50 protein-coding genes, 3 tRNA genes and 1 pseudogene (2 of these 54 only partly in view) are annotated in these 55,852 nt (G+C 70.3%); 16 read left to right on the top strand and 38 right to left on the bottom strand.

Annotated features, from left to right (window positions below; all coding sequences use genetic code 11):
• Positions 1 to 652, bottom strand: partial view of a translation elongation factor Ts gene (tsf, locus tag ABD067_RS08150; protein WP_343894725.1) — the 5' portion only. The gene continues 284 nt to the left of window position 1, outside the view; the window shows 652 of its 936 coding nt (coding positions 1-652); the start codon lies at positions 650 to 652; the stop codon falls past the left edge of the window.
• A gap of 331 nt (positions 653 to 983) precedes the next feature.
• Positions 984 to 1,775: pseudogene (gene rpsB / locus ABD067_RS08145) on the bottom strand (30S ribosomal protein S2); the annotation flags it as partial.
• A 207-nt stretch (positions 1,776 to 1,982) separates the two neighbouring features.
• On the opposite strand from rpsB, the gene ABD067_RS08140 reads away from it, so the two are divergent.
• Together ABD067_RS08140 and ABD067_RS08135 are read left to right on the top strand one after the other, a co-directional pair.
• A complete protein-coding gene (locus ABD067_RS08140; protein WP_343894724.1) occupies positions 1,983 to 2,456 on the top strand; it encodes a methyltransferase family protein in 474 nt (157 codons plus the stop codon).
• Positions 2,457 to 2,666: 210 nt separating this feature from the next.
• Complete coding sequence (locus tag ABD067_RS08135; protein WP_343894723.1) at positions 2,667 to 3,452, top strand: hypothetical protein; 786 nt, start codon at positions 2,667 to 2,669, stop codon at positions 3,450 to 3,452.
• 45 nt (positions 3,453 to 3,497) lie between these two features.
• Here the strand turns inward: ABD067_RS08135 and dnaE are convergent, their stop codons facing one another.
• Entirely contained in the window at positions 3,498 to 6,962 is a 3,465-nt protein-coding gene (gene dnaE / locus ABD067_RS08130; protein ID WP_343894722.1) for a DNA polymerase III subunit alpha, read from the bottom strand.
• 146 nt (positions 6,963 to 7,108) lie between these two features.
• Between dnaE and ABD067_RS08125 the strand changes: the two genes are divergently transcribed.
• Complete coding sequence (locus ABD067_RS08125; protein WP_343894721.1) at positions 7,109 to 7,990, top strand: DMT family transporter; 882 nt, start codon at positions 7,109 to 7,111, stop codon at positions 7,988 to 7,990.
• On the opposite strand, the gene ABD067_RS08120 is transcribed toward ABD067_RS08125, so the two are convergent.
• From ABD067_RS08120 to ABD067_RS07965, 32 genes are all read right to left on the bottom strand, one after another.
• Positions 7,962 to 8,654 (bottom strand): ABC transporter ATP-binding protein, encoded by a 693-nt coding sequence (locus ABD067_RS08120; RefSeq protein ID WP_343894720.1) that lies wholly within the window; start codon positions 8,652 to 8,654, stop codon positions 7,962 to 7,964. The genes ABD067_RS08125 and ABD067_RS08120 overlap by 29 nt on opposite strands.
• Positions 8,647 to 9,900: a lipoprotein-releasing ABC transporter permease subunit gene (locus ABD067_RS08115; protein ID WP_343894719.1), complete on the bottom strand. Its 1,254-nt coding sequence runs from the start codon at positions 9,898 to 9,900 to the stop codon at positions 8,647 to 8,649. The genes ABD067_RS08120 and ABD067_RS08115 overlap by 8 nt, the downstream gene beginning before the upstream one ends.
• Positions 9,900 to 11,219: a proline--tRNA ligase gene (gene proS / locus ABD067_RS08110; RefSeq protein ID WP_343894718.1), complete on the bottom strand. Its 1,320-nt coding sequence runs from the start codon at positions 11,217 to 11,219 to the stop codon at positions 9,900 to 9,902. Before proS ends, ABD067_RS08115 begins: the two co-directional genes overlap by 1 nt.
• Before the next feature lie 417 nt (positions 11,220 to 11,636).
• On the bottom strand, positions 11,637 to 11,900 hold the full coding sequence (locus ABD067_RS08105) for a DUF1467 family protein (RefSeq protein ID WP_343894717.1): 264 nt from the start codon (positions 11,898 to 11,900) through the stop codon (positions 11,637 to 11,639).
• A 24-nt stretch (positions 11,901 to 11,924) separates the two neighbouring features.
• Positions 11,925 to 13,598 (bottom strand): ribonuclease J, encoded by a 1,674-nt coding sequence (locus ABD067_RS08100; RefSeq protein WP_343894716.1) that lies wholly within the window; start codon positions 13,596 to 13,598, stop codon positions 11,925 to 11,927.
• An 8-nt stretch (positions 13,599 to 13,606) separates the two neighbouring features.
• The gene (locus ABD067_RS08095) at positions 13,607 to 14,419 is read right to left on the bottom strand and encodes a type III pantothenate kinase (RefSeq protein WP_343894715.1); all 813 of its coding nucleotides are present in this window, start codon (positions 14,417 to 14,419) and stop codon (positions 13,607 to 13,609) included.
• Positions 14,420 to 14,424: 5 nt separating this feature from the next.
• The gene (locus tag ABD067_RS08090; protein ID WP_343894714.1) at positions 14,425 to 15,192 is read right to left on the bottom strand and encodes a biotin--[acetyl-CoA-carboxylase] ligase; all 768 of its coding nucleotides are present in this window, start codon (positions 15,190 to 15,192) and stop codon (positions 14,425 to 14,427) included.
• Positions 15,192 to 16,613, bottom strand: coding sequence for an NADH-quinone oxidoreductase subunit NuoN (nuoN, locus tag ABD067_RS08085; protein ID WP_343894713.1), 1,422 nt, complete (start codon positions 16,611 to 16,613; stop codon positions 15,192 to 15,194). The genes ABD067_RS08090 and nuoN overlap by 1 nt, the downstream gene beginning before the upstream one ends.
• A 6-nt stretch (positions 16,614 to 16,619) precedes the next feature.
• Positions 16,620 to 18,134, bottom strand: a complete 1,515-nt coding sequence (locus tag ABD067_RS08080; RefSeq protein ID WP_343894712.1) for an NADH-quinone oxidoreductase subunit M — start codon at positions 18,132 to 18,134, stop codon at positions 16,620 to 16,622.
• On the bottom strand, positions 18,134 to 20,047 hold the full coding sequence (gene nuoL / locus ABD067_RS08075; protein ID WP_343894711.1) for an NADH-quinone oxidoreductase subunit L: 1,914 nt from the start codon (positions 20,045 to 20,047) through the stop codon (positions 18,134 to 18,136). Before nuoL ends, ABD067_RS08080 begins: the two co-directional genes overlap by 1 nt.
• A gap of 8 nt (positions 20,048 to 20,055) precedes the next feature.
• Positions 20,056 to 20,364 carry an NADH-quinone oxidoreductase subunit NuoK gene (gene nuoK / locus ABD067_RS08070; protein WP_343894710.1) on the bottom strand — a complete coding sequence of 103 codons (309 nt, stop codon included), beginning with the start codon at positions 20,362 to 20,364 and terminating at the stop codon, positions 20,056 to 20,058.
• A gap of 1 nt (position 20,365) precedes the next feature.
• Positions 20,366 to 21,073: an NADH-quinone oxidoreductase subunit J gene (locus ABD067_RS08065; protein WP_343894709.1), complete on the bottom strand. Its 708-nt coding sequence runs from the start codon at positions 21,071 to 21,073 to the stop codon at positions 20,366 to 20,368.
• A gap of 49 nt (positions 21,074 to 21,122) precedes the next feature.
• Positions 21,123 to 21,614 (bottom strand): NADH-quinone oxidoreductase subunit NuoI, encoded by a 492-nt coding sequence (gene nuoI, locus ABD067_RS08060; protein WP_343894708.1) that lies wholly within the window; start codon positions 21,612 to 21,614, stop codon positions 21,123 to 21,125.
• Between the two features lie 13 nt (positions 21,615 to 21,627).
• Complete coding sequence (gene nuoH, locus ABD067_RS08055) at positions 21,628 to 22,638, bottom strand: NADH-quinone oxidoreductase subunit NuoH (RefSeq protein ID WP_343894707.1); 1,011 nt, start codon at positions 22,636 to 22,638, stop codon at positions 21,628 to 21,630.
• Positions 22,639 to 22,645: 7 nt separating this feature from the next.
• On the bottom strand, positions 22,646 to 24,703 hold the full coding sequence (nuoG, locus tag ABD067_RS08050; protein WP_343894706.1) for an NADH-quinone oxidoreductase subunit NuoG: 2,058 nt from the start codon (positions 24,701 to 24,703) through the stop codon (positions 22,646 to 22,648).
• Between the two features lie 4 nt (positions 24,704 to 24,707).
• Positions 24,708 to 26,024: an NADH-quinone oxidoreductase subunit NuoF gene (gene nuoF, locus ABD067_RS08045; RefSeq protein ID WP_343894704.1), complete on the bottom strand. Its 1,317-nt coding sequence runs from the start codon at positions 26,022 to 26,024 to the stop codon at positions 24,708 to 24,710.
• A gap of 4 nt (positions 26,025 to 26,028) precedes the next feature.
• The gene (locus tag ABD067_RS08040) at positions 26,029 to 26,685 is read right to left on the bottom strand and encodes a complex I 24 kDa subunit family protein (RefSeq protein WP_343894743.1); all 657 of its coding nucleotides are present in this window, start codon (positions 26,683 to 26,685) and stop codon (positions 26,029 to 26,031) included.
• A 77-nt stretch (positions 26,686 to 26,762) separates the two neighbouring features.
• Positions 26,763 to 28,016, bottom strand: coding sequence for an NADH-quinone oxidoreductase subunit D (locus ABD067_RS08035; RefSeq protein WP_343894703.1), 1,254 nt, complete (start codon positions 28,014 to 28,016; stop codon positions 26,763 to 26,765).
• On the bottom strand, positions 28,013 to 28,666 hold the full coding sequence (locus ABD067_RS08030) for an NADH-quinone oxidoreductase subunit C (RefSeq protein WP_408871519.1): 654 nt from the start codon (positions 28,664 to 28,666) through the stop codon (positions 28,013 to 28,015). The genes ABD067_RS08035 and ABD067_RS08030 overlap by 4 nt, the downstream gene beginning before the upstream one ends.
• Entirely contained in the window at positions 28,659 to 29,246 is a 588-nt protein-coding gene (locus ABD067_RS08025; RefSeq protein ID WP_343894741.1) for a NuoB/complex I 20 kDa subunit family protein, read from the bottom strand. The genes ABD067_RS08030 and ABD067_RS08025 overlap by 8 nt, the downstream gene beginning before the upstream one ends.
• Positions 29,247 to 29,283: 37 nt before the next feature.
• Positions 29,284 to 29,652: an NADH-quinone oxidoreductase subunit A gene (locus tag ABD067_RS08020; protein ID WP_343894702.1), complete on the bottom strand. Its 369-nt coding sequence runs from the start codon at positions 29,650 to 29,652 to the stop codon at positions 29,284 to 29,286.
• Between the two features lie 265 nt (positions 29,653 to 29,917).
• A tRNA-Asp gene (locus ABD067_RS08015) sits at positions 29,918 to 29,994 on the bottom strand.
• 61 nt (positions 29,995 to 30,055) lie between these two features.
• A tRNA-Val gene (locus tag ABD067_RS08010) sits at positions 30,056 to 30,127 on the bottom strand.
• A 95-nt stretch (positions 30,128 to 30,222) separates the two neighbouring features.
• Entirely contained in the window at positions 30,223 to 32,643 is a 2,421-nt protein-coding gene (gene lon / locus ABD067_RS08005) for an endopeptidase La (RefSeq protein ID WP_343894701.1), read from the bottom strand.
• A 218-nt stretch (positions 32,644 to 32,861) separates the two neighbouring features.
• Complete coding sequence (clpX, locus tag ABD067_RS08000) at positions 32,862 to 34,118, bottom strand: ATP-dependent Clp protease ATP-binding subunit ClpX (RefSeq protein ID WP_343894700.1); 1,257 nt, start codon at positions 34,116 to 34,118, stop codon at positions 32,862 to 32,864.
• 194 nt (positions 34,119 to 34,312) lie between these two features.
• Positions 34,313 to 34,960 (bottom strand): ATP-dependent Clp endopeptidase proteolytic subunit ClpP, encoded by a 648-nt coding sequence (gene clpP / locus ABD067_RS07995; RefSeq protein ID WP_343894699.1) that lies wholly within the window; start codon positions 34,958 to 34,960, stop codon positions 34,313 to 34,315.
• Positions 34,961 to 35,088: 128 nt separating this feature from the next.
• Entirely contained in the window at positions 35,089 to 36,432 is a 1,344-nt protein-coding gene (gene tig, locus ABD067_RS07990) for a trigger factor (protein ID WP_343894697.1), read from the bottom strand.
• Between the two features lie 52 nt (positions 36,433 to 36,484).
• Positions 36,485 to 36,569, bottom strand: a tRNA-Leu gene (locus ABD067_RS07985).
• An 87-nt stretch (positions 36,570 to 36,656) separates the two neighbouring features.
• Positions 36,657 to 39,056, bottom strand: coding sequence for a 1-deoxy-D-xylulose-5-phosphate synthase N-terminal domain-containing protein (locus ABD067_RS07980; protein ID WP_343894696.1), 2,400 nt, complete (start codon positions 39,054 to 39,056; stop codon positions 36,657 to 36,659).
• Between the two features lie 158 nt (positions 39,057 to 39,214).
• On the bottom strand, positions 39,215 to 39,787 hold the full coding sequence (locus ABD067_RS07975; protein WP_343894695.1) for a surface-adhesin E family protein: 573 nt from the start codon (positions 39,785 to 39,787) through the stop codon (positions 39,215 to 39,217).
• Positions 39,788 to 39,880: 93 nt separating this feature from the next.
• A complete protein-coding gene (locus ABD067_RS07970) occupies positions 39,881 to 41,323 on the bottom strand; it encodes a malonyl-CoA decarboxylase domain-containing protein (RefSeq protein WP_343894693.1) in 1,443 nt (480 codons plus the stop codon).
• Between the two features lie 31 nt (positions 41,324 to 41,354).
• Positions 41,355 to 42,815, bottom strand: a complete 1,461-nt coding sequence (locus tag ABD067_RS07965; RefSeq protein ID WP_343894692.1) for an NAD(P)H-hydrate dehydratase — start codon at positions 42,813 to 42,815, stop codon at positions 41,355 to 41,357.
• A gap of 81 nt (positions 42,816 to 42,896) precedes the next feature.
• Here ABD067_RS07965 and ABD067_RS07960 point away from each other — a divergent pair, with 81 nt between their 5' ends.
• From ABD067_RS07960 to ABD067_RS07935, 6 genes are all read left to right on the top strand, one after another.
• On the top strand, positions 42,897 to 43,175 hold the full coding sequence (locus tag ABD067_RS07960) for a hypothetical protein (RefSeq protein WP_343894691.1): 279 nt from the start codon (positions 42,897 to 42,899) through the stop codon (positions 43,173 to 43,175).
• Between the two features lie 102 nt (positions 43,176 to 43,277).
• Entirely contained in the window at positions 43,278 to 43,925 is a 648-nt protein-coding gene (parA, locus tag ABD067_RS07955) for a ParA family partition ATPase (RefSeq protein WP_343894690.1), read from the top strand.
• Between the two features lie 18 nt (positions 43,926 to 43,943).
• The gene (locus ABD067_RS07950; protein WP_343894689.1) at positions 43,944 to 44,405 is read left to right on the top strand and encodes a CopD family protein; all 462 of its coding nucleotides are present in this window, start codon (positions 43,944 to 43,946) and stop codon (positions 44,403 to 44,405) included.
• Positions 44,406 to 44,412: 7 nt separating this feature from the next.
• On the top strand, positions 44,413 to 44,841 hold the full coding sequence (locus ABD067_RS07945; RefSeq protein ID WP_343894688.1) for a GNAT family N-acetyltransferase: 429 nt from the start codon (positions 44,413 to 44,415) through the stop codon (positions 44,839 to 44,841).
• A gap of 6 nt (positions 44,842 to 44,847) precedes the next feature.
• Positions 44,848 to 45,450, top strand: a complete 603-nt coding sequence (locus tag ABD067_RS07940) for a class I SAM-dependent methyltransferase (protein WP_343894687.1) — start codon at positions 44,848 to 44,850, stop codon at positions 45,448 to 45,450.
• A gap of 35 nt (positions 45,451 to 45,485) precedes the next feature.
• A complete protein-coding gene (locus ABD067_RS07935; protein WP_343894686.1) occupies positions 45,486 to 46,466 on the top strand; it encodes a zinc-binding dehydrogenase in 981 nt (326 codons plus the stop codon).
• A 6-nt stretch (positions 46,467 to 46,472) separates the two neighbouring features.
• On the opposite strand, the gene ABD067_RS07930 is transcribed toward ABD067_RS07935, so the two are convergent.
• On the bottom strand, positions 46,473 to 47,405 hold the full coding sequence (locus tag ABD067_RS07930; protein WP_343894685.1) for a DMT family transporter: 933 nt from the start codon (positions 47,403 to 47,405) through the stop codon (positions 46,473 to 46,475).
• 37 nt (positions 47,406 to 47,442) lie between these two features.
• Here ABD067_RS07930 and ABD067_RS07925 point away from each other — a divergent pair, with 37 nt between their 5' ends.
• From ABD067_RS07925 to metC, 4 genes are read left to right on the top strand one after another with little or no spacing between them, the layout of a single operon-like run.
• Positions 47,443 to 48,096: an NUDIX domain-containing protein gene (locus tag ABD067_RS07925; RefSeq protein ID WP_343894684.1), complete on the top strand. Its 654-nt coding sequence runs from the start codon at positions 47,443 to 47,445 to the stop codon at positions 48,094 to 48,096.
• A complete protein-coding gene (locus ABD067_RS07920; protein WP_343894683.1) occupies positions 48,093 to 48,815 on the top strand; it encodes an alanyl-tRNA editing protein in 723 nt (240 codons plus the stop codon). The genes ABD067_RS07925 and ABD067_RS07920 overlap by 4 nt, the downstream gene beginning before the upstream one ends.
• 6 nt (positions 48,816 to 48,821) lie before the next feature.
• Positions 48,822 to 49,667, top strand: a complete 846-nt coding sequence (locus ABD067_RS07915) for a sulfurtransferase (protein ID WP_343894739.1) — start codon at positions 48,822 to 48,824, stop codon at positions 49,665 to 49,667.
• Positions 49,667 to 50,881 carry a cystathionine beta-lyase gene (metC, locus tag ABD067_RS07910; protein ID WP_343894682.1) on the top strand — a complete coding sequence of 405 codons (1,215 nt, stop codon included), beginning with the start codon at positions 49,667 to 49,669 and terminating at the stop codon, positions 50,879 to 50,881. Before ABD067_RS07915 ends, metC begins: the two co-directional genes overlap by 1 nt.
• 171 nt (positions 50,882 to 51,052) lie before the next feature.
• Here the strand turns inward: metC and ABD067_RS07905 are convergent, their stop codons facing one another.
• Complete coding sequence (locus ABD067_RS07905; RefSeq protein WP_343894737.1) at positions 51,053 to 51,544, bottom strand: Fur family transcriptional regulator; 492 nt, start codon at positions 51,542 to 51,544, stop codon at positions 51,053 to 51,055.
• 99 nt (positions 51,545 to 51,643) lie between these two features.
• Between ABD067_RS07905 and hisI the strand changes: the two genes are divergently transcribed.
• Positions 51,644 to 52,057: a phosphoribosyl-AMP cyclohydrolase gene (gene hisI, locus ABD067_RS07900; protein WP_343894681.1), complete on the top strand. Its 414-nt coding sequence runs from the start codon at positions 51,644 to 51,646 to the stop codon at positions 52,055 to 52,057.
• Between the two features lie 31 nt (positions 52,058 to 52,088).
• Positions 52,089 to 53,234, top strand: coding sequence for a lipid-A-disaccharide synthase (gene lpxB / locus ABD067_RS07895; RefSeq protein WP_343894680.1), 1,146 nt, complete (start codon positions 52,089 to 52,091; stop codon positions 53,232 to 53,234).
• Positions 53,235 to 53,243: 9 nt separating this feature from the next.
• On the opposite strand, the gene ABD067_RS07890 is transcribed toward lpxB, so the two are convergent.
• Positions 53,244 to 54,185 carry a Gfo/Idh/MocA family protein gene (locus ABD067_RS07890; protein WP_343894678.1) on the bottom strand — a complete coding sequence of 314 codons (942 nt, stop codon included), beginning with the start codon at positions 54,183 to 54,185 and terminating at the stop codon, positions 53,244 to 53,246.
• A gap of 139 nt (positions 54,186 to 54,324) precedes the next feature.
• On the opposite strand from ABD067_RS07890, the gene secD reads away from it, so the two are divergent.
• On the top strand, positions 54,325 to 55,852 hold the 5' portion of the coding sequence (gene secD / locus ABD067_RS07885; RefSeq protein ID WP_408871523.1) for a protein translocase subunit SecD. The gene runs 1,073 nt beyond the window's last position; only the first 1,528 of its 2,601 coding nucleotides appear in the window; its start codon is at positions 54,325 to 54,327; the stop codon falls past the right edge of the window.

The raw sequence follows: 55,852 nt of genomic DNA, 5'->3' as shown, positions 1-55,852 counted from the left end.
GCACGGCCTTCTCGCGCTCCAGGGCCGCCGGGTCCACGGCGGAGGTGTCGAGCGCCTCCGGCCGGGCGGCGGCGACGTGCATGCCGACCTGCCGGCCGAGGGTCTCCAGCGCGTCCAGCTCGCTCGCGCCCTCGACCGCCACCAGCACGCCGATCTTGCCGAGGCCCGGGCGCGTGGCGTTGTGGACGTAGGTGGCGACGACACCTTGCGGCACCTGGAGCCGCTTGGCGCGGCGGATGCTCATGTTCTCGCCGATGGTGGCGATGAGGCGGGTCAGCTCCTCGCCGACGCTGTGGCCGGCGCCCAAGAAGGGAGCGGCGCGGAGGGCCTCGATGTCATCGCCGGTTTCCAGCGCGATCTTCGCCGCCTGCTCCACGAAGGCCTGGAACAGCTCGTTGCGGGCGACGAAGTCGGTTTCGGCGTTCACCTCCACCATCGCGGCGGCTTTGTCAGCGCTGGCGACCCCGACCAAGCCTTCGGCGGCGACGCGGCCGGACTTCTTGGCAGCGGAGGACAGGCCCTTCTTGCGGAGCCAATCGATGGCGGCCTCGATGTCGCCGCCGTTCTCGCCCAGGGCCTTCTTGCAGTCCATCATGCCGGCGCCGGTCTTCTCTCGCAGGTCGCGGACCATCGCGGCGGTGATCTCGGCCATTGCCGTGTGTCTCCTCGTGGCATTCGCGCCGCCCGGTCGGCTGGACGAAGGGGGGCGCGCTCGATCTCGGAACGGGGCGCGGCGGGCGGGGCCGTTCCCGGCCCCCGCCCGCCAGCGGATTTCCTAGCGCGGGAGGGCCGCCGGCGTATCAGCCCGCGCGGTTGCCGTCGTCCTCGTTGTTCTGGACCATTGCTTCCATGGACTCGCGGTCCACGCCGACGGTCGGGCTGGCCTGGGCGGTCGGCAGGATCGGGCCGGCGGCGACGGAAGCGCCGCCCAGGTTCGGCGGGACGCTCTCCTGGAAGATGCCGACGCCGCCGGTCGAGGACACGTCCGCGGGGGATTCGGGCAGCGCTTCCTCGCCTTCCGGCGGCAGGGCGTCGGCCTCGACCGCCACCTCCTCGGCGGCGCCGATGTCCACGCCGGAGGCCTGCAACTCGGCCGAGATGCCGTCGAACACCGCGCCCGCCACCATGTCGCAGTAGAGGTTGATGGCGCGGATGGCGTCGTCGTTGCCCGGGATCGGGAAGGCGATGCCCTGCGGATCGGCGTTGCTGTCCACCACCGCCACCACCGGGATGCCGAGCTTGTTGGCCTCCTCGATGGCGAGCTTCTCCTTCACCACGTCGATGACGAAGATGATGTCGGGCAGGCCGCCCATGTCCTTGATGCCGCCGAGCGCGCGGTTCAGCTTGTCGCGCTCGCGCGTCAGCATCAGGACCTCCTTCTTGGTGAGGCCCTGGATGTTGCCGCCGAGTTGCTCCTCCATCTGCTTCAGGCGCTTGATTGAGCCGGTGATGGTCTTCCAGTTGGTCAGCATGCCGCCGAGCCAGCGGTGGTTGACGTAGTACTGGCCGCAGCGCGTCGCGGCATCGGCCACGTACTCGGCCGCCGCCTTCTTGGTGCCGACGAAGAGCACGCGGCCGCCGGCGGCGACCACGTCGCGGACGGCGCGGAGCGCGCGGTCCATCAGCGGCACGGTCTGCTGGAGGTCCAGGATGTGGACCTGGTTGCGGACGCCGAAGATGTACGGCGACATGCGCGGGTTCCAGCGCCGCGTGTGGTGGCCGAAGTGGACGCCGGCTTCGAGGAGCTGGCGCAGGGAAACCTGTGGCATCGCCATGGGTGGCGCGGTCCTTCCTGGTGGTCCGGTTGAAACCTCCGCGGCGCTGACCCGGGGCGGCCCCGGGACCGGACCCTGCCGTGGTGGACGGAAGGGCGCGCCGCGTGCGGATTTGCCCGCCTTCTCCTCGGTCCGCCTGGGCGGAACGAGCGCGGATGGCTGACGGCGGGCCATATGGCATGGGCGCAGGCGAGGAGCAACCTTCGCATGGCTTCGAACGGCGACACCCCGGGCGTGATCGCGCCGCCACCCCTGCTCTTCTTCGGTGCCCTGGCGGCTGCGGCGGCAGTGGACTTCGGCTTGGTGCGCGTTCCGACAGGGTTGCCCCGCGCCCTCCGGCTCGGCGCGGGCGCGGTGTTCGCTGCGGCGGCGGTCGGGCTGGCCGCGGCTGCCCTTTGGCGGTTCCGCCGGGCCGGAACGGCGGCCGAGCCGTGGCGGCCTTCCACCACGCTGGTGAAGGACGGCGTGTACCGTTTCACCCGCAACCCGATGTACATGGCTATGGCGTTGCTTTACCTCGGGCTGGCGTTGGCGGTGGACAGCGGCGTGGCGCTGCTCCTGTTGCTCCCGCTCCTGGCGCTGGTGCAGGCGGGCGTCATTTCGCGTGAGGAGCGGTACCTAGAAGGCAAGTTCGGGGATGAGTATCGGCGCTACCGCGCCACGGTCAGGCGCTGGATTTGAGGACGCGCTCGGCGGTCTACCCGGCGTCGGTCCGGCCGCGCGGGGCCGGCCGGTGGGTGCCCGGCGGGACGGTTCACGGCCACCCGCCCACACCCCCGAAACTATCTATGGCGGCGGCTGTACACGGTCGGTGAGCCGGCGTTTGCTCAACTGACCCCGGCAGCGGGGAAGCGCCCCGCGGCCTGGGATGAACGGGAGGGCGCGGCAGCCATGCCAATCTACCGACTCGGCAGAGGAGACGACTTCTTCGACTCCGCCTCCGTGCAGGACTGGACCAACGATTCCTTGGTCTTCGGCGGTTGGGGCGACGACACCATCATCGCTCGAGCCCTGAGCCCCACCTCGTCCAGCCGGCTGCTGATCAGCGGCGGCGGCGGCGGCGACACCCTCCGCCTCGACGCCTCCAACAGCGTGGCCCTGGGCGGTGGCGGCCGGGACGAACTGACCTCAATCGGCGGCCTCGGCAACACGTTACTCGGCGGCAGCGGCGGCGACCTGCTGATCAGCTTCGGCGGGGGCAGCGGGATGGGCCGCGGCAACACCCTCGGCGGCGGCGGCGGCCCCGACACCTTCAGGCTGACCAACGCCGGCAACCTGGTGGTGACGGGGGACGCCGGCGACGACCACGCGGTGTCGGAAGGGGACCGGTTCCTCGGCCCGACGGACGCCATCGTCGATTACCGGCGCGGGGAGCCGATCGAGTTGCGCACCTTCGGCGGCCCGGACGACGTGCCGCCCTACACCAGGGTGGAGGAGGTGGCGCTGGTCACCGACCCGCTTTCCGCGGCGGGCGACCGCTTCCGCCCCGTGGTCGGGGACGGCGAGTATGCGCTGATCCGCGGAAGCTTCGCCGGCGAAGGCGTGTTCGACGTCGCTTCGGATGGCCCCGACCTGCTGGTGGTCTATGACTCGTTCAATGGCGACGACAACGCCATCGCGCAGGGATCGCTGGCGCTCCTCGGCGTCACCGACCCCGGATCGGTTGCCATCGGCTGACGCCGTCGCCGCGGCGCGGGGGACGCGAGGCGATCGGGCCGCCGGTCAGACCGCCTCCACCTCAGCCACGCCGGGCACCACCTTCATCGCCTGCATCAGTTTGGGCGACACGGCGAAGGAGCCGGGCAGCGCCATCTCCACCTCCTGGCCCTGCCCGGTCCGGGCCACCAGCACAACGCGGCCTTTGCCCCTCCCCTCCCGCGCGAGGAGCGTCCGGATGTGCTCCACCGCGGCCGTGTTCTCGAGCCACAGGCGGATGCCCTGGCCGACGTCCTGGGCGGCGCGTTCCAGCGCTTCGAGGTCGTTGGCGGTGAGGCGGAGCGCTTCGTTCTCCAGCCGCGCTTCGGCCGTGACCAGGACGGTGGTGCCTTCCTCCAGCAGCGGGCGGGCGCGCGACAGGACTTCGGAGAAGAGCGTGACTTCGTAGGTGCCAGATGCGTCGGAGAGCGTCACCCAGGCCATGCGGCTGCCGGTTCGGGTGTTGCGCTCCTTGGAGGCGACGACCGTGCCGGCGAGCTTCAAGCGGGCGCCGCCGGTGCGGGCGCGCGCGGCGATCTCGGCCGAGGGCACGACGCCGAGGCGCTTCAGCACCGCGGCGTAGGTGTCGAGCGGGTGGGCGGAGAGGTGGAAGCCGACCGCTTCGGCCTCGAAGGACAGCTTTTCGAGCTGCGGCCACTCGGGGACGTTGGGCAGGCGCAGCGGCTCGGGCTTGGCATCGCCGCCGCCGAATAGGCCGATCTGGGAGCTGGCGCGGTCCTCGGCCGTGGCCTGGGCGCGGCGCAGGATCAACTCGGCGCCAGCCACCAGCTTGGCGCGGCTCGGTTCCAGTTGGTCGAAGGCGCCGGCCTTGGCGAGGTTCTCGATCTGCATCTTGTTGAGAAGCTTCGGGTCCACGCGGGCGGCGAAGTCGGCGATGCAGGAGAAGGGTCCGCCGGCGTCACGCGCCGCCACCATGTCCCGCATCGCCTGGGCGCCGACGCGCTTCACCGCGGCGAGGGCGAAGCGGATGGCGGGGGTGCCGTCCTCCTCGCACTCGGTCAGGAACTCGGCACCGGACTTGTTGATGTCGGGCGGCAGCACGGAGATGCCGAGGCGCGTCGCTTCCTGCATGTGGCCGGCGAGCTTGTCCGTTTTGTCCATGTCGAGCGTCATGGAGGCGGCGAGGAAGGCGACGGGGTGGTTCGCTTTCAGCCAGGCGGTCTGGTAGCTGACCAGGGCGTAGGCGGCGGCGTGCGACTTGTTGAAGCCGTAGTCGGCGAAGCGCTCCATCAGGTCGAAGATCTCGCCGGCCTTGGCGGCGGGGATGCCGCGCGCGGTGGCGCCTTCGACGAAGATGGCGCGCTGCTTTTCCATCTCCGCGCGGATCTTCTTGCCCATGGCGCGGCGGAGCAGGTCGGCGGCGCCGAGCGAGTAGCCCGCCAGCTCCTGGGCGATCTGCATCACCTGCTCCTGGTAGACCATGATGCCGTTGGTCTCTTCCAGGATGTGGTGGATGGCCGGGTGCGGGCTTTCCCAGGGCTCGCCGTGCTTGCGGGCGCAGTAGGCGGGGATGTTGGCCATCGGGCCGGGGCGGTAGAGGGCGACGGCGGCGACCAGGTCCTCGAAGCGGTCCACGCGCATCTGCCGGAGGCAGTCGCGCATGCCCTGGCCTTCGAACTGGAACACCCCGGCGGCGTCACCCTTCCGGAGCATCTCGAAGGTCCTCACGTCGTCGAGCGGTATGGCCGTGATGTCGATGTCGTGGCCCTGCCCCTTCAGGATCGCCAACGCCTGCTGGATCACCGTGAGGGTCTTCAGGCCGAGGAAGTCGAACTTCACCAGGCTGGCCTGCTCGACGTACTTCATCGAGTACTGGGTGATGAGGATGTCGGAGCGCGGGTCGCGGTAGAGCGGCACCACATCGATCAGCGGCTCGCGCCCGATCACCACGCCGGCGGCGTGGGTGGAGGCGTTGCGGTACATGCCTTCGAGCTGGAGCGCGATGTCGAGCAGGCGCGCCACCGTTTCGTCCTCGCGCCGCATCTCTTGGAGGCGCGGTTCGCCGTCGATCGCCTGGGACAGCGTGACCGGGTTGGCGGGAATGAAGGGGATCAACGAGGCGATGCGGTCCACTTGGCCGTAGGGCATCCCGAGCACGCGGCCCACGTCGCGCACCACGGCTTTCGCTTGCAGCTTGCCGAAGGTGATGATCTGCGCGACGCGGTCGGAGCCGTACTCCTCGCGCACGTAGCGGATCACCTCGTCGCGCCGGTCCTGGCAGAAGTCGATGTCGAAGTCCGGCATCGAGACGCGCTCGGGGTTGAGGAACCGCTCGAACAGCAGGCCGAAGCGCATCGGGTCGAGGTCGGTGATGGTGAGCGCCCAGGCGGCGACGGAACCGGCGCCGGAGCCGCGGCCGGGGCCGACCGGGATGTCGTGCGCCTTGGCCCATTGGATGAAGTCGGCGACGATGAGGAAGTAGCCGGCGAAGCCCATGCTTTCGATGACGCCGAGCTCGTACTCCAGGCGCTCCTCGTAGGGCTTGCGCGCTTCCGCCCCTTCGACGCCGGCGGCGTCGAGCCGGGCGGCGAGGCCGCGGCGGGCCATGTCGCGCACGGTCTCGGCTTCCGTCATGCCGGGCTGCACCTTGGGGCAGAGCGGCAGCTCGGGCTTGCGCGCTTCCGTCATCACCGCGCACCGGCGGGCGATTGCCAGGGTGTTGTCGCAGGCGTCCGGCAGGTCGGCGAAGAGGGCGCGCATGGCCTCCGCCGGCTTGAACCAGTGCTCGGGCGTGACGCGGCGCCGGTTCGGGTCGGCGAGGAGCTTGCCTTCGGCGATGCAAAGCAGGGCGTCGTGCGCTTCGTGCATCTCCGGTTTGGCGAAGTACACGTCGTTGGCGGCGACGATGGGCAGGGCGAGTTCGTCGGCCAGGTCGAGGAGGGCGGGTTCGATGGCGCGCTCGATGTCGAGGCCGTGGCGGTGCAGCTCCACCGCGAGGCGGTCGGGAAAGGCTTCGCGCAGCGCGACGAGCAGGCGCGCCGCGGCGTCGCGGCGGCCTTCCGCCAGCAGGCGCGAGACGGGGCCGAGGGTGCCGCCGGTGAGGAGGAACAGGCCGGCCGAGAGCTCGCGCAGGGTGTCGAGCCGCACGCAGGGCCGGCCGGAGGGGTCGGACCCGAGGAAGCTTTGCGACGACAGGCGCTGGAGGTTGTCGAGACCCTGGGCGTTCATGGCGAGGGCTACGACCGGATCGGGGGCGTTGCGTTCCGGATCGCCGTTGCCGGCCCCCTGCCCGTCCAGGTGCTCGCGGCCGAGCCAGAGCTGGCAGCCCATGATCGGCTGCACCCCTTTGGCCGCGCAGCCCTGGGAGAACTCCAGCGCGCCGAACAGGTTGGCGGTGTCGGTCAACGCCACCGCGGGCATGCCGGCGTCCCGGGCCAGGACCGCGAGCTTGTCCGCCTTGATGGCGCCTTCCGAAAGGGAGTAGCTAGAATGCGCGTGGAGGTGGACGAACGCTAGCGTGCTGGCAACCATGAGCTACTCCCCTGCGCCGCGACCATAACACCACGGCCGAGTCGCGCCCGCATCGGAGTGGCGCAAAGTGGGGCGTAGACCCCGAGTGTTGCGCCGGCGCACGTGACGCTCCGGGTTCGACGGACCGCGGTGCCGTCGTCGGCGGTGTGCTCGCCATGGTGCTGTTCAGCGGCAACTTCGCCTGCGCGCGGCACGGTTTGGAGAACGGCCTTTCGGTCGCCGACCTCATACTGATCCGGTACGGGGTCTCCGGGCCGCTCTGCCTGTTGGTCCTGCTGCGGATCGGCTTCGGCGACGCGACGCCCGGGCGGTCGCTGGCGCTCACCCTGTTGGGCGGCGTCCCGTACTTCCTGCTGACGGCGGGGGCGCTGGCCTTCACCTCGGCCACGCACGGCTCGATCCTCAACCCCGGCGGAACTATGGTGTTCGCGCCGTTGCTGGCTTGGCTCGTCCTCGGCGACAGGCCCGGCGCCGGGGTCCTCGCCGGGGTCGCCATCCTCGTCGCGGGCCTTGTGATGATCGGCGGCGAAGGGCTGCTGGGGGGCGCCGGCGGCGGACGGGCCTGGATCGGCGACCTGCTGCTTGTCTGGAGCGGCTTCAACTGGGCGCTGTTCGGCGTGCTGATGCGGCGCTGGGGGCTGAGCGGGCTCCGGACCGCGTGCGTGATGGGCGCTTGCTCCGTCTTTTGGCTGCCGGTCCACCTGCTGGTATTCGGCCTGGGCGGCATCCCGGACGCGCCTGGCGCGGCGGCGATCCAGGCGGGCTACCAAGGGCTGGTCGCCGGGTGGCTCGCCATCATCCTCTACAGCCGTGCTGTGGCGGCGCTGGGCCCGTCGCGCGGCGCGCTGCTCCCGCCGCTGGTGCCCGCGCTCGGCGTGTTCTGGGCGTGGCTCCTGCTCGGCGAGCGGGTTTCGGCCTTGCAGATTGCGGGCATGGCGACCGTCGTTGCCGGCATGTTGGTCGGCGCGTTGTGGCGTCCCGGCGGGGATCGGCGCGGCGTCAGGCCGCCACCACGCGCCCCTCGCTGAGCGTCACGACCCGGTCCATGCGGGCGGCGAGGCTCGGGTTGTGGGTGGCGATCAGCGCCGCGACGCCGCGGTTGCGGACGGCGTCCAGCAGTTCGGAAAAGACGCGGTCGGAGGTGGCCACGTCGAGGTTGCCGGTGGGCTCGTCCGCCAGGAGGATGCGCGGCTCGTTGGCGAGGGCGCGGGCGATGGCGACGCGCTGCTGCTCGCCGCCCGAGAGCTGGCCCGGGCGGTGCGACTCGCGCCCGTTCAAGCCGAAGGAAGCGAGCAGTTCGCGGGCCCGGGCCTTCGCCACGGAACGCGGGGCGCCGGCCGCCAACCGGGCGAGCAGCACGTTCTCCTCCGCCGTGAACTCGGGCAGCAGGTGGTGGAACTGGTAGACGAAGCCGATGGTGTCGCGCCGGATCGCGGTGCGAGCGTCGTCCGACAGGGTGCCGGCGGCGCGGCCGGCGACGTGGACTTCACCGGCGTCGGGCCGCTCCAGAAGGCCGGCGAGGTGCAGGAGCGTGGATTTGCCGGTGCCCGACGGCGCCACCAAGGCCACGATCTCGCCTGCCTGGAGCGTGAGGTCGGCGGCCGTGAGGACCGGCAGGTCGCCGGCTTCGGTGCGGTAATGCCTCGCGACCCCTTCCAGGCGCAGGGGCGGCGGCGGCGAGGCGTCACTCATTGCGGAGCGCTTCCACCGGGTCGAGCCGGGCCGCGCGCCACGCCGGGTACATGGCGGCGAGCAGCGACAGCGCGAAGCTCATCGCGGCCACCTGCGTCACCTCCGAGGAGTCCACCACGGCGGGGAGCTGCGCCAGGAAGTAGACCTCGGCCGGGAAGAGCTGCGTGCTGGTGAGCCATTGCAGGAACTGCCGGATCTCCTCGATGTAGGCGCAGAACACCAAGCCGAGCAGCAGGCCGGCGGCGGTGCCGAGCACGCCGATGGCGGCGCCGCACATCAGGAACACCCGCAGCACCGCGCCGCGCCGGGCGCCCACCGTGCGGAGGATGGCGATGTCGCGCCGCTTGTCCTTCACCAGCATGGTCTGGGTGGTGACGATGTTGAAGGCGGCCACCAGGATGATGAGGGTGAGGATGAGGAACATGACGTTCCGCTCCACCTGCACCGCGGCGAAGAAGCTGTTGTTGGACTCCTGCCAGTCGAGGATGCGGACCGGCCGGTCGGCGAGCGCTCGCCAGATCTCGCGCGTGGCGGCGCGCACGCGCGTCGGGTCCTGCACGAAGACTTCCACTTGCGTCGCGGCTTCGGGCATCTGCAAGTAGGCCTGGGCGGCGGCGAGCGGCAGGAAGGCGAAGGTGCTGTCGTACTCGTTCATGCCCACGGAGAAGAGCGCGACGATCCGGAAGGCGCGGAGCCGCGGCAAGGTGCCGACCACCGTTGCCCTGCCCTGCGGCGAAACGAGGGTGACGCGGTCCCCGACGCCGACGCGGAGCTTGTTGGCCAAGCCGGCGCCGATGACAATCGTGTCCTCGGCCTCGAACTCCGAAAGGCTGCCGCGGACGATGTTGCGGGCGATGATGTCGCGCGCGCGCAGGTCCTCGGGCCGGATGCCGCGCGCGAGGCCGCCGGTGGCGCCGCCGGCTTCGCTGGTGATGAGAACCTGGCCTTCGATGATGGGCGTGGCTTCGACGATGCCGGGCACGGCGCGGATGCGGGCGGCCACGGCGTCGAAGTCGCGCATCGGGCCGCCCTCCGCGGCATAGGCGCCGAGGTGGCCATTGAGGCCGAGGATGCGGCCGAGCAGCTCCTGGCGGAAGCCGTTCATCACGCTCATGACGATGATGAGCGTCGCCACGCCGAGCGCGATGCCGATGAGGCTGAACCACGCGTTGAAAGAGACGAAGCGCTCCCCCTTGCGCGCCGCCAGGTAGCGGAACGCGACCAGGCGTTCGAAGGTGCCGAACATCAGCCGGCTCCGGTCTCCCGGACCCGGGCGACCGCGTCCTCGAACGAGACCTCCTGCCGCTCGCCAGTGGCGCGGCGCTTCAGCTCCACCTTGCCGGCCGCAGCGCCGCGCGGGCCGACGATGGCCTGCCAAGGGTGGCCCATCAGGTCGGCGTCGGCGAATTTGACGCCGGCCCGCTCGGCGCGGTCGTCGTAGAGGCAAGCGGGGGCGAGCGCGGCGTGCAGCCGCTCGCACAGGGCGTCGCAGGCGGCGTCCCCTTGCTTGAGGTTGAGCACGGCGGCGGCGAAGGGCGCGACGGCGTCGGGCCACTTGATGCCGGCTTCGTCGTGGTTGGCTTCGATCAGGGCGCCGACCAAGCGTGACACGCCGATGCCGTAGCTGCCCATCTCGGGTTCGACCAGGGCGCCGTCGGGGCCGGGCACCTTCAGGTCCATCGCGGCGCTGTACTTGGTGCCGAAGTAGAAGATGTGGCCGACCTCGATGCCGCGGGCGGACACGCGCCGCCCCTCCGGAATCGCACCCCAGGCCGCCTCGTCGTGCTCCTCGTCGGTCGCGGCGTAGCGGCCGGTCCAGAAGTCCACCACGGAGGAGAGGTCGCCCTCGTAGTCCGGGGCGGCGCGGAGCACGTCGAAGTCGAGCAGGTCGCGGTGGAGGAAGACTTGGCTCTCGCCGGTCTCCGCCAGCACGACGAACTCGTGGCTCAGGTTGCCGCCGATCGGGCCGGTGGCGGCGCGCATGGGGATGGCCTTGAGGCCCATGCGGGCGAAGGTGCGGAGGTAGGCCACGAACATGCGGCGGTAGCTCGCCTGCGCGCCCGCGTAATCGAGGTCGAAGGAGTAGGCGTCCTTCATCAGGAACTCGCGGCCGCGCATGACGCCGAAGCGGGGGCGCACCTCGTCCCGGAACTTCCATTGGATGTGGTAGAGGTTGCGCGGCAGGTCGCGGTAGCTCCGGGCGTAGCCACGGAAGATCTCCGTGACCATCTCCTCGTTGGTCGGGCCGTAGAGCATCTCGCGGTCGTGCCGGTCCCTCAGCCGCAGCATCTCCGGCCCGTAGGCGTCATAACGGCCGCTCTGCCGCCAAAGGTCGGCGGTCTGGATCGTCGGCATCAGGATTTCTTGCGCCCCAGCAGCGTCCTGCTCCTCGCGGACGATCTGCTCCACCCGCTGCAGCACGCGCCAGCCCAGCGGCAGCCAAGCGTAGATGCCGGCGGAGGTCTGCCGGACCATGCCGGCGCGAAGCATCAACCGATGCGACGCGATCTGCGCGTCCGCCGGCGTTTCCTTCAGGGTGGGCAGGAAGGCTTTAGAGAGTCGCAACGCGGGCTCCTGGACATGGCCGGCTCCGACACCGGGCGGCGGACCATAGGTGCCGCCAAGCCGGTTCGCCAGGGCTCCCGCGAAGGTAGATCAACACCCGCTGCGTAGACATCTTTGGTCGCCAAGAGGGCGTCCGAAACACGAAACTAGCGAGAAGTTCCGTCACACGGGCAAAAAATTGCTAGCCAGGAGAGATTACCGCGGTTACACGAAAAAAAGGGCCGCACCTCGAAGGGTGCGGCCCGAGTTTAGGGAGGAAACGCCAGTCACACGACAGGAGAAGAAACCCTTCTCCTGCCAAAGATCGTGGCGCAGGCGTATATCGCGGCACAACCTCAAACGATGCTGCGGGCGCGGAGAAAAAACGGGTTTCAAACCGATTCTGCGCAAGCGCTGGCCGGGGCCGCCTCGGTCAGCCTATCTTTCGGGCAGAGCGAACCAGCCCGACCGGAAGCTGATCCAGTTGCTTTCCACCAGCGCGTAGACGCCGATCCAGAGGACGGCCGACACCGCCGTAGTGGCCAGGATCTTCCGCATGAGCAGCGGGCGCTCCGGCGTTCCGCGCCAGCCGCCCGTTGACGCGTCGCCGACCGCGTCGGGGCGGGTGCCGATCGGCAGGATGGCGAACAGCGCCGTCCACCAGATCAACACGTAGACTATGACGCCGGTGAAAACGGACACCGCGGGCCGCCGGGTGCCGCGCCGTCACACGCGCAAGAGGTGGATTTCGACAGCCGGGCGCTTCCGCAAGCGGCGGCCCACCGCCTTGCGGAGCGCGGCCCGGGCCGCTTCGCGCAGCGCGCCGTCTTCCCGGCGGAGCGCGCTCGGCAAGCCCTCGACCGCGCGGGTGAGGTCGGCGGCGATCTGCGACGGCTCGATGTCCGCGGTCTCGAACAGCCCGGGCGCCGAGACCTGCGCACCGCCCATGACGCGGCCGGCGGAGTCTACGGCGAGGGATCCCATGACCACGCCGTTGAACAGCATCCGCTTGCGAGCGGCGAGAACGCTGCCGGAAAGCGGCAGGAGCCGCCCCTCGTCCACCACCAACCGGCCCGTCGGCACGCTGTCCACCACGTCCGCGCGGCCTGGCGCGAGGCGCAGCACGTCGCCGTCTTCCACCAGCAGCGGCTTGGACTGCATCTCCTCGGCGAGCGCCGCGTGCTCGGTCAGGTGTCGCCACTCGCCGTGGACCGGCACGGCGTAGCGCGGCTTCACCAGGGAGTAGAGGCGCTTCAACTCGTCACGGGCCGGGTGGCCGGAGACGTGGACCATGTGGTCGTCCGCCGTCATCACGCGGCAGCCATTGCGCGCCAAGCTGTCCTGCAAGCGCAGGATGCCGCGCTCGTTCCCGGGGATCATGCGGGACGAGAAGATGACGGTGTCGCCCTCCCCGAGCGCGATGTGGGGGTGCGTGTCGGCGGCGATCTTGGACAGGGCCGAACGGGGCTCGCCCTGGCTGCCGGTGCAGATGACGAGGAGCGAGTCGTCGGGGAGGAAGCCGGCCTCCTCCTCGGGTACGAAGGGGCCGATGCCCTTCAGGTAGCCGCATTCCCGGGCCGCGGCTTCGGCGTTGCGGAGAGAGCGGCCGAACAGCGCCACTTGCCTCCCGGCGGCCTCGCCTGCGCGGGCGATGCTCTCCACCCGGGCGATGTTGGTGGCGAAGCAGGTCACGGCCACGCGCCCCTTCAGGGGACGGATGATGGCAGCGAGGTTCCGCCGCACCTCCGCTTCGCTGCCGGAATGGCCCTCAACCAGCGCGTTGGTCGAGTCGCAGACCATGGCGAGCACGCCTTCCTGGCCCACGCGGGCGAAGGCGGCTTCGTCCGTGGGCAGGCCGGTCAGCGGCTCGGGATCGAGCTTCCAATCGCCGGTGTGAACGATCAGGCCGTGCCGGGTGCGGATGGCCAGGGCCTGCGCTTCTGGCACGGAATGCGCGACGCGGAGGAACTCGAGGTCGAAGGGCGGGAGGGACAGGCGGCCGCCCAGGGGCACCGTCGTCACTTGCGCTTCGCCGTTCAAACCGGCTTCGCCGAGCTTGCGACGCAACACCGCGGCCACGAAGGGGCTGGCGTAGATCGGGCAGCGGAGTTGCGGCCACAGGTGCGCCACCGCGCCGACGTGGTCCTCGTGGGCGTGGGTGATGACGAGGCCGACCAAGCGGCCCCGGCGCTCCGCGATCCAGGTCGCGTCCGGCACGACTATGTCCGCTTCGGGCAAGTCCGGGCCGCCGAAGCCGATCCCGCAGTCCACCGCCAGGAAGGCGCCGTCGCACCGGTAGAGGTTGAGGTTCATCCCGATCTCGCCGGTGCCGCCGAGGGGGATGAAAGCCAAATCGTCGGCCGGATCGCGGGGACCGGCGCCCGAAACGAAATCGTCCATGCTCTCTTCTACGCGGGGCTGTACGGGGGATCGCGCAACCCGGATCGGGAGAAGATTGGGGCGGGGTTGCGATCCGCCAACAGCCGGAGGCCTTCCAGGGTTATGTCCTGGTCGATAACTTCGATGGCGGCCGTCCCTTCCCCGAACAGCGGGGCGAGGCCGCCGGTCGCCACCACCTTGAGCGGCCCCTGCTCGCCCCGGATGCGGCCGACGATGCCTTCGATCAGGCCGACATAGCCCCAGTACACCCCCGATTGCATCGCGGCCACCGTGTCCCGGCCGATAACGGCCTGCGGCCGGCCGATACCGATCCGCGGCAGCCGGGCGGCGGCTTGGTGCAGCGCCTCGATGGACAGGCTGATGCCGGGCGCGATGACCCCGCCGAGGTAGGCGCCCTTCCCGTCCACCACGTCGAAGGTCGTGGCGGTGCCGAAATCGACAACCACGAGCGGGCCGCGGTAATGGTGGTGCGAGGCCAGGGCGTTCAACAGGCGGTCGGCGCCGACCTCCTGCGGCCGGTCCACCTTGATCTCGAATCCCCAGTCCACGGCCGCCCGGGCGATCAGCGGCTCGACCTCGAACCACTCGCGCGACAGGCGGCGGAGGTTGTAGAGCGCGGCCGGGACGACCGTGCCGATGGAGCAACGGTCGATGTCGCCGGGCTTCAGGCCGCAGTGCCGGAATAGCGCAAGCAGCCACACGGCGTACTCGTCCGAGGTGCGGTCCGGCCTGGTGGCGATGCGCCATCGCCCGCGCCATTCGCGGCCATCGTGGACGGCGAATACGACGTTGGTGTTGCCCGCGTCGATGGCCAGCAGCATAGGTGTCAGCGCGCCTCCCCTGCTCGGTGTCCTGGCGTTGCAGCTTCCAGCACTTCGCCGACGGCGATGCGGAGGATGGCGCCCTGCCCGGATCGGAGCAGCAGGCTGCCATCCTCGCCCAGTCCCGCGAAGCCCCCCTCGGCCGTGCCCTGGCCGCAGCGCGCGGCGATGCGAAGCCCGGGCGCCGGGCCGTGCGCGGTCCAGGCTTCGCGAACGGCGCCGAAACCCTCGGCGTCCCGGACTCGGCGCCACGCGCAGACCCGGTCGAGCAACCGGGCGGCGAAAGCTTCGGGCGGTTCGGCGCGGCCGAGGCGGGCGGTGGGGCGATCCGCGACCGTCGGGGCGTGGGCGAGGTTGACGCCGAAGCCGAGCACGATCCAAGCGAGGCCGCCATCGGGCGAAACCGCGCTCTCCGCCAGGACTCCGGCGCACTTGGCACCGTGGCGGAGCAGGTCGTTCGGCCAGCGGAGGGACAGCGCGTCCGGATCGGGGTCGACGGCGCGCGCGGCTTCGGCCAGGGCGACACCGCCAAGCAGGCTCCACTGCGGCGCTTCCCGCGCGGCGTGGCGGGGGCGGATGAGCAGCGAGACGGCGAGGTTGCCCGGCGCGTCGCACCACGACCGGCCGCCTTGGCCCCGTCCTGCGGTCTGGCGCAGCGCGAGTATCGCCAAGCCGTCCGGCGCGCCTTCCCGCGCGAGGGTGGTCAGGTGGCTGGATGTGCTAGGAAGTTCGGGGTGGACCTCGAGCCGCCAGCGGCCGTCGCCACCCGCCATCAGGTCAGCAGCGCCGCCGCCGCCGCGCCGGCCGCGGCCAGCATCGGCGCCGGCCACAGGATGAAGAGCAGGTTGAACAGCCCGGTGCCGGCCATGACGGCGGACAGGCTGGCGGGCGCGCGGTCCAGCGCGCCGACGCCCTGGTCGAAGTACATCACTTTGACGATGCGCAGGTAGTAGTAGGCCGAGACGACGCTGGTGAGCACGCCCACCGTGGCGAGCACCCAAAAGCCGCCTTGCACCGCGGCCAGGAAGACGTAGAGCTTGCCGAAGAAGCCGGCGAGCGGCGGGATTCCGGCCATGGAGAACATGAACACCGCCATCCACAACGCCGTGCCAGGGTCGGTTCGGCCGAGGCCGGCGAGGTCGTCCACATGCTCAACCGCCCTGCCCTGCCGCCGCATGGACACTATCACCGCGAAGGTGCCGACGTTCATCAAGATGTAGATGGCCATGTAGATGAGCAGGCCGCGCAGCCCCTCGTCGCTCGCGACCGCGACGCCCATCAGCGCGTAACCAACGTGGCCGATGGACGAGTAGGCCATCAGCCGCTTGATGTTGCGCTGGCCGATGGCGGCGAAGGCGCCCAGCAGCATGGAGCCCATGGAAACCAGCAGGATCACCTGCTGCCACTGCGCCGCGACGTCGCCGAAGGGGCCGAGCAGCACGCGCGCGAGCAGGGCGATCGCCGCGACTTTGGGCGCCATGGCGAAGAAGGCGGTGACCGGGGTGGGCGCGCCCTCGTAGACGTCCGGCGTCCACATGTGGAAGGGCACGGCCGAGACCTTGAAGGCCAGCGCCGCTATGACGAAGACGATGCCGACCACGAGGCCCTGCGAAGCGGGCTCGCCCCCCGTCAGCGCGTCGGCGAGCCGGTCGAAGTTGGTGGAGCCGGCGAAGCCGTAGACCAGCGACGCGCCGTAGAGCAGCAGCCCGGAGGCGAGCGCGCCGAGCACGAAGTACTTGAGCCCGGCTTCGGAGGAGCGCGCGTCGTCGCGGTTGAAGGCGGCGATGACGTAGAGGGGGAGCGAGAGCAGTTCCAGGCCCAGGTACGTCGTCATAAGGTCGTTGGCGGAGACCATGACCATGCCGCCCAGGGTGGCGTAGAGCACCAGGACGGAGAACTCGAAGCGGCCGAGGCCTTCCTTCTCGTTCCAGTCCAGCGCCAGCAGCAGGCCGAGCGCGCCGCCGAGGATCACGAGCAGCTTCATGAAGGAGGAGAAGCCGTCGGCGACGTACTGGCCGCCGAAGGCGGTGCCTTCCTCCTGGCCGAGCACGAGCACGCCGGCGAGCAGCAGAGCGCCGATCACCGCCATGCTGGCGGGGAAGAAGGTGTCGCGCTTCGGGAACACGGCCACGGCGAGGATGACGAGGCCGGCGACCGCGAGCACGATCTCCGGCATGGCGAGGGTCCAGGACATGGCGGCTTACAATCCGGCGAGTCGGGCGGCGTTGGACAGCGCCGCTTCGTGGCGCTGCACGAGGGAGGCGACGCTGGCCTCGAACACGGCGAGCACGGGTTGCGGGTAGACCCCGAGCCAGAGCGTCACCAGCACCAGGGGCACGAACACCGCGTACTCCCGCGGCGAGAGGTCCAGCAGCGAGCGCACGTCCTCGCGCGTGACGCGGCCGAAGGCGACCCTGCGGTAGAGCAGCAGCATGTAGCAGGCGCCCAGGATCATGGAGAGCGCCGCGCCCGCGGCGACCCACGGGTTCACCCTCCAGGCCCCCACGATGACCAGGAACTCGCCCACGAAGTTGGCGAGGCCGGGGAGGCCGACGGAGGCCATGGTGAAGAACAGGAACACCAGCCCGTATGACGGCATGATGCCGGCCACGCCGCCGTAGCGCGCGATGTCCCGGCTGTGGACGCGGTCGTACAGCACGCCGACGCAGAGGAAGAGCGCGCCCGAGACCACGCCGTGCGCCAGCATGGTGAACAACGCGCCGGACAGGCCCTGCTGGTTGAAGGTGAAGATGCCGATGGTGACGACGCCCATGTGGGCGACGGAAGAGTAGGCGATCAGCTTCTTCATATCCTCCTGCGCCAGCGCCACCAAAGATGTGTAGACGACGGCGACGACTGAGAGGACGAAGATCAACGGCGCGAACTGGGCGCTGGCCTCCGGCAGCATGGGCAGGCTGAAGCGGAGGAAGCCGTAGGCGCCCATCTTCAGCAGCACGCCGGCGAGGATGACGGAGCCCGCGGTCGGCGCCTCCACGTGCGCATCCGGCAGCCAGGTGTGGACGGGCCACATCGGCACCTTGACCGCGAAGGAGGCCAGGAAGGCGAAGAAGATCCAGGCCTGCGCCGCCGCGGGGATGGCGTGGCGGTAGATCTCCGGGATGTCCGTGGTGCCGGCCTCGCGCCACAGGTACAGGATGGCGAGCAACATCAGCACACTGCCGAGCAGGGTGTAGAGGAAGAACTTGTAGGCGGCGTAGACGCGCCGCGCGCCGCCCCAGACCCCGATGATGAGGAACATCGGGATCAGCACGCCCTCGAAGAAGACGTAGAACACGAGCATGTCCAGCGCGCAGAACATGCCCACCATCATCGTCTCGAGCACGAGGAAGGCGACCATGTACTCGCGGACGCGGGCGGTGATCGCCTCCCAGGACGCGAGGATGCAGACGGGCGTCAGCGCGGTGGAGAGCAGGACGAACAGCACCGAGACGCCGTCCACGCCCATGTGGTAGCCGACGCCGAACTCCGGCAGCCACGACACCCGCTCGACGAACTGGAAGTCGGCCGTGCCGCGGTCGAAGCGCGCCCATAGGATGAGGCTCAGCAGGAAGACGAGGAGGCTGGTCCAGAGCGCCGTCCAGCGCGCGTTGCGTGCCACCACCGCGTCATCGCCGCGCACCGACAGGATGATGGCGGCGCCCACCAGCGGCAGGAAGGTGAGCAGCGAGAGCAGCGGGAAGCCGGCGGCGTTCATCAGCGGAGGCCGAGCATGAAGAGGGAGACGAAGAAGACGAGGCCGATGATCATGGCGAAGGCGTAGTTCGCCACCCGCCCGGTCTGGATGCGGACCGCGCCGCGGGCGGCCCCGGCCGCGAGGTCGGCGGCGCCGTTCGGCATGCCGTCGATGATGCGGACGTCGCCGACTTGCCAGAGCAGCCGGGCCAGGCGTTGGGCGGGCCGGACGAAGATCATGTCGTACAGCTCGTCGAAGTACCACTTGTTCAGCAGGAAGCGGTACACGCCGGGCGCTGCCGCGGCCAAGCGCGCTGGGATGGCGGGCGCCACCATGTAGAGCATGTAGGCGAGCGCAATGCCGAGCACGGCGACCACGGTGGGGGCGAGCGGCACCCAGGCGGGGACCTCGTGCATGTCGTGCAGCACGTGGTTGTGCGCCGCATTGACGATGGAACCGGCCCAGAAGGCGTGCTCGTGCTCGCCCACGAAGAAACCGTAGAACAGGTAGCCGGTCAGCACGGCGCCGACCGCGAGCAACAACAACGGCGCCAGCATCACCAGCGGGCTCTCGTGGACGTGCTCCATGGTGTGGTGGTCGGCCCGCGGCTCGCCGTGGAAGGTGAGGATGAGCAGCCGCCAGGAGTAGAAGGCGGTCAGGAAGGCGGCGAGGATGCCGCAGATGAAGGCGTAGCCGCCGACCAGGCTGTGCGACGCGAAGGCGGCCTCAAGGATGGCGTCCTTGGAATAGTAGCCGGCGAAGAAGGGGATGCCGGCCAGGGCGAGGCTGCCGATCCACATCACCGCGTAGGTCACCGGGATCTTGGTCCAGATCCCGCCCATGCGGCGGATGTCCTGCTCGTCGGACATGGCGTGGATGACGCTGCCGGCGCCCAGGAACAGCAGGGCCTTGAAGAAGGCGTGGGTGAAGAGGTGGAACATCGCCACTTGGTAGGCGCCGACCCCTGCCGCGAAGAACATGTAGCCGAGCTGCGAGCAGGTGGAGTAGGCGATCACCCGCTTGATGTCGTTCTGCACGCAGCCGATCGTCGCGGCGAAGAGCGCGGTGGTGGCGCCGACGAAGGTGACGAGGGTGAGCGCGTTCGGCGCGTACTCCATCAGCGGCGACATGCGGCACACCAGGAACACGCCGGCCGTCACCATCGTGGCGGCGTGGATCAGCGCTGAGACCGGGGTGGGGCCCTCCATGGCGTCCGGCAGCCAGGTGTGCAGGCCGATCTGCGCCGATTTGCCGCAGGCGCCCAGGAACAGAAGGACGCCGATTAGCTCGATCGAGTTCAGGCCGAGGAAGGTGTCGCCGGTGTGCTGCGGCACCGCGGCGAAGATCTCGGAGAAGTCGATGCTGTCGAAGGTGAGAAAGGTCAGCGCGAGGCCGAGCATGAAGAAGAAGTCGCCCACGCGGTTTACGATGAAGGCCTTCATCGCGGCGGCGTTGGCGCTCTCCCGGTCGTACCAGTAGCCGATGAGCAGGTAGCTCGCGAGGCCCACGCCCTCCCAGCCGAAGAAGAGCTGGGCCAGATTGTCCGCCGTCACCAGCATCAGCATCATGAAGGTGAAGAGCGACAGGTAGGCGAAGAAGCGCGGCGGGGTGGCGTCGTGCGCCATGTAGCCGACGCTGTAGAGGTGGATCAGGGTGGAGACGACCGTGACCATCGCCACCATCACTGTGGCCAGCGTGTCGTAGCGCAGCGCCCAGGCCAGTTCGAAGCCGCCGACGTCGATCCAGGTGGCGATGACGACCGTGGCCGGGTCGCCCTCCATGGCCACCTCGGCGAAGGCCGCGACGCCGCAGATGGCGGCCAGGACCATGCACCCCACGCTGGACCACTGCGCGGCGCGGGAGCCGATCCAGCGGCCGAGGAAGCCGCTGATGGTCGCCCCGAGGAGCGGGAAGAAGACGGCGCCGACGAACATGGTTGGCCTCAGCCCTTCAGGGTCGAGACGTCCTCGACCTCGATGCTCCCGGTGTTCCGGAAGTAGATCACGACGATGGCGAGCCCGATCGCCGCCTCTGCGGCGGCGACGGTGAGCACGAACATGGCGAAGACCTGCCCCGCCAAGTCGCCCAGGGAGGAGGAGAAGGCGACGAAATTCAGGTTCACCGAGAGGAGGATCAGCTCCACCGACATCAGGATGACGATGATGTTCTTCCGGTTGAGGAAGATGCCAAGCACGCCGAGGACGAGCAGGATGGCGCCGACGGTGAGATAGTGCGACAGGCCGATCGTCATCTCAGTGGTGGCCCCCCGCGCCGTGCCCTTCGTGCGCGATGGCCGGGGCGGCCGGCCGCGCCTCCTCCGGCGACGGCGGGCGCTCGATGCCGACGCGGGCGAGCCCGGCGCCGGTGGGCACCGAGCGCAGGTTGACGGTCGCCGCCGCCGAGCGGGCGATTTGCGCCTCGATGTCTTGCCGTTTGGTGCCGGGGCGCTCCCGCAAGGTCAGGACGATGGCGCCGATCATCGCCACCAGCAGGATCAGGCCGGCCGCTTGGAAGAGGTACACGTAGTCGGTGTAGAGGATGCGCCCGAGCGCCTCCGCGTTGCTGACGCCGTCCGCCGGCATCGGGGAGGACAGCCGAAGCTCCCCGGCCGGGTCCGCGAAGCTCCAGGCGCCGAACACGAACACCAACTCCAGGAAGAGGATGCCGCCGATCAGGGCGCCCAACGGCGCGTAGCGCTGGAAGCCCTCGCGCAGCCGCGAAAAGTCGATGTCGAGCATCATCACGACGAAGAGGAACAGCACCGCGACGGCGCCCACGTAGACGATGACCAGGATCATCGCCAGGAACTCCGCGCCCGCGATCAGGAACAGCGCAGCCGCGTTGAAGAAGGCGAGAATCAGGAACAGGACGCTGTGGACCGGGTTGCGCGAGGTCACCACCATCGCCGCGCTGGCGATCAGCACGGCGGCGAAGGCGTAAAAGGCGAGCGCGGTGATCATGGTCTTCCTCTAAACCGCAACGCCGGGGCGCCATACCCCGGCGGCGGCGTCAGCGATAGGGCGCGTCGAGCTCCAGGCGCTTCGCCAGCTCAGGCTCCCAGCGGTCGCCGTTGGCGAGGAGCTTGGCCTTGTCGTAGAGCAGTTCCTCGCGCGTCTCGGTCGAGAACTCGAAGTTCGGCCCTTCCACGATGGCGTCCACCGGGCAGGACTCCTCGCACAACCCGCAATAGATGCACTTCACCATGTCTATGTCGTAGCGCGTGGTGCGGCGACTGCCGTCCTCGCGCGGCTCGGCCTCGATGGTGATGGCCTGGGCGGGGCAGACGGCCTCGCACAGCTTGCACGCGATGCAGCGCTCCTCGCCGTTGGGATAGCGGCGCAGCGCGTGCTCGCCTTTGAAACGCGGCGACAGCGGCGCTTTCTCGTATGGGTAGTTGATGGTGGCCTTGGGACGGAAGAAGAACTTCAACGTCGTCCACATGCCGCCCAACAGCTCGGTGAGCAGGAACCCACGGGCGACGCGGTCCAGGGTGGTGGCCATGGTGGTCAGCTCCTCACGCCGGCACCCAGCCGGTCAGCTTGAGCACCGCCGCCGTCAGCACCAGCCACACGAGGCTGAAGGGCAGGAACACCTTCCAGCCCAGCCGCATGAGCTGGTCGTACCGGTAGCGGGGGAAGGTCGCGCGGACCCAGATGAACACGAACAGGACCAGGGCGATCTTCAGCGCGAACCAGACCGGGCCGGGTACCCAGGTGAAGGGCTCGGCCGCGATTGGGGGCAGCCAGCCGCCGAGGAACAGGATCGTCGTCAGCGCCGACATCAGGATCATGTTCGCGTATTCGCCGAGGAAGAACATGGCGAAGCTGATGCCGCTGTACTCGACGAAGAACCCGGCGACCAGCTCGCTCTCGCCCTCCGGCAGATCGAAGGGCGCCCGGTTGGTCTCCGCCAGCGTGCTGATGAAGAAGATCACGAACATCGGGAAGAGCGGCAGGAAGAACCAAACCGTTTCCTGCGCCCGGACGATCTGCGACAGGTTCAGCGAGCCGACGCACATCAGCACGGTCACGATGACGAAGCCCATCGAGACCTCGTAGCTCACCATCTGCGCCGCGCTGCGGAGCGCGCCGAGGAAGGCGTACTTCGAATTGCTCGCCCAGCCGGCGATGATGACGCCGTAGACGCCGAGCGACGAGATGGCGAACAGATAGAGGATGCCGACGTTGATGTCGGCGATCGCCCAGCCGTCGTTCACAGGGATAACCGCCCAGGCCAGCATGGCGAGCATGAAGGTGAGCATCGGCGCGAACATGAAGAGGGCCCGGTTCGCGCCCGAGGGCACGATGGTCTCCTTCATCACCGCCTTGATCGCGTCGGCGAAGGGCTGGAGCAGGCCGAACGGCCCGACCACGTTCGGGCCGCGCCGTAGCTGCATGGCCGCCAGCACCTTGCGCTCCGCGAGCGTCAGGTAGGCGACGGCGAGCAGCACTGGCACTAGCAGCGCCAGGGTCTGCGCCAGGGTGATGGCGAGCACGCCGACCGGCGTGGAGAGGAAGCCCTCCATCGCCGCCCTACTCCGCCGCCATCGGCGCGGCCGGAGCCGTCGCCGGCAGCAGCACGCGGGCGCACTCGGCCATGGTCTCCGAGGCGCGGCTGATCACGTCCGCCTGCCAGTAGTTGGTGATCGGCAGGGCGAAAGGCGTGTCCGACATTGCCGACGGGTCGCCAGCCGGCCCGGCCACGTCGTCGCAGCCCCGGCGCTCGGCGCGGTCGGGCCGGGCGAACACCGGGCTGGCCTCGGCCAAGCGCGCCCGCACCGCGGCCAGGGTGTCGTAGGGCAGGCGCGCGCCCAGGACCTCGCTCGCGGCGCGGATGATCTTCCAGTCCTCGCGCGCCTCGCCCGGCGGGTATACGGCGAGGCGGCCGCGCTGGGCGCGCCCTTCCGTGTTCACCCATGTGGCTTCCTTCTCGGTGTAGGCCGCGCCGGGCAGGATCACGTCGGCCCGTGCCGCCGCGGCTTCGCCGTGGTGGCCTTGGTAGACCACGAAGGTGTCGGCGGGGATGCGCGACGCGTCGAAGCCGTCGGCACCGAGCAGCCAAAGCGCCTGCGGCGGCCCGGGCGGCGCCATGTCCGGCGGCGCCACGAAGCCGAGCTCCAGCGCCGCCGTTTGCCCGCCGAAGAGCTGCAAGACGTTGAAACCGTGCCAGTCCGGCCTGAGCATGTCGTGGCGCACGGCGACCTGCCACGCGGCGGCGAGCACCGCGGCGCCATCGGTGCGCGCCAGGGCGCCGCGGCCGAGGATCAGCATCGGCCGCTCCGCGCGCCCAAGCGCTTCGCTGAACGTGTGCGATCCGTCGAGGAGCGCGCGCAGCGTCGCCGGTCCCTCCCCCAGCCACTCGTGCCCGTAGGTCAGATTCACGCCGCGCGGCCCGACGTAGCCCACGGGGAACGGCCCCGCGAGCGTCCGCCGGCGGATGCGGGCGTTCAGCACCGGCGCTTCCTGGCGCGGGTTGCTGCCGACGATCAGCAGCGCGTCGGCCTCGTCGATACCGGCGATGGTGGTGTTGAAGCGCCAGAAATCCGGGCGCGAAGCGTCGATCGCCGCACCGTCCACCCGGCATTCGAGGTTGCGGCTGCCGAGCGCCGCCATGAGGTCCTTGAGCGCGACGATCGCCTCGGCGTCCACCAAGTCTCCCACCGCGGCGCCGATGCGCTCGCCCGGAATGCCCTTCATGCGGGCGGCGATCGTGTCGAAAGCCTCGGTCCAGGTGGCGGGGCGGAGCTTGCCGTCGCGCTTCACCCACGGCCGATCGAGCCGGCGGCGTTTCAGGCCGTCGAAGGAGAAGCGGCCGCGGTCGTGCAGCCACTCCTCGTTGACCTCGTCGTTGGTGCGCGGCTGGATGCGCAACACCTCGCCCGCGCGCGTGTCGACGCGGATGTTCACGCCGGTGGCGTCGAGCACGTCCACGCTGTCCGTGTGCCGCAGCTCCCATGGCCGCGAAACGAAAGCGTAGGGCCGGCTGGTCAGCGCGCCGACCGGACAGATGTCGATGAGGTTGCCCGACAACTCGGTGGTCAGCGCCTTCTCGACGTAGGTGCCGATCTCCATGTCCTCGCCGCGGCTGATGGCGCCCAGCTCGGGCACGCCGGCGACCTCGGTGCAGAAGCGGATGCAGCGCGTGCAGTGGATGCAGCGCGTCATGATGGTCTTGACCAGCGGGCCGACGTACTTGTCCTTGACCGCCCGCTTGCCCTCCTGGAAGCGGCTGCGGTCCATGCCGTAGGCCACCGCCTGATCCTGGAGGTCGCACTCGCCGCCCTGGTCGCAGATCGGGCAGTCGAGCGGGTGGTTGATGAGGAGGAATTCCATCACGCCGCGGCGGCCGTTGCGGACCATCGGCGTGTCGGTGAACACCTTCATGCCGTCCGCCACCGGGTAGGAGCAGGACGCGATGGGCTTCGGCGCCTTCTCCACTTCCACGAGGCACATGCGGCAGTTGCCCGCGACCGAGAGCCGCTCGTGGTAGCAGAAGCGCGGGATCTCCTTGCCCGCGGCCTCGCAAGCCTGGAGTACGGAGGCGCCGTTCGGTACCTCCACCTCGATCCCGTCGACCGTGACCTTGGCCATGTCCCTACTCCGCCGCCATCGGCAACGGCGGCGCGGCGCCCGCGCCCTTCCGCGCCTTGTAGTCGGCAATGCGTTCTTCCATCATCGGCCGGAAGTGCCGGATCAGGCCCTGCACCGGCCACACGCCGCCGTCGGCGAGGGCGCAGATGGTGTGCCCCTCGATCTGGCGCGTCACCTGCTCCAGCACATCGATCTCGGTGACCTCGGCGCGGCCATCCACCATGCGGTCCATCACGCGCTTCACCCAACCCATGCCCTCGCGGCACGGCGTGCACTGGCCGCAGCTCTCGTGCTTGTAGAACTGCGACAGGCGGGCGATGGCCTTGATGAGGTCGGTGGACTTGTCCATGACGATGACGCCGGCGGTGCCGAGGCCGGTCTTGTGCTCGCGCAGCGCGTCGAAGTCCATCAGGACGGTGTCGCACACCTCCTTCGGGATCAGCGGCGTGGAGGAGCCGCCGGGGATGACGCAGAGCAGGTTGTCCCAGCCGCCGCGCACCCCGCCCGCGTGCCGCTCGATCAGCTCGCGGAGCGGGATGCTCATCTCCTCTTCCACGTTGCAGGGCTTGTTCACGTGGCCCTGGATGCAGAAGATCTTGGTGCCGGAGTTCTTCGGCCGGCCGAAGCCTTCGAACCACTCGGCGCCGCGCCGCAGGATGGTCGGCACCACGGCGATGGTCTCGACGTTGTTCACCGTGGTCGGCGCGCCGTAAAGGCCCACCGCCGCCGGGAAGGGCGGCTTCAGGCGCGGCATGCCCTTCTTCCCCTCCAGCGACTCGATCAGCGCCGTCTCCTCGCCGCAGATGTAGGCGCCGGCGCCGCGGTGGACGTAGAGGTCGAAATCCCAGCCGGCGCCGCAGGCATTGGGGCCGAGCAGCCCGGCGGCGTAGGCCTCGTCGATCGCGGCCTGGAGCACGAGGTGCTCGTTGTAGTACTCGCCCCGCACGTAGATGTAGCCGGCGTGGGCGCCCATCGCCACGCCGGCGAGGAGGCAGCCCTCCACCAGCGTATGCGGGTCGTGCCGCAGGATGTCGCGGTCCTTGCAGGTGCCGGGCTCGGACTCGTCGGCGTTCACGACGAGGTAGTGCGGGCGGCCGTCAGACTTCTTCGGCATGAAGGACCACTTCATGCCGGTCGGGAAGCCGGCGCCGCCGCGGCCGCGCAAGCCCGACTCCTTCACCTCGTTGATGATCCAGTCACGGCCTTTGGCGATGAGCCCCGCCGTGCCGTCCCAATGGCCGCGGCGGCGCGCCGCTTCCAGCCGCCAGTCGTGCAGGCCGTAGAGGTTGGTGAAGATGCGGTCCTTGTCGGAGAGGGCCATGCCCCTACTCTCCCGGTACGTCGATGAGGGTCAGCGGCCCGCCCGCGGGCGCGCTGGTCTGGCGCCCGGTGGTGGAGCCCGGTTGCGGACGCTCGCCCCGCCGCAGCGCCTCCAGCAGCGCCACGGTGCGGTCGTAGTCGAGGTCCTCGTAGTAGTCGTCGTCCACTTGCAGGATCGGCGCGTTCACGCAGCCGCCGAGGCACTCCACCTCGGTGAGCGTGAACATCCCGTCCTCGCTGGTGTCGCCATAGCCCTTCAGGTGCCCGGCGTCCTTGCAGGCGCGGAGCACCTCGTCCGAGCCTCGCAGCCAGCAAGGCGTCGTCCCGCAGACCTGGAGGTGCACCTTGCCGATCGGTTTGGTGTTGAACATCAAGTAGAAGGTGGCGACCTCGTAGACGCGGATCGGCGGCATGCCGAGGCGCTGCGCCACCACGTCCATGGAGACGCGGGGCACCCAGGCGACACCCGTCTGGCGCTTCATCTGCCGTTGCACGAGGTACAGCGCCGGTATCACCGCGCTGGCCTGCTTTCCCGGTGGGTAGCGCTTCACGATGGTCGCGAGCGCCTCCTCGCTCTCCGCGTCGAAGGCGAAGTTCGTCGGCTGATCCCTTACCTCGTTCGCGTTGCCGGTCGCATGCGTGGCTTCGAAGCCGCCGCCGATCTCCTGGCCGCCACGCCCGTGCCCGCCCGCTATGGTGGTGGCGCCGCTCCGGCGCGCGTCGTCGTAGCCGCCGCCACTCAACGGTCGATCTCCCCGAAGACGATGTCGAGCGACCCGATGATGGCGACCGCGTCGGCCAGCATGTGGCCCTTCGAGAGCGCTTCCATCGCTTGCAGGTGGGCGTATCCGGGCGCGCGGATCTTGCAGCGGTACGGCCGGTTGGTGCCGTCGGCCACCATGTAGACGCCGAACTCGCCCTTGGGCGCCTCGGTCACGGTGTAGGTTGCGCCGGCGGGCACGTGGTAGCCTTCCGTGTACAGCTTGAAGTGGTGGATCAGCGCCTCCATCGAGCGCTTCATGTCGCGCCGTGGCGGCGGCGCGATCTTGAAGTCGCGGATGCGCACCGGGCCGGGCTCCAGCCGCTCCAGGCACTGCTCGACGATGCGCAAGGACTGCAGCATCTCCCGCACGCGGACGAGGTAGCGGTCGTAGCAGTCGCCGTGCCGGCCGACAGGGATGTCGAAGTCCAGCTCGGGGTAGATCTCGTAAGGCTGGGACTTCCGCAGGTCCCAGGCGCAACCGGAGGCGCGGAGGCAGGGGCCGCTGAAGCCCCACTCCATCGCCTGCTCCGGCGTCATCACGCCAATGTCCACCGTCCGCTGCTTGAAGATGCGGTTCTCGGTCAGCAGCGACTCCAGCTCCTCGACATAGGCCGGGAACTGTCGGCACCAAACGCGAATGCGCTCCTCAAGCCCGGGCGGCAGATCCTTGGCGACACCGCCGGGCCGGAAGTAGTTGACGTGGTAATGCGAGCCGCCGACCGCCTCGTAGAATTCCAGGAGGTGCTCGCGCTGCTCGAAGCCGCCGAAGGACGGGGTGATGGCGCCGCAGTCGAGCGCGTAGGTGGTGATGTTGAGCAGGTGGTTGGCGATGCGCGTGATCTCCGCGAACATGGTGCGGATCACCCGCCCGCGCCGCGGCACGTCGGCCTCAATGCCGAGCAGCCGCTCCACCGCGATGGCGAAGCTGTGCTCCATGCACATGGGCGAGACGTAATCCAGGCGGTCCATGTAGCCGAGCGCCTGGAGGTAGGTCTTGTACTCGATCAGCTTCTCGGTGCCGCGGTGCAGCAGGCCGATGTGCGGGTCGGCGCGCTCCACGACCTCGCCCTTCATCTCAAGGATGAGACGCAGGACGCCGTGCGCCGCAGGGTGCTGCGGGCCGAAGTTGAGGGTGTGGTTGTCCACCTCGATCGTGCGGCGTTCATCCGGGGCCGTGTCGGAGCGCACGTCGGGGATGGGGCCGGGGGTCGCAATGGCGGTGCCGCTCATGGCTGCTTCGGGCCCTCGATGCGGTTCTGGTGGACCTTCTCGTCGCCGGGCAGCGTGGTCATGCCCTCCCAAGGCGAGAGAAAGTCGAAGTTGCGAAAATCCTGCATAAGCTTGACAGGCTCGTAGACCACCTGCTTCCGCTCCTCGTCGTAACGGACCTCCACGTAGCCGGTGAGCGGGAAGTCCTTGCGAAGCGGGTGGCCCTCGAAACCGTAGTCGGTGAGGATGCGGCGCAGGTCCGTCTGGCCCTCGAACACGATGCCGTACATGTCCCAGGCTTCGCGCTCGTACCAGGTGGCGCACGGCCAGAGGCCAGCGACGCTCGGGACCGAGCCGCCGTCCGCCACTTCGGTGACGACGCGCACGCGCTGGTTCCGCGACAGGCTGAGCAGGTTGTAGACCACCTCGAAGCGCAGCGGGCGCTCGGGCCAGTCCAGGCCGCCGAGGTCCATGAGCTGCTCGAAGGCGAATTGCGGCGCGTCGCGCAGCATCGCCATGACGTCGAGCAGCCCTTCGCTGCGGATGCGCAAAACCAGTTCCGCGCCGCGCTCCACCTCCATGCCGCGCACGGTCCCGTGCGGCATGGCGGCGCGCAGCGCCTCCCCGATCGCGTCCAGGTCGGCGGCGACCGCCGTCGAAAGCTCACCCACGGAGGATGGTCCCCTCCCGCCGGATCTTCTTCTGCAGTTGCAGGATGCCGTAGAGCAGGCCCTCAGCCGTCGGCGGGCAACCCGGCACGTAGATGTCCACCGGGACGATGCGGTCGCAACCGCGCACCACGCTGTAGCTGTAGTGGTAGTAGCCGCCGCCGTTGGCGCAGCTCCCCATGGAGATCACCCAGCGCGGCTCCGACATTTGGTCGTAGACCTTGCGCAGCGCGGGCGCCATTTTGTTGGTCAGCGTGCCGGCGACGATCATCACGTCCGACTGCCGCGGCGAGCCGCGCGGGAAGATGCCGAAGCGGTCGAGGTCGTAGCGCGCCATGTAGGTGTGGATCATCGGCACAGCGCAGCACGCCAAGCCGAAGGTCATCGGCCACAGGCTGCCCGTGCGGGCCCAGTTCACCAGCTTGTCCAGGTTGGCGACCACGAAACCCTTGTCGGCGATCTCGCCCGTGATGCCTTTGACCACGGCGTCCTGCGCCGGCCCTGGCGGCAATCCCTCGCGGTTCCAGGCCAGCGCTTCCGTCGCGGCGTGCTCCTGCTGCCGCGACGGCAGCCCAGGCTCCATGGAGAGGTCGGCGGCGGTGTGTGCGCTCATCCGGGAGCTACTCCCAATCCAGGGCGCCTTTGCGCCATTCGTAGAGGAACCCGACCGTCAGGACGGCCAGGAAGCCGATCATGGAGAAGAAGCCGAACCAACCCACGTCGCCGAGCGCGATGGCCCAGGGGAACAGGAAGGCGACCTCCAGGTCGAAGATGATGAACAGTATGGCGACGAGGTAGAACCGCACGTCGAAGCGCCGGCGCGTGTCGTCGAACGGCTCGAAGCCGCACTCGTAGGTGGAGAGCTTCTCCGCGTACGGCTTTTGCCGGGCCAGCAGAAGGCTGCCTCCCACCATGGCCGCGGCGATCCCGCCGGCCACGGCCAGGAAGACGAGTATGGGGAAGTACTCAGCCAGCAACGGCTGGGTCATGTCCTTCTCCGCCCTTGTTGGCGCCGCTCAGGCGCGGTGAGGTCGCGACGCAAGACCGGACGGTCGCGCCGCGCGCTGCGGCCCGCCTCGGCATGGGAGGCGGAGGTTAGCCGCGACGGCGATCCTGCGCCACAGGGCCGCGCTCGTTATCGGACCCCGAAAGTGGTCGCGTGACACCAGAACGTAAAGGGGACGCAACGCCGCCGGCGCCCGGAATTCGCACGCTCGCAGAAGGCGCTCGGTGTCTGCTCAGAAGATGGGAAAGTGGCGCGAGTGACGGGGCTCGAACCCGCGACCTCCGGCGTGACAGGCCGGCGCTCTAACCAACTGAGCTACACCCGCTTTCCGAGGAGCCGCGTCTAAATCGCTGGTGGTGCCCTGTCAAGCGAGATGCTGGGGCGAATGGGCGCTGACGGGTTCGAACCGCCGACATCCTGTGTGTAAGACAGGCGCTCTACCACTGAGCTAAGCGCCCGCGCGCAAGCCGCGATGCCCGGGCATAGCACCCGTCGGCCGGCATGCAAAAAAGAAGGCCTGGGACACGTCCCGGGCCTTCCTTCGGTTTCCGTGTCAGTGCGGCAGGTTGGCCGCAGCCCCGTCCCCGTCCTTGAGCCGAGGGGTCGCCGGTGGTTCAGCAGGCTCCTCCCACTCGATCGCCTCCGGCGGCCTAGCCAGCGCCTTGGCGATCACGTCGTCCACATGGGACACGGCAATGATGGTGAGGTCCTTCTTCACGTTGTCCGGGATGTCGGCGAGGTCCTTCTCGTTGTCCTTCGGGATGAACACCGTGGTGACGCCCGCGCGGAGCGCCGCCAGCAGTTTCTCCTTGAGGCCGCCGATCGGCAACACCCGGCCCCGCAACGTCACCTCGCCGGTCATAGCCACGTCCTTGCGCACGGGGATGCCCGTGAGCACGGACACGATGCTGGTGGCCATGGCAATGCCAGCTGAGGGCCCGTCCTTCGGCGTCGCGCCCTCCGGCACGTGGACGTGCAGGTCGCGCTTCTCGAACAGCGTCGGCTTGATGCCGAAGGAGGGCGCCCGCGACCGCACGTAGGACATAGCGGCGGAGACGCTCTCCTGCATGACGTCGCCGAGCTTGCCGGTGTGCTGCACCTTGCCCTTTCCCGGCACCAGCACGCTCTCGATGGTCAGGATCTCGCCGCCGACTTCGGTCCAGGCGAGGCCGGTGACGACGCCCACCATGTCCTCCGCCTCGGCCTCGCCGTAGCGGAACTTTCGCACGCCGGCGTAGTCCGACAGGTTCTCCGCGGTGATCTGGACCTTCTTGGCCTTCTTCGAGACGATTTCACGCACGGCCTTGCGGGCCAATCCGCCCACTTCGCGCTCCAGGTTACGGACGCCGGCCTCGCGGGTGTAGTACCGCACCAAGTCGCGCAACGCCTCGTCGGAAACGCTCCACTCGCCCGGCTTGAGGCCGTTCGCCTCGGACTGCTTGCTGACCAGGTGCCGCTTGGCGATTTCGATCTTCTCGTCCTCGGTGTAGCCGGGGATGCGGATGATCTCCATGCGGTCCATCAACGGCTGCGGCATCCGCAAGCTGTTGGCGGTGGTCACGAACATCACGTCCGAAAGGTCGTAGTCAACCTCGAGGTAGTGGTCCGCGAAGGTCGAGTTCTGCTCCGGGTCCAGCACCTCCAGCAGCGCCGAAGACGGGTCGCCGCGCCAATCGGCGCCCAGCTTGTCGATTTCGTCGAGCAGGAACAGCGGGTTGGATGTCTTCGCCTTCTTCATGCCCTGCACGACCTTGCCGGGCATGGAGCCGATGTAGGTCCGCCGGTGGCCGCGGACCTCCGCCTCGTCCCGCACGCCGCCCAGCGACATGCGCACGAAGTTCCGGCCCGTAGCCTTGGCGATGGACTTGCCGAGCGAGGTCTTGCCGACGCCGGGCGGGCCGACCAAGCAGAGGATCGGGCCGCGGATCTTCGGCGAGCGCGACTGCACCGCCAGGTACTCGATGATCCGCTCCTTAACCTTTTCCAGCCCGTAGTGGTCGGCGTCGAGCACCTTCTCCGCCTCGACGATGTCGTTGCGGATCTTGCTCTTCTTCTTCCAAGGAATGGAGAGCATCCAGTCGAGGTAGTTGCGCACCACCGTCGCCTCGGCGCTCATCGGGCTCATGGTGCGGAGCTTCTTCAGCTCGGCCATAGCCTTTTCGTGCGCCTCCTTGGAGAGCTTGGTGGCCTTGATCCGGGCCTCCAGCTCGGCGGCCTCGTCCTTGCCGTCCTCGCCCTCGCCCAGTTCCTTCTGGATCGCCTTGAGCTGCTCGTTCAGGTAGTACTCGCGCTGGGTTTTCTCCATCTGCCGCTTCACGCGGTTCCGGATGCGCTTCTCCACCTGGAGCACGCCGATCTCGCTCTCCATGTGGGCGAAGACCCGCTCCAACCGCGCCCCGACGCCGACGATCTCCAGCAGTTCCTGCTTCTCGGGGATCTTGAGGCTCAGGTGGGCGGCGACGGTGTCGGCGAGCTTGGCCGGGTCGTCGATCTGGTTGATCGAAACCAGCACCTCCGGCGCGATCTTCTTGTTGAGCTTGATGTACTGCTCGAACTGGCCGACCACGGTTCGGGCCAACGCCTCCACCTCCGGAGGCTCGGCCTCGCTTTCGTCCAGAGGAGCGGCGTAGGCTTCAAAGTAGGCCTCAGTCTCCTTGTAACCGGAGATGCGCGCGCGGCGCCCGCCTTCTACCAGCACCTTCACCGTGCCGTCCGGCAACTTGAGCAGTTGCAGCACGGTCGAAACCGTGCCAAAGCCGTACAGGTCGCCAGCCTCCGGGTCGTCCTGGGCAGCGTTCTTCTGCGCGACGAGCAGGATCTGCTTGTTGTCGCGCATCACCGCTTCCAGGGCACGCACGCTCTTCTCCCGCCCCACGAAGAGCGGGACGATCATGTGTGGGAACACCACGATGTCGCGGAGCGGCAGCACCGGAAGCAGTTCGCCCCGAGCCGCCTGGGTTGATTTGTCCGCCATTATGGACCTCGCTGAAGGACAGTCGATGCGCGGGCCGCCCTGAAATAATCAGTGGTTGACGGCGCGGCCCGCTGCATCACGGGTTCTGGAGGAAATGGGCCGCCGGAGCCGGCGTGACAAGCACCTGCGACGCCACGCTGCGACACGTCAGCCTGGACACGGACAAAGGCTGAAAAAGGGCGGCGATGCCATCAGGGCCGCCTTTGGGGAGCCCCGCCTCAAGCCGAGTTCTGTTCCGCCGCCCGTTCCCCGTAGATGTACAAGGGGCTGGCCCGCCCTTCGGCGACCTCGCGGTTAATGACCACCTCGTCCACGTCGTCGAGGCCAGGGAGGTCGAACATGGTGGCGAGCAGGATCGCTTCCATGATCGAGCGCAGGCCACGAGCGCCCGTTTTGCGCTGGATGGCGCGGGTGGCGACGGAGCGCAGCGCGTCATCGGTGAAGGAGAGCTTGGTGCCCTCCATCTCGAACAGGCGCTGGTATTGCTTGACCAAGGCGTTCTTGGGCTTGGTCAGGATCTCGACCAGCGCCTTCTCGTCCAGGTCGTCCAACGTAGCCACCACCGGCAGGCGGCCGATGAACTCGGGGATCAGCCCGAACTTCAGCAGATCCTCCGGCTCGACCTCGCGCAGGATGGCGCCAGTGCGGCGCTCGTCAGAACTGCGGACCTCGGCGCCGAAACCGACCCCGCTGCCCTTGCCGCGCGCCGCGATGATGCGCTCCAGGCCCGAAAAGGCGCCGCCGCAGATGAATAGGATGTTCGCCGTGTCAACCTGTAGGAACTCTTGCTGCGGGTGCTTCCGCCCGCCCTGCGGCGGCACGGAGGCCACGGTACCCTCCATGATCTTGAGCAGCGCCTGTTGGACGCCCTCCCCGCTCACGTCGCGGGTAATGGAAGGGTTGTCCGACTTGCGGCTGATCTTGTCGACCTCGTCGATGTAGACGATGCCGCGTTGCGCCCGCTCGACGTTGTAATCAGCCGCTTGGAGCAGCTTGAGGATGATGTTCTCCACGTCCTCGCCGACGTAGCCCGCCTCGGTGAGGGTCGTGGCGTCGGCCATCGTGAAGGGCACGTCGAGGATGCGGGCGAGCGTCTGCGCCAGCAGCGTCTTGCCGCTGCCGGTCGGCCCGACCAGCATTATGTTCGACTTGGCGATCTCGACGTCGCTGTTCTTCGCCCCGTGCGCCAGCCGCTTATAATGGTTGTGGACCGCGACGGAGAGCACCTTCTTCGCGTGATCCTGGCCGATGACGTAGTCGTCGAGGACCTTGCAGATCTCCTTCGGCGTCGGTACCCCGTCGCGGGACTTCACGAGGTGCGTCTTGTGCTCCTCGCGGATGATGTCCATGCACAGCTCGACGCACTCGTCGCAGATGAACACGGTTGGCCCGGCGATGAGCTTGCGGACCTCGTGCTGCGACTTGCCGCAGAAGGAGCAGTACAGGGTGTTCTTGGAATCGCCGGACTTGCTCATGGGCACTCCCCGCCTCCTGGCCAGCCGGGACGGCGGCCGGGAGGAACGCTGGAAAAGACTGTAGCCCCCCTGTCATCGGGGGAAAAGCGTCGCGCCCGGCCCGGGCGCACGCGCTCAAAGGCGGCCGGTTTCAGTAAGGACCGTCCAGGTTACCAGAGTGTTACCGCGACCAGCGATGGCCCTCCGGCACCCGTTCAGGGCCGGGGCGTCTCGCCGGTGGGAACGGTTGGCCTGTTCTCGACCACTTGGTCCACCAAGCCGAATTCTTTGGCTTCTTCCGCCGACATGAAGCTGTCGCGTTCCAGCTTGCGCTCGATCACGTCAAGCGGCTGGCCGGTGTGCTTCACGTAGATCTCGTTCAGCCGTTGCCGCAACTTCAGGATCTCACGGGCCTGGATCTCAATGTCGGTCGCCTGGCCCTGGGCCCCGCCGGAAGGCTGGTGGACCATGATCCGGGCGTTGGGCAAGGCGAAGCGCTTGTCCTTGGCCCCGGCCGCCAACAGCAGGCTGCCCATGGACGCCGCCTGCCCGATGCAGACGGTGCTCACCGGGCTGCGGATATACTGCATGGTGTCGTACATAGCCAAGCCGGCCGAGACCACGCCGCCCGGGCTGTTGATGTAGAAAGCGATGTCCTTGTTGGGGTTCTCGCTTTCCAGGAACAGGAGCTGGGCGCAGATCAAAGCCGAAACCTGGTCGTACACCGGCCCGGTGAGGAAGATGATCCGCTCCTTCAGGAGACGGGAATAGATGTCGAAGGCGCGCTCGCCGCGAGCGGTCTGCTCGACCACCATTGGAACGAGGTTGCTGTTGTAGACTTCGAAGGGATCGCGATCCCGCATGATGTGATGGCCTCTCGATCGCCCCGCCCCAGGGCGGCGCGGCGCCCCGGAAGGAGTCGCCGCCTCGTTGATGGACCTATGTGGTAGCACGAACCCGACCGGGAAAGCCCCACCCAAAACCGTGGCGCTCAGGCCGCGGCGGACGCGGCCGTCGCCAAGTCTTCCGGGGAAACGTTCCGCTCAGTCACCTTGGCCAGCTCCAGCATGAAGTCGACCACCTTCTCCTCGAAAATCGGGGAACGGAGGTTCTCGGCCGCCTGCGGGTTCTTGCGGAAGAACTCGACCACCTGCTGTTCCTGGCCCGGGTAGCGCGAGGCTTCCTGCCGCATGGCGCGGGCCAGTTCCTCGCCCGACACGGCGATGTTGTTGGTCCGGCCGATCTCCGACAACAGTAAACCCAGGCGGATGCGGCGCTCGGCGATGCCCCGGTACTCGGCGCGGAGGGTGTCCTCGTCCTTGCCCTTGTCGTCGTCGTCCAGCCGCCCGGCCTTCATGTCGGCCTCGACCCGTTGCCAGATACCGTTGAACTCGGCGTCCACCATGCCCTGCGGCACCGGGAAATCCGCCCGCTCTGACAACCGATCCAGCAAGGCCCGCTTGACCTTCATCCGGGACATGGAGTCGTACTCGCGTTGCAGCGTCTCGCGCACCGTCTCGCGCAGCTTCTCGGCGGTTTCGAAACCCAGGCCGGTGGCGAAAGCGTCGTCCATCTCCGGCAGGACCGCGCGCTTCAGGGCTTTGCAGGTCACCTCGAACCGCGCGGCCTTGCCGGCCAACTCCTGGGCGGCGTACTCGGCTGGGAAGGCCACTTCGACTTGGCGGGTCTCGCCGGCGCGGATGCCCACGAGCTGCTCGGTGAAGCCCGGGATGAAGCCCTCGCCGGCCACCTCAATCGGCATGTCGGTGGCGGAGCCGCCGGGGAAGGGCTCGCCCGCTTCGCCGTCCGTGACGAGCCGCCCGACAAAGTCGCACACCGCGACCTCGCCCGCCTCGGCCGGGCGCTCCTCCGCGATGTCTTCCAGCTTGCGGTTGCGCTGGGCGATCGCCGCCAGGGCCTTGTCCACCTGCTCGTCGCCGGGTTCCGCCTTCAGCCGCTCCAGCTCGATGCCGGCGAAATCGGGCATCGGCACCTCCGGCATGACCTCCATCTCGACCTTGAACTCGAGGTCGGTACCGTCGGCGAAGTTCACCAGCTCCACCTTCGGCTGCTGCGCGGGGCGGAGGCCGCGGTCGGACACGACGCGCTGGGTGGCGTTGTTCACAGAGCTTTCCAGCACCTCGCCCATTACCGCTTGGCCGTAGCGCTGCTGCACCACCCGCGCCGGGATCTTGCCGGGGCGGAAGCCGGGCAGCCGGAGGTCCTTGCCGAGCTGGGCCAAGCGCTTTTCGCGCTCGGCGGTGATGTCGGTCGCGGGGACCACCACAGAAAAAGCCCGCTTCAGGCCCTCGTTCGCGACCTCGGTCACCTGCATCGTCGTTCTATCCAAAATAGGGTGTTGGCCGGGGGAGCCGCGGGGCGGCGCATGGTGCGGGCGGAGGGATTTGAACCCCCAAGGCTTGCGCCACCGGAACCTAAATCCGGCGTGTCTGCCAATTCCACCACGCCCGCGTTGAGCCGGCCCGCGGCCCGGAAGCCGTCGGCTTTAGCGCAGCCCGGCCCGCTTTCCAAGGACGCGGTGGGTCGGGCCCCGCGGGCCTAACCGATGAGCGCTTGGGCGCAGGCGTCCAGGATGGCGTCCACGTCCAGACCGTACTCCCGGTAGAGGTCCGGCAGATCGCCGGCTTGGCCGAACCGGTCCACCCCGAGCGGCACCACCCGCTGGCCCCGTACCGCGCCGAGCCACGCGTGCGCGGCCGGGTGCCCGTCCAGCACCGTCACCAGCGCCGCACCCGGGGCGAGCGGCGCGAGCAGGGTTTCGATGTGGCTGGGCGCGGGCGCGCCGCCGCGGCCTGTTCTGGCGCCGCGCCGAGAGGCCAGCCACTCGGCGTGCAGCCGGTCCGGGCTCGTCACGGCCAGCAGCCCCGCTTCGGGCACGTCCTCCCGGAGCTGCTCGAACGCAGCGAAGGCTTCCGGCGCAACCGGCCCTTGGTAGGCGATGGCGATAGGGGCGCCCGCGGCGGGCGGCACCGCCCAATGAGCGCCGGCGATCACCGCGGCCGGGTCGAGCTTGCGCTCCGGCTGCTCCAGCCCGCGCGTGGACAAGCGCAACCACACCGCGGACCCGTCCGGCTTCTGCATGTGTTCGAAGGCCCACCGCATCATGATGGCCAACTCGTCAGCGTGGGCGGGCTCGTAGCTGGCCAACCGATCCTGGGCGATGCCGATCAGCGGCGTGTTGACTGATTGGTGCTGGCCGCCTTCCGGCGCGAGGGTGAGGCCAGAAGGCGTTGAAACCAAAAGAAATCTTGCGTCCTGGTAGCAGGCGTAGATGAGGGCGTCGAGGCCGCGGTTCACGAACGGATCGTACACGGTGCCGATGGGGAGGAGCCTCGCGCCGTGCAGGGAATGCGCGAGGCCGAGCGCCGAGAGCAGCAGGAACAGATTCTGCTCGGCGATGCCGAGTTCGATATGCTGCCCTTCCGGCGACATGCCCCACCGCTGCGCGGACGCGAGCTTCGCGTCGCGGAAGACGTCGTTCTTGAGGTGTCGGTCGAAGATGCCGCGCCGGTTCACCCAAGGCCCGAGATTGGTGGAAACCGTCACGTCCGGGCTGGTGGTGACGATCCGGGACGCAAGCGCCGCCACGCCCTCCCCGCCTCGCCCGATCTCCGCGAGAACCTCGCCGAAGGCTTGCTGCGTGGAAAGCTTGCGGCCGGCCGGCACCTTAGGGGTGGGGAACGAGGCGGGTACATGCACGGCCGGCGCGACGAGGCGCCGCCCTTCCGGCGCCAAAGGACGGGCGAAAGGCACGGCGTTGAGAAAGGCGCGAAGCTCGGCCTCTGAGGGCTCCAGCCCCTCGAACGGGTCCCATTCGCGCCCGTCGCGGATGCCCATCCCCGCCTTGAAGCCGGCCATCTGCTCCTTGGTCATCAGGCCGGCGTGGTTGTCCTTATGGCCCGCAAAGGGCAGGCCCATGCCCTTTACCGTGTAGGCGATGAAGCAGGTGGGTTGGTCGCCAGCGGCGTCCTGGGTGCGGAAGGCTTCCAACAGGGTCTGGACGTCGTGCCCGCCAAGGTTGGTCATCAGCGCGCTCAGCTCGTCGTCCGAGAGCGGGTCGAGGATGGCGCGGATGCCCGGGATGCGACCGAGGTCGGCCAGCAACGCCGCCCGCCACGCCGCGCCGCCCTGGAAGGTCAAGGCGGAGTAGAGGCTGTTTGGGCAGTCGTCGATCCAGCGGCGGAGGTGGTCGCCGTCCTCCCGGGCGAAGGCGGCTTCCAGCTTGCGGCCGTATTTCAGGGTGAGGACGTTCCAGCCCATGTCGCGGAACAGGCCTTCGATCCGGCCGAACAACCGGTCCTGCACCACCGAGTCCAGGCTTTGGCGGTTGTAATCGATCACCCACCAGACGTTGCGGATGTCGTGCTTCCAGCCCTCCAGCAGGGCCTCGTAGATGTTGCCCTCATCCAACTCGGCGTCGCCCACGATGGCGATGTGGCGTCCGGCCGGCAGTTCGGCGCGGCCGAGATTATGCAGGCGCACGTAATCCTGGACCAGACTTCCGAAGGAGGTCAGCGCGACGCCGAGGCCGACGGAGCCGGTGGAAAAATCCACCTCCGACCCATCCTTGACCCGGCTTGGGTAAGGTTGGATGCCGCCGAATTGCCGAAGCGTTTCCAGCTTCGCCCGGTCCTGCCGGCCGAGAAGGTAATTCACTGCGTGGAAGACCGGCCCGGCATGCGGCTTCACCGCCACCCGGTCCTGCGGCCGCAGAATCTCGAAATAAAGCGCGGCCATGATGGATATGACGGAAGCGGACGAGGCTTGGTGCCCGCCCACCTTCAACCCGTCCCGGTTGGGCCGGATGTGGTTCGCGTGGTGGATCATCCACGCCGACAGCCAGAGCAGCTTCCGCTCCAACGCGTGCAGCAGCCGCAGCCGGGCCGCCTCGTCCACGGCGGGCTGGGTGGCCTGCCCAGGACCGGTCAGGACGTTCATGTCGTTTTCTCCCCGCTGCCGGGGCGCATGTGGCCCCCCTGCGCCGGGCCCGGCAAGGGGGTGAACCGCCGGCCCGGGCCGGAAGCCCCCGCTCATTGCGGTCCGGATAGGAGCCGTTGCCGCTCAGGCGTCCCTCACCGACCGCAGGATGAACGCGCTCAAGTGCTGAACGTGCCGCCGCGGTTCCTTTGGAAGCGTGGCACCGCGGGCACCGGGGGAACACCGGGCGCGACCGGGGGCGCGGCGTTCGGCGGAGCGGTGCCCAAGCAGACGACCGCCGCCAGGGCCGCGATGACCGTGTTCGGCACGACGCCCCTCCACTGGTCCTGCCCCACCCGTCCCAGCACGGGCCCGAGGGCGACCTGATCGGGGTGCGCGGTCCCATCATGGCGGCGGTAGCGGGCCTTCTCGCAATCGATCTCGATCCGTTCCTTCAACGAGCCGACAGTGACTCCGCCCGGAAGCACCGCCGGCTCCCGCTTCGACGCGACGAGCATGATGAACGCGGAGGAGCCGACGCGCAGTGTGGATTGCGGATGCATGAACACCGCGCTTTCGCCGTGCGTCCCAAGCAAAAGCCACCCCGGCCCGGGCGCGACCGGCGCCGCAGTTGCCGGCCGGGTCGGGAGGGACGCGGCAGGCCCGCCTGTCCCGGCCGGCGGCGTCGCGCAGCCCCCGAACAACCCGAGCAGCGAGGCTAGGCCGAGAAGGGTGGTGCTGGAGCGTGTCATGGCGTTATTCTAATACGTTATAAGAACGATCAACATCCTGCCCGCGATGCCTCGCGAAGAATCCAGCGGGGCCGCCGGCCCGGATGGACGCCCTCAGTTCCAGCCCCGGGCGAGCCGCCGGATGGACGCCGCCGCGGGGCGTCTGCCCTCGCCCACGTACTCCTCATGGTGGTCCTCGATCTTGGCAGGGTCGTAAAGGTAGTTGACCATCAGCCCCGCGCTCTCGCGCAGGCCCTTCTCGGACACATCGCCGCGCCAGTTGATGCGTTCCACCCGCGCCCCGTTGGACAGGTGGAAGTGGGCCACCGGATCGCGCGCGCGCCTTCCGTTCCTGCCCGCCTCGTTGAGCAGGTAGCCGGCGCAGAGCCGGGTCAGCACCGGTTCCAGCGCTCGTGCCACGCGCTCCTCCCGCGTCCAGCCGCGCCGCTTCAAGATGCGCGACAGGGTCTCGGCCGGCGTTTCCGCCGCGACCACCGCCGTGCCGCCCTCCGCCCCCGCGCCGAGCGGCGGCGGGGCCGCGGCCCGGAGCGCCGCCCCTTCCTCGTCCGTCAGCAGCTTGGCCGCGGGATCGGACAGGCGCTCCTGCAACCAGCGGCAGAAGCCCGGGATCGGCGACAAGGTGGCGAAGGCCTTAACGTTGGGCAGTTCCTGCCCCAACAGCTCCACCACGCGCTTGATGAGGAAATTGCCGAAGGAGATCCCGTCCAGGCCGCGCTGGCAGTTGTTGATGGAGTAGAAGATGGCGGTGTCCGCTTCGCGCGGGTCGAGCACCGGCGCCTTCTCGTCGAGCAGGCGCTGCACCGAATCGGAGAGCCCCTTCACCAGCGCCACCTCCACGAAGATGAGCGGTTCGTCGGGCATGCGGGGGTGGAAGAAGGCGTAGCAGCGCCGGTCGGAATCGAGCCGGTTCTTGAGGTCGCGCCAGGTGCGGATGCGGTGGACCGCCTCGTACTGGACGAGCTTCTCCAGCAAGGACGCGGGCGAGGACCAGTCTATCCGCCGCAGCTCCAGGAAGCCCACGTCGAACCAGCTCGCCAGCAACGTCTTCAGGTCGGTCGCCAGCGCCTGGATGCGTTTGTCCCCTTCCGCGCTCGCCCGCAGCATCTCGGCGTGGAGGTCCACCAGGAACTTCACCCCGTCCGGGATGGTGTTGATCTGCATCAGCAGCCGCAGCCGCGGCGGCTCCAGCACGCGGCGGAGTTCCGCCTTGGCCGCGGCTTGCGCTTCGGCGTCGGCCGCGTCGGCCAAGCGCTCGGTGGCGACGCGGACGGCGGCCGGGTCGGAGTCGAAAGCGGCGAGGGTCCGCAGAAAGGAGCGGCGCCCCTCGGCGTTGAGGGCGAGGTAGGCCTGCGCGAGCTTGGCGGCGCGGTTGCGCGCGGACACCTCGCCGCCGCGGCCGTTGAGGCAGGCGCGCATCTGCGCCTCGATCGAATCCTCCTCGGCGCCGCTGACCCGCTCCGCCATGTCGCGCCAAAGGCTGGTGACACGGCGCAGCGCGCGATCGAATAGGCCGCTCTGCTCGGCGACTTCGGACATGCTTGGACTCGTCCCAGTTGCTCGCGACGATTTACGTGGTGAAACCTAGCGCGATTTCATCTCCGAATCCTGTGCCGCCTGCGTGCGCGAGGGCTCCTGGCAACAGATTGATCAGGTCGGCGGGCACGAGGCCGGGTCCGGGCCGCAGCCGGGCCGCCTCGCCGTGCAGCCAAGCCCCAGCCGCAGCGGCGTCGAACGGCGCCATGCCCCGGCACAGCAGCGCGGCGATGATGCCGGCGAGCACGTCGCCGGTGCCGCCGATGGCGAGGCTCGGCGGCGCGTTGTCGTTGATGGCGACGCGGCCGTCCGGCGCTGCGACCACGGTGTCGGCGCCCTTCAGCAACACGACGGCGCCCGTGCGCGCGGCGGCGGCGCGGGCGGCGGCCGGCTTGTCGCCGCCCACGGGGCCGAAGACCCGCGCGAACTCGCCGGCGTGAGGCGTGAGCACGGCGGCGCCCGCGAGCGCTTCCGGCGCGTCGGCGCAGGCCAAGAGCGCGCCCGCGTCCACGACCGCCGTGCGGCCCGCGTCGATGACGCGCCGCAGCGTCCCGCGCGTCCGCGGCGTCGGCGGCAGTCCGGGGCCGAGCAGCCACACGGCGCGGCGCCCGTCGTCCAGCAGCACCGGGACCGGCTCCTCGGAGACGATCGTGGCCGGATCGCCGGCGCGGTAGACCGCCGCCGCGGCCGCGTCCGGCGCGGCGACGGTGACGAGGCCGGCCCCCGCCCGGTGCGCGGCGCCGGCGGCCAAGCGCGCCGCGCCGGTCATCGCATCGCCGCCGACGATCGTGAGGTGGCCGCGCGTGTACTTGTGGCCGCTAGGTGACAAGGCGGGCAGCGACCACAGGCCGGGCCCGTTGCGGAACGCGCGCGGCCCGACTCCGGGCAGCACGGAAGCCGCCAGCCCGATGTCGGCCAGCAGCACGTCGCCGCACAGCTTCCGGCCCGGCAGCAGCAGGTGTCCGGGCTTGCGACGGAAGAACGTGACGGTCAGCGCCGCCTGAGGCGCGAAGCCGCGCACCGCGCCGGTTCCGCCGTCGAGCCCGGAGGGCACGTCCACCGCCAGGATCGGCGCGGACGCGGCGGCGAGCGTTTCGGCGGCGACGCCGTCCAGGTCGCGCGCGAGGCCGGCGCCGAACACCGCGTCCACCACCAGCCCGGCGCGCCGGGCCTCCGCGGGAGCGAAAGGCACCACCGGCCCGCGCCACCGGGCGGCCGCCCAGGCCGCGTCGCCGCCGGGCCGCGGGAGCGCCAGGATGGCGACCGCCACCGGCCAGCCCCGCCGTTCCAGGAGGCGGGCCGCGACGTAGCCGTCGCCGCCGTTGTTGCCCGGCCCGGCAAGCACCAGCGTCCGGCACGGGCGGAACCGCGCCCGCGCCGCCCGTGCCACCGCGCGGCCTGCGGCCTCCATCAGCGCGATGCCGGGCACTCCGCCCGCGATCGCCGCCGCGTCGGCCCGCGCCATCTCGGCCGGGGTCAGCAGCTCCAGGGTCATGCACAGGCCTCCCACGAGGGGCGCCGGCGAACCGCCGGCCGCTTCGCGCGCTACGGTGGCGGAACACCCCCGGTAAGGTCCATGCAGCGTAAGCCCCTCTTCCTCATCATCCCCGTCATCGCGGTCATCGCCGCGCTGGTGCTCTTCTTCCAACGCGACAACACGGGCCAGCCCGAAGCGACGACCGGGGCGTCCCGCTCGCAGTCGGCGACGGGGTCCGGGGCGCAGATGCCGCCCAGCAGCTCGCTCAACCCGACGCCGTCCGGAACGCCTTCCCCCACGGACCCGAACAGCACGCCGTCCTCGGCGACGCAGCGCTCGCCGTCCGGCGAAGCGGCGCGCCCGACCGAACGCCGCTGAACCGTCGGAGCGGAGCGCGTCGCCCCGTCGCTGTCGCGGCGGCCTGTTCCGGCCTACCCGATCGTGCTCTAGCCTCCCCCGCTGCCGGGAGGAGGCGCGTGAATGGCTTTCGTAGTCGCGGTGGCGCAGCAGAAGGGCGGGTCCGGCAAGTCCACGGTGGCCGTCAACCTCGCCGCCGTGCTCGCGGCCGAAGGGCGGCGCGTCGGGTTGCTCGACACCGACCCCCAAGGCTCCGTGACCCGCTGGCACGAGGAGCGGCAGCGGCGCGCGGACGGGTTGGCGTCGCTCTCCTTCGCCCACCCGTCCGGCTGGCGTGTGCCGACCGCCTTGGACAAGTTGCGGCGGAGCCACGACGTCGTGGTGCTCGACACCCCGCCCCACGCCGGCACCGATGCCAAGGTGGCTATCCGAGCCGCGGACCTTGTGCTCATGCCGGTGCAGCCCTCGCCCGCCGACCTTTGGGCGAGCGAAGGGACGCGGCGGCTGGCGGCGGAGGAGAAGCGCCTTTTGCGGGCTTTGCTCAACCGGGTGCCCGCGCAAGGCAAGATGCGCGACCGCGTGGCGGCGGCGCTCAAGGAGATGGAGGTGCCGCTGCTTGAGCAATGCCTCGGCAACCGGGCGCATTTCGCCTCGGCCTTCCTCGACGGCCTCGCGGTGACGGAAGCGGCGCCGCGCTCCGCGGCGGCGGCGGAAGCGCGGGCCCTCGCAGAAGCCGTCATCGCCTTGTCATCATCGTTTCCCCGCCGCTGAACGGAAAAACCCCGCGCCATGCTCGGCCAACTGCTCTACTCCTTGCACGTCCTCGGCGCTGTCCTCTGGGTCGGCGGCATGGGCTTCGCGCTCCTGGCGCTGCGGCCGGCGCTCGCGGAGCTGGAACCGCCGGCGCGGCTCGCCTTGCACGAGGGCGCGCTGCGGCGCTTCTTCCTGATCGTGTGGCACGCCATGCCGGCCCTGCTGCTGACCGGCTGGGCGCTGCTGTTCTTCTGGTACGGCGGCTTCCGCGGCTCCGGCTGGCACATACACCTGATGCACCTGACGGGGCTGGTGATGGCGGGCATCTACCTGGCGCTGTTCTTCGGTCCGTGGCGGGCGTTCCGGACGGCGCGTGCGGCTGGGAACACGGCGGATGCGGCGGCGAACGCCGACAAGGTTCGCCAACTGGTGTCGATCAACTTCATCCTCGGGCTGCTCACCGTGGCGGTGGCGGCCTGGGGGCGCTTCGGCGGATGAGAGCGAGATGAGCGCGGGCGGCCAAGTCGAGATCAGCGAGGACGAGTTCCCGGAAATGGAGGCGGTCAGCGCCATCCAGCGCGGGCTGCACGCCTTCAACCAGGAGATGGGCGGTTCCTACGACCGCGAGCCGGTCACGGTGCTGGCGCGGATCGACTCTGTGGTGAAGGGCGGGCTGCTCGGCCTCACTTACTGGAACTGGATGTTCATCGACTGGCTGTGGATGGCGCCCGACATGCGCGGCCAGGGCGTCGGCGGCGCCATGCTGGACCGGGCAGAAGCCATCGCGCGGGCGCGCGGCTGCACCGACGCCTACACCGACACCTTCAGCTTCCAGGCGCCGCACTTCTGGACCCGGCACGGCTACACCGAATTCGGCCGGCTGGACGGCATGCCTCCGGGGCACAGCCGGATCTGGTTCCGCAAGACGCTGTAGGGCCGCGTGGCCTGCGAAGCCGAGCGCATCATCGGGTTGTACCGGCGGCACGCCCGCGCTTGGGCGGAGGACCGCGGCACCACGCTGCTCGAAGGCGCCTGGCTCGACCGCTTCCTGGCGCTCCTGCCCCCGGGCGCCGCGGTGCTCGACATCGGCTGCGGCTCCGCCGAGCCGATCGGGCGGTACCTGATCGAGAACGGTCACGCCGTCACCGGGATCGACTCCGCGCCGGAGATGATCGGCCTTTGCCGGGAGCGCTTCCCGCGCGGTGATTGGCGCGCCGCGGACATGCGGGCGCTGTCGCTCGGCCGCGCCTTCGGCGGCCTCCTCGCCTGGGACAGCTTCTTCCACCTGCGCCCCGGGGACCAGCGCCGGATGTTCCCGGTCTTCCGGTCGCACGCCGCGCCGGGCGCCGCCCTGATGTTCACCAGCGGCCCGGCGCACGGCGTGGCGATGGTCCAGTTCCGCGGCGAACCGCTCTACCACGCGAGCCTCGACGCTGCGGAGTACCGCGCGCTGCTGGCCGCGAACGGCTTCGAAGTCGCGGCGCACGCCGTGGAGGACCCGGCGTGCGGCGGCCACACGGTCTGGCTCGCGCGGCTTGGATAGGCCAGCCTCCGACCCGACCTGAGGGAGGACCAGCCATGAAAGCAGCCGTCGTCACGGAAGCCGGCGTGCAGGTGCGGGACGTGCCGGAGCCTAAGCCAACCGCGCAGCAGGTGCTGGTGCGGGTGCGCGCGTGCGGGCTCAACCGCGCCGACTTGGCCGTGGCCGCCGGGCACGCGCACGGCAGCGTCGGCGGCCCGGGCACGATCGTCGGCATGGAGTTCGCGGGCGAGGTGGTGGAGGTCGGCTCCGAGGTGCCCGCCTCGGCCGGCATCGCACCGGGCGCGCGGGTGATGTGCTCCGGCGCCGCGGGCTACGCCGAGCTCGCGGTGGCTGACTGGGGCCGCGTCTCGCCGGTACCGGGCAACAGCATGAGTTGGGAGCAGGCGGCGACGCTGCCCATAGCGCTACAGACCATGCACGACGCCGTCGTCACCAACGGCCGCCTCACGCGGGGCGAGTGCGTGCTGATCCAGGGCGCCTCCTCCGGCGTCGGATTGATGGGGATGCAGATCGCCAAGCTGATGGGCGCGAAGCTCGTGCTCGGCAGTTCCACGGACGCGGGGCGGCGGGCGCGGCTCGGCGAGTTCGGCTGCGACGTGGCGGTCGACACCTCCGATTCCGCTTGGCCCGACCGCGTGCTGGAGGCGACCGGCGGGCGTGGGGTGGAGCTGATCGTGGACCAGGTCTCGGCCCCGGTGGCGAACGGCAACCTGCGCGCCTGCGCCATCCTCGGGCGCATCGTCAACGTCGGCCGGCTCGGCGGCGCCAAGGGCGAGTTCGACTTCGACCTCCACGCCATGCGCCGCATCAGCTACATCGGCGTGACGTTCCGCACCCGCAGCGTGAACGAGGTGCGCGAGATCAACCGGCGCATGCGGGCGGACCTGTGGGGCGCGGTCGAGGCGGGCAAGCTGCGCCTGCCGCTCGACCGGACCTTCCCGCTGGCGGAGGCCGCGGCGGCGCTGGAGCACATGAAGGCGAACCGGCATTTCGGGAAGGTGGTGCTGGTGACGTAGGCGGCGTCACCGCCGCAACCCGAGCGCCACCTCGCGGCGCCAGATGTAGAGGCCGGAGCCCACCAGCACGAGGATGCCGGCCAAGTCCCAGCCGTCCGGCGACTCGGCCCAGATGAGCGCGCCGGTCAGCGTGGTCCAGACGATGGCGGAGTACTCGAACGGGGCGAGCAGGGTCGCCTCGCCGCGCCGGTACCCCTCCGTCATCATCACCTGCGCCGCCGCCGACACGAGGCCGGTGCCGGCCAGCAGCAGCCATTGCGTCGCGGTCGGCGCCAGCCAGCCCGGCGCGGCGGCGATGCCGGACACCACGGCGGCGCTGAAGGCGAACCAGAGCACGATCGCAACGCCGCTCTCGCCGGCGTCGCCCAAGCGGCGGATGGAGATCATGGCCAACGCCCATCCCACCGCGCCCATGAGCACGATGCCGACCGCGAAGGCTTGGCCCTCCGGCATTCCCGCCGGGTTGGCCATGAGCAGCACGCCGCCGAAGCCCACCAGCACCGCCGCGCCGCGCCGCTGGCCGACGCGCTCGCCCAGCAAGGGGATCGAGAGCAGGGTCAGGAACAGCGGCATGGTGAAGCCGAGCGCGGTGACGGTGGCGAGCGGCAGCGTCGCGTAGCCGTAGAAGGCGCCGCACATGCCCATCAGCCCGGCCGCGGTGCGCCAGGCGTGCAGGCCCGGCCTGGACGTCCGCAACGCGCGCAGGCCGCCGCCCCGCCACAGCAGGGGCAGCAAGACGGGCAAGCAGAACAGGTTGCGGCAGAACACCACCTGCGCGAGCGGGATGGCGCCATCCAGCGCCTTCACGAAGGCGCCCGCCACGGAAAAGACGGCGGCGGCCCCGAGCACGAGCAGCACCGCCCGGCGCCGGGCGCGGCCCAGGGCGGCGGCAGCGGCGGCGGCTCCGCCGGGCGCGGTTGTCGGGGGTGCGGTGTCCATGGACGGAATTCGGCGCCGAGGGTAGGGTCCGCGCCCCATGAAGGCCAGACCACCCAAGGCGCCGCCCGTCCCGGCGCACCCGGGCATGACGGTGCTGGAGGACGAGGTGGTCTGGGGCGGCCGCTTCCCGCTCCAGCGCGTGCGCTTCCGCTACACCCGCTTCGACGGCGCGCGCTCCTCCGAGCTGACCTGGGAGCTGTGGCGGCGCGGGCGCGGCTGCGCCGTGCTGCCCTACGACCCGGTGCGCGACAGCGTCGCCTTGATCGAGCAGTTCCGCCTCCCTGCCCTCGCCGCCGGCCTCCCGCCGGTGATGACGGAATGCCCTGCCGGCTTGGTGGAGGACGGCGAGGACCCGGAAGACGCGGCGTGGCGCGAGGTCGCCGAAGAAGCGCGGCTGCGGCCGGAACGCATGGAGCGCATCGGCCGCTACATGCTGATGCAGGGCGGCTGCGACGAGGTGATGCACTACTACGCCGCCCACGTCTCCTTGCCGGCCTCGCCGGAGGAGGCGGGCAACGGCGGCGTCGAGTCCGAAGGCGAGGACACGCGGGTGCTGGTGATGCCCGCCGAGGCCGCCTTCGCCGCGGTGGATAGCGGCGGCGTCCAGAACGTGTCGGCGGCGCTGTGCCTGTTCTGGTTGCGGCACCACCGCGCTCGCCTGCGCCGCGAGTGGACCGCGGAGGCCGCATGACGACCGAGCTGCTGTACCGAGCCGACCCTTACGCCCGCGGGTGCGCCGCGCGCGTGCTGGCGGCGGGGCCGGAAGGCGTGCTGCTCGACCGCACCGTGTTCTACGCCCAGGCCGGCGGCCAGCCCGGCGACACCGGCGCGCTGGAATGGGACGGCGGCTCCATGCTCGTCGCCCGCGCGATGAAGGGGCCGGACGACACGGTGCTGCACCTGCCGGCCGAGGGCTCGGCGCTGCCGCCGGTGGGCTCCGAGGTGCGCGCCTCGCTGGATTGGGCGCTCCGCCACCGGCACATGCGGATGCACACCACCCTGCACCTGCTGTGCAGCCTCATACCGGGCGCGGGCGTCACCGGCGGGCAGATCGGCGCCGAGCGGTCGCGACTCGACTTCGACCTTCCGGACCCGCCGGCGAAGGAGTGGCTCACCGAACGGTTGGCCGCCTTGATCGCCGCCGACCACCCCGTGGGCGAGCGCTGGATCACCGAGGCGGAGCTGGACAACCAGCCCGAGCTGGTGCGGACGCTTTCCGTGCAGCCGCCGCGCGGCGCCGGGCGTGTCCGCCTGGTGCGGATCGGGCCGGAAGACGCGCCCGTGGACCTCCAGCCCTGCGGGGGCACGCACGTGCGCTCCACCCGCGAGATCGGCCGGGTGGAGGTGACGAGGCTGGAGAACAAGGGCAAGCAGAACCGGCGCGTCTACATCGTGCTGGCGGGGGAGTAGGCCATGATGGAACCTCTGGTCTCGACCGAATGGCTCGCCTCGGAACTCGGCAAACCCGGCCTAGTCGTGTTCGACGCCACCATGTATCTGCCGAACGAGCCGCAGGACGGGCGCAAGGATTTCATCGCGGCACGCATCCCCGGCGCGCGCTACTTCGACATCGACGAGGTGGCCGATCCCGACAACGACCTGCCGCACATGATCCCGACCCCGGCGCGTTTCGAAAAGCTCATGGCGGCGCTGGGCGTTTCAAACGACTCGCGGTTCGTGTTCTACGACCAGAAGGGCCTCGCCTCCGCAGCGCGCGGCTGGTGGCTGATGCGGCTCTTCGGGCACGAATCGGCGGCGGTGCTGGACGGCGGCTTGCCCAAGTGGCGGCGGGAGAACCGGCCGACCGAGAGCGGCGAGCCCCCTGCTCCCCAGCCCGGCCGCTTCGTCGCGGATTTCCGGGCCGACCGGGTCAGGGGCATCGGCGACGTCAAGCGCATCGTCCGCCAAGGGGGCGGCGAGGCGCTGATCCTCGACGCCCGCTCCAAGGGCCGGTTCGACGGCTCGGCGCCTGAGCTGCGGCCCGGCCTGCCCTCCGGCCACATGCCGGGCGCGGCGAACCTGCCTTATGCCGAGTTGCTGAACCCGGACGGGACCATGCTGGACCCGGTGGCGCTGCGGGCGCGGTTCGAGGCGGCGGGCGTCGAGGCGGAGCGGCCGGTCGTCACCTCCTGCGGCAGCGGCGTCACCGCCTGCATCCTCTCGCTCGGGCTCGTCCGCGCCGGCCTGCCCGAAGCGGCCGTGTACGACGGCTCCTGGACCGAATGGGCCTCGCGGCCCGAAACCCCGAAGGCGACCGCCTGATGCCCGACGACGCCCCTCCTCCCGCACAGAAGCAGCAGGGCTTCGCCACGCGCATGAGCCACTGCGGGCGCGCCGGCACGCGCGTCCACGGCTTCGTCAACCCGCCGGTCCACCGCGGCTCCACCGTGCTTTACCCCGATTGCGCGGGGCGGATCGGTGCGGCGAAGCGGCGCTTCGACCAGTACCTGACCTACGGCACCCAGGGCGGGCCGACGCACTACGCCCTGGAGGACATGGTCGCCGAGGTGGAGGGCGGCACGCGCTGCCTGATCGTCGGCACCGGCCTCGCCGCCGTGGTGGTGCCGATGCTGGCCTACCTCAAGGCGGGCGACCACTGCCTGGTGCCGGACAGCGTGTACGGGCCGACGCGCAACCTCTGCGACACCTTGCTCAAGGGCTGGGGCATCGAAACCACCTACTACGACCCGACCGTGGACGAGGCGGGGATGCGCGGCCTGACCCGCGCCAACACCCGCGTCGTCTTCGTCGAGAGCCCCGGCAGCCACACCTTCGAGGTGCAGGACGTGCCCGCCATCGCCCGCGCCGCGCACGCCGCCGGTGCCAAGGTGCTGATGGACAACACCTGGGGCATCCACCACTTCCAGCCTTTCCGCCACGGGGTGGACGTATCCATCCAGGCCCTGACCAAGTACGTCGGCGGCCACTCCGACATCCTGCTCGGCAGCGTGACAGTGCAGGACGAGGAGGACTGGAAGGCGGTGCGCGGCGCCGCCTCCACGCTGGGCCAGTACGCCTCGCCGGACGACGTGTGGCTGGCGTTGCGGGGCCTGCGGACCATGGCGGTCCGGTTGGAACGCCAGGAGGCCAACGGCCTGGAGGTGGCGCGGTGGCTGGAAGGGCGGCCGGAGGTGCTGAAGGTGATGCACCCCGCCCTGCCGGGCCACCCGCAGCACCACCTCTGGAAGCGCGACTTCACCGGGGCTTGCAGCCTGTTCGGCGTGGTGTTCCAGCCGCGGTTCTCCATCGAGGACGTGACGCGGTTCATCGACGGGCTGTGCCTGTTCGGCATCGGCGCGAGCTGGGGCGGCTACGAGAGCCTGGCGCTGCCCACCACCGGCTTCGTCACGCGGACGGCCGGCACGGGCGCCTTCGGCGGGCCGATGGCGCGGCTGCACATCGGGCTGGAGGAGCCGGCGGACCTGATCGCCGATCTGGAACAGGGATTGGTGCGGCTCGCGGTCGTCACGTCGTGAGGCGCGCGCCGTAGCGCGACGCCGCTTCGGCGGCGCGGCGGACCTGTTCGCGGCCGGGCGGGAGCGGCGGCGCTGGCGCGATCGGTGCCTCGCGGGCTTTCCGGACGAAAGACGCGGACCGGGCGTTGGCTCGGGCGGTGTAGCTTTTCCCGCCGGCGGAACGCGAGCGCTTCAGGACGCCTTCGCCGCTGCGGCGGCGCAGTCGGCGCACACGCCCTCCGCTTCCACCGTCGCCCGGTGCAGGGTGAAGCCGGCCGCGACCGAGGCGGAAGCCAGAGCCGCCGTTATCGCGGGGTCGCTGATCTCGGCCGTGGCGCCGCAGTTGCTGCAGATGAGGAACTGGTGCGGATGGTCGTGGCCGCCCTGGCGGCCTCCGGCGCCGTGCGGGTGGTCGTGGACGCCGCCCCCTTGCCCTGCTTCCACGCAGCCGAGGAAGGCGTTCAGCCGCTCGACCTTGTGGATCAGGCCTTGTTCCAGCAGGAAGTCGAGCGCCCGGTACACGGTGGGCGGGGCGGCGCCGCTGCGGAGGGTCTTGAGCTTGTCCAGCAAGGCATAGGCGCCGACGGGCTGCTCGGCTTCCAAGACGAGGCGGAGGACCTGCCGGCGCAACTCGGTCAGTTGCGCGCCGCGGCGGGCGCACTGGGCCTCGGCCCGGTCCAGCATGGTGTCCAGCGGTGCGGCCACGCCCGTTCCTCGCTCCTGGCTGCGGTCGGTCGGGTCTTATATAGGGCCGCGCCAGCCCTCGATACGGAAGCCCGCCGCATGACCTCCCCCGCCGCGCCCGAGCCGAACGCCGCGTTCCTCGACGCCATCCGCTTCGACGGGCGCGGGCTGGTGGCGGCGGTGGCGCAGCAGCACGACAGCGGCGAGGTGCTGATGCTGGCCTGGATGAACCGCGAGGCGGCGGCTGAGACGCTCCGCACCGGCCGGGTCTGCTACTGGTCCCGCAGCCGCGGCGCGTTGTGGCGCAAGGGCGAGACCTCGGGGCAGGAGCAGCGGCTGGTGGAGATGCGGCTGGACTGCGACGGCGACGCGCTGCTGCTGCTGGTGGAGCAAACCGGGGTCGCCTGCCACACCGGGCGGCGAACCTGCTTCTACCGGGCGGCCCGGGACGGGGCGGCGGTCGAGATCGCTGCGCCCGAGGCGGACCCCGCGGCGTTGTACGGGCAGCGGTGAGCGCGGCGCCGCGACAAACCGGCCCCGAAGCGTGACCCTCATCTACCTGGTGGCCGGCGAAGCCTCGGGCGACGTGCTCGGCGCCCGGCTGATGGCGGCGCTGCGGCGCCGGCGGCCGGGGGTCGGGTTCGCCGGCGTCGGCGGGGAGCGCATGGCCGCGGCGGGGCTCCGGAGCTTGTTCCCGATGCGCGACTTGTCGCTGATGGGGCTGCTGGAGGTGGTGCCGAACCTGCGGCGGTTGGCCGGGCGCATGGCCGAGGCCGAGGCCGACATCCTCGCGCGGCGGCCGGCGGCGCTGGTGACGATCGACGCGCCCTCCTTCGCGCTCCGCCTCGCAGGCCGCGTCCGGTCGAAGGGCGTGCGGGTGGTGCACTACGTCGCGCCGCAGGTCTGGGCGTGGCGGCCGTGGCGGGTCGCCAAGATCCGGGAACGGGTTGACCTGGTCCTGGCGCTGCTGCCCTTCGAGCCGGCCTTCTTCGAGCGGGCGGGCGTGCCGGTGCGCTTCGTCGGCCACCCGGTGCTGGAAAGCGGCGTGGATGGCGGCGACGCGGTGCGGTTCCGGGCGGCGCACGACCTCGGCGCGGCGGAGCGGCCGGTGGTGGTGATGCCCGGCAGCCGGCGCGGCGAGGTGTCGCGGCTGCTAGGGGTGTTCGGCGAGGCGCTTCGGCTGGCGTCGCGGGAGGCGCCGGGGCTGCGGCCGGTGCTGCCGGTGGCCGGGCCGGTGGCGGAAGCGGTGCGCGCGGGCACGGCGGGGTGGGCGGTGCCGCCGGTGCTGCTGACCCGCGCGGAGGACAGGCGGGACGGCTACGCGGCGGCGGAGGCCGGGCTCATCAAATCCGGCACCTCCAGCCTGGAGATGGCGGTGGCCGGGGTACCGCACGTGGTCGGGTACAAGGTGAATCCCGTGACCGCGGCCATCGTTCGGCGCTTGATCGAAGTGCCGCACGCTTCGCTGGTGAACCTGCTGGCGGGGCGGGAGGTGGTGCCGGAGCGCATCCAGGAGAACTGCACGCCGGAACGGCTGGCGGCGGAGCTGGCGCGGCTGCTGCGCGGCCCGGGCGCGGCGGAAGCGCAGCGGGCGGCCTTTGCGGAGGTGCTGGCGATGCTGCGGCCAGCACCGGGGCTGGCGCCGAGCGAGGCGGCGGCGGAGGCGGTGCTGGAGGTGGTGGAGGGCTGAGGCGGCGGGTCAGCGTCCCGCCCCAATGGCCGCTTCCACCCGCAAAGCCGCATCCAGCGCGCGCAGGCCGGCAGCACCGTCGGCTTCCACCGGCGCGCCTCCCTTCACGGAAGCGACGAACGCCGACTGTTCCGCCTCCAGGCTGTCGTGCTCGGTCCAGGTGGCGCGGTCCACGCCCCAGCCCGGCATGTTCGGCGCCGGCTCGGCGCCGCCGGGGCGGAGCGCTTCCAGGCTCCGCGCCAGGAAGTCCACTCGCACCTCACCAGCCGGGCCGAGGAGGCGCAGGCGGCGTTCCATGCCGACGCTCACCCGGCTGGCCGTGACCGTCGCCGCCGCGCCGCTCTCGAAGCGGAGCTGGGCCACGGCGAAGTCCGGGAAGGGCGTCATCACCGCGCGGCCGACCGCGCGCACCTCGGCGAGCGGCGAGCCGGCCAGGTCCAGCACCAAGTCGAGGTCGTGGATCATCAGGTCCAGCACCACCGACACGTCGAGCCCGCGAGGGCGGAAGGGCGCGACGCGGGTGGCCTCGAAGGAGAGCGCGCCGGCCTGCGCGGCGCCGCTGCCGCGCAGCGTCCTGACGGCGGCCGAGTGGCGCTCGATGTGGCCGACCTGGAGCACCAGGCCGCGGCGGGCGGCGGCCTCCACCAGCGCCTCGGCCTGGGCGACGGTGGCGGCGATCGGCTTTTCCATGAACAGGTGCCGGCCGGCCTCCAGCACCCGCATGCCGTGCGCATGGTGGTGGGCGGTCGGCACGGCGACCACCACGGCGTCGCTCCGCGCGATCAGTTCCGCTTCCGAGAGCGCCGGGGCGCCGGTTTCGGCGGCGATGGCGGCGGCGCGGGCCGGGTCGGCGTCGTGCAGGCCGGAAAGGGCGCCGCGGGTCGCCAGCTTGAGCGCGTGGAAGCGCCCGAAGTGCCCGGCGCCGAGCACGCCTATCCTGATGGCGGCCATGCGCCTCCCCTTCCCTGACCGGCCAAGCCTTTAGCAGCCCCACGCCGGGGTTGCATCCGGGGGGGGCGGGGAGGACAAAGGCGCCTTGCAAGCCAGGGCAGCCCCGCTCCGGGCGCCCGCCAAGGACGCGAACCGCCCGATGATGTACTTCGCCCGCTGGAAGACCGCCGCGATCGGGGCCGTCCTCCTCCTCGGGGTGCTGCTCTGCCTGCCGAACCTGTTCCCCGCCTCGTCCCTGCCGGACTGGGCGCGGCGCATCTCGCTCGGGCTCGACCTCCGCGGCGGCTCCTACCTGCTCCTGGAGGTCGACCTGAACGCGGTGGTGCGGGAGCGGTTGGAGGGTTTGGCGGACGGCGCCCGGACCCGGCTGCGCAACGCCAACATCGGCTACGTGAACCTGTCGGCCGACCCGGCGGGGCGGCGCGTGTCCTTCCGGGTGCGCGACCCGGCGCAGGCCGAGCCGGCGGCGCGGCAGGTGCGGGAACTCGCCAACCAGATCACCACCTCGGCCGGGACCAGCGTGCCCGACATCGAGGTGGCGGCGGCGCCGGACGGCACCGTCACCGCCACGCTGACCGAGGCGGGGCTGCGGTCCAAGGCGACGGGGGCGGTTGAGCAGTCCATCGAGATCGTCCGCCGCCGGGTGGACGAAACCGGCGTGGCCGAAGCGCTGGTCGCGCGCCAGGGGCAGAACCGCGTGCTGGTGCAGCTCCCCGGCGTCGAAGACCCGAACCGGATCAAGGAGCTGATCGGCAAAACCGCCAAGATGACCTTTCACCTGCTGGACGAGGGCGCGAACCCGGCCGCCGGCGGGGCGCCGCCGCCCGGTGTGATGTTCCTGCCCGGCGACCGCGCGGGCGCGCAGGAGCGCTACGCGGTGCGCCGCCGGGTGGAGGTGGACGGCGGCAACCTGACCGACGCCCGCGCCGGCCAGGACAGCCGCACCGGCGAGTGGGTGGTGAACTTCGCCTTCGACTCGGTCGGCACCCGCCGCTTCGCCGACACCACGCGGCAGAACGTCGGCCGGCCCTTCGCCATCGTGCTGGACGAGCGGGTGATCACCGCGCCGGTGATCCGCGAGCCGATCACCGGCGGCCGGGGGCAGATCAGCGGCTCCTTCACCGCGCAGAGCGCCAACGACCTCGCGGTGCTGCTGCGCGCCGGCGCCCTGCCGGCGCCGCTGACCGTGGTGGAGGAGCGGAGCGTCGGGCCGGAGCTGGGCGCGGACGCCATCCGGGCGGGCATGATCTCGCTCGCGGTCGGGACCGCCTTCGTGTTCCTGTACATGGGGCTCGCCTACGGGCTGTTCGGCTGGTTCGCCAACATCGCCCTCATGTTCAACATCGTGCTGCTGCTGGCGGGCCTGTCGCTGTTGGAGGCGACTCTGACCCTGCCGGGCATCGCCGGCATCGTGCTGACGCTCGGCACGGCCCTCGACGCCAACATCCTGATCAACGAGCGCATCCGGGAGGAGGTGCAGAACGGGCGTTCGCCGATCAACGCGTTGGAGGCCGGCTACACCCGCGCGTCCGGCACCATCCTGGATTCCAACCTCACCAACCTGATCGCCATGGTGTGCCTGTACGTCTTCGGCTCCGGCCCGGTGAAGGGCTTCGCGGTGACGGTGTCGATCGGCACGGTGGTGCAGATGTGGACCGCGACGGTGC

Origin of the sequence: Craurococcus roseus (genome assembly GCF_039523795.1) — a bacterium.
Lineage (GTDB): Bacteria > Pseudomonadota > Alphaproteobacteria > Acetobacterales > Acetobacteraceae > Craurococcus > Craurococcus roseus.
Note: the sequence above shows the minus strand (reverse complement) of the source record. Positions and strands in the feature narration are given on the sequence as shown.

Bases quoted from the DNA above. Each gene is read 5' to 3' on its own strand.
- ABD067_RS08065 (WP_343894709.1), bottom strand. From the start codon at position 21,073: ATGATCACCGCGCTCGCCTTTTACGCCTTCGCCGCCGTGCTGATCGCC.
- ABD067_RS08020 (WP_343894702.1), bottom strand. From the start codon at position 29,652: ATGACCCAGCCGTTGCTGGCTGAGTACTTCCCCATACTCGTCTTCCTG.
- nuoG (WP_343894706.1), bottom strand. From the start codon at position 24,703: ATGGCCAAGGTCACGGTCGACGGGATCGAGGTGGAGGTACCGAACGGC.
- tig (WP_343894697.1), bottom strand. From the start codon at position 36,432: ATGCAGGTGACCGAGGTCGCGAACGAGGGCCTGAAGCGGGCTTTTTCT.
- ABD067_RS08115 (WP_343894719.1), bottom strand. From the start codon at position 9,900: ATGTTCGGCACCTTCGAACGCCTGGTCGCGTTCCGCTACCTGGCGGCG.
- ABD067_RS07950 (WP_343894689.1), top strand. From the start codon at position 43,944: ATGCTCGGCCAACTGCTCTACTCCTTGCACGTCCTCGGCGCTGTCCTC.
- nuoK (WP_343894710.1), bottom strand. From the start codon at position 20,364: ATGACGATCGGCCTGTCGCACTATCTCACCGTCGGCGCCATCCTGCTC.
- ABD067_RS07975 (WP_343894695.1), bottom strand. From the start codon at position 39,787: ATGACACGCTCCAGCACCACCCTTCTCGGCCTAGCCTCGCTGCTCGGG.
- ABD067_RS07925 (WP_343894684.1), top strand. From the start codon at position 47,443: ATGAAGGCCAGACCACCCAAGGCGCCGCCCGTCCCGGCGCACCCGGGC.
- ABD067_RS08025 (WP_343894741.1), bottom strand. From the start codon at position 29,246: ATGGAGCCTGGGCTGCCGTCGCGGCAGCAGGAGCACGCCGCGACGGAA.
- ABD067_RS07970 (WP_343894693.1), bottom strand. From the start codon at position 41,323: ATGTCCGAAGTCGCCGAGCAGAGCGGCCTATTCGATCGCGCGCTGCGC.
- clpX (WP_343894700.1), bottom strand. From the start codon at position 34,118: ATGAGCAAGTCCGGCGATTCCAAGAACACCCTGTACTGCTCCTTCTGC.
- ABD067_RS07915 (WP_343894739.1), top strand. From the start codon at position 48,822: ATGGAACCTCTGGTCTCGACCGAATGGCTCGCCTCGGAACTCGGCAAA.
- nuoF (WP_343894704.1), bottom strand. From the start codon at position 26,024: ATGGCCCTCTCCGACAAGGACCGCATCTTCACCAACCTCTACGGCCTG.
- ABD067_RS08120 (WP_343894720.1), bottom strand. From the start codon at position 8,654: ATGAGTGACGCCTCGCCGCCGCCGCCCCTGCGCCTGGAAGGGGTCGCG.
- ABD067_RS08090 (WP_343894714.1), bottom strand. From the start codon at position 15,192: ATGGCGGGTGGCGACGGCCGCTGGCGGCTCGAGGTCCACCCCGAACTT.
- lon (WP_343894701.1), bottom strand. From the start codon at position 32,643: ATGGCGGACAAATCAACCCAGGCGGCTCGGGGCGAACTGCTTCCGGTG.
- ABD067_RS07930 (WP_343894685.1), bottom strand. From the start codon at position 47,405: ATGGACACCGCACCCCCGACAACCGCGCCCGGCGGAGCCGCCGCCGCT.
- ABD067_RS07945 (WP_343894688.1), top strand. From the start codon at position 44,413: ATGAGCGCGGGCGGCCAAGTCGAGATCAGCGAGGACGAGTTCCCGGAA.
- ABD067_RS08135 (WP_343894723.1), top strand. From the start codon at position 2,667: ATGCCAATCTACCGACTCGGCAGAGGAGACGACTTCTTCGACTCCGCC.
- hisI (WP_343894681.1), top strand. From the start codon at position 51,644: ATGACCTCCCCCGCCGCGCCCGAGCCGAACGCCGCGTTCCTCGACGCC.
- ABD067_RS07905 (WP_343894737.1), bottom strand. From the start codon at position 51,544: ATGCTGGACCGGGCCGAGGCCCAGTGCGCCCGCCGCGGCGCGCAACTG.
- ABD067_RS08080 (WP_343894712.1), bottom strand. From the start codon at position 18,134: ATGAACGCCGCCGGCTTCCCGCTGCTCTCGCTGCTCACCTTCCTGCCG.
- nuoH (WP_343894707.1), bottom strand. From the start codon at position 22,638: ATGGAGGGCTTCCTCTCCACGCCGGTCGGCGTGCTCGCCATCACCCTG.
- ABD067_RS08140 (WP_343894724.1), top strand. From the start codon at position 1,983: ATGGCTTCGAACGGCGACACCCCGGGCGTGATCGCGCCGCCACCCCTG.
- ABD067_RS07965 (WP_343894692.1), bottom strand. From the start codon at position 42,815: ATGACCCTGGAGCTGCTGACCCCGGCCGAGATGGCGCGGGCCGACGCG.
- ABD067_RS07935 (WP_343894686.1), top strand. From the start codon at position 45,486: ATGAAAGCAGCCGTCGTCACGGAAGCCGGCGTGCAGGTGCGGGACGTG.
- parA (WP_343894690.1), top strand. From the start codon at position 43,278: ATGGCTTTCGTAGTCGCGGTGGCGCAGCAGAAGGGCGGGTCCGGCAAG.
- nuoL (WP_343894711.1), bottom strand. From the start codon at position 20,047: ATGTTCGTCGGCGCCGTCTTCTTCCCGCTCCTCGGGGCGACCATCAGC.
- ABD067_RS07890 (WP_343894678.1), bottom strand. From the start codon at position 54,185: ATGGCCGCCATCAGGATAGGCGTGCTCGGCGCCGGGCACTTCGGGCGC.
- clpP (WP_343894699.1), bottom strand. From the start codon at position 34,960: ATGCGGGATCGCGATCCCTTCGAAGTCTACAACAGCAACCTCGTTCCA.
- metC (WP_343894682.1), top strand. From the start codon at position 49,667: ATGCCCGACGACGCCCCTCCTCCCGCACAGAAGCAGCAGGGCTTCGCC.
- ABD067_RS08095 (WP_343894715.1), bottom strand. From the start codon at position 14,419: ATGCTGCTGGCCATCGACGCGGGCAACACCAACGTCGTATTCGCCGTC.
- ABD067_RS08100 (WP_343894716.1), bottom strand. From the start codon at position 13,598: ATGGACGATTTCGTTTCGGGCGCCGGTCCCCGCGATCCGGCCGACGAT.
- ABD067_RS08035 (WP_343894703.1), bottom strand. From the start codon at position 28,016: ATGAGCGGCACCGCCATTGCGACCCCCGGCCCCATCCCCGACGTGCGC.
- nuoN (WP_343894713.1), bottom strand. From the start codon at position 16,613: ATGTCCTGGACCCTCGCCATGCCGGAGATCGTGCTCGCGGTCGCCGGC.
- ABD067_RS07960 (WP_343894691.1), top strand. From the start codon at position 42,897: ATGCAGCGTAAGCCCCTCTTCCTCATCATCCCCGTCATCGCGGTCATC.
- ABD067_RS07920 (WP_343894683.1), top strand. From the start codon at position 48,093: ATGACGACCGAGCTGCTGTACCGAGCCGACCCTTACGCCCGCGGGTGC.
- nuoI (WP_343894708.1), bottom strand. From the start codon at position 21,614: ATGGCCACCACCCTGGACCGCGTCGCCCGTGGGTTCCTGCTCACCGAG.
- ABD067_RS07980 (WP_343894696.1), bottom strand. From the start codon at position 39,056: ATGAACGTCCTGACCGGTCCTGGGCAGGCCACCCAGCCCGCCGTGGAC.
- dnaE (WP_343894722.1), bottom strand. From the start codon at position 6,962: ATGGTTGCCAGCACGCTAGCGTTCGTCCACCTCCACGCGCATTCTAGC.